The sequence below is a fragment of the Meridianimarinicoccus aquatilis genome (assembly GCF_004358675.1).
Lineage (GTDB): Bacteria > Pseudomonadota > Alphaproteobacteria > Rhodobacterales > Rhodobacteraceae > Meridianimarinicoccus > Meridianimarinicoccus aquatilis.
In genome coordinates this window covers 1-57,671 of sequence record NZ_SMZO01000016.1, presented here as the reverse complement: position 1 = coordinate 57,671, position 57,671 = coordinate 1, and the positions used below count along the sequence as shown (strand labels likewise).

Sequence of the window (57,671 nt, the reverse complement as noted above, 5' to 3'; positions counted from 1 at the left end):
CCGCACGGACCACGTCGTCAGATGCGGCATAGCGCGGCAACGAGATTTCTCGCACTTCCAGCGAAGAGACCAAGGGCCTGACCGACAGGTCGGATGCCACGGGCGGCACCGCCACTTGCGTGACCGGCGCAGAACACGCGACCAGCGAAAGGGCCAGAAAAGTTGCAAGCGCCGCGCGCACAGGGAAATAGGGCATCATCGTCCGATCAGAAGCGAATTGGGTTTACGTTCGATGGTCCGGGCCAACGACGTCACGGCGCGAGCACTGTCGCGCAAGTCGCGCAAGGCGGCAAGCGTTTGCGCATTGAATTCAGACCGCCCACCATAGGTTGCCAGAAGCAGCTCGGATTGGGCGACCAGGCCCTCAAGTCTCCGCGACAAGTCCGGTAGATTGGCCGCTGCCGCCGCGATTGCGTCCGCAGCATCCGATGCCGAGGCAAGCGCTGCATTGGCGTTTTCGACCACGCCGCCTTGGCGCAATTCCTCAAGCGTTGCACCAAGCTCGTCCAGTGCCGATGCCAGCGCGGCGGGAATCTGCGCCGTGTCCTCGCTCCCGACAAGCTGCTCTGCCGTGACGACCAGATCGTTTGCCGACTTGACCAACTCCCCAAGCGGAAGCGTTTCTGCCTCGCGGGCAACTGCGTCGATGCGCGCCAAAAGGTCGGGCAGACCCGCAGCCGCCGTATCGACCGATTGCGCGATGCTGTCGGCCCGCTTCAGGGCAGCAGTGAGCGAGTCAACCGCCCCGCTTTGCAGGACTTCGTTCGTCACATCGCGCACTTGATCAACGGCCGCCCCCAGCCCATCAAGCGTGGTGCCGATTTGCGCCGGCAAGCTTTTCGTCGCCGGATCCGTAACCACATCTTGCAACCCGGCCAAAAGGGCATCAGCTCGCGCGGCAAGTGCGCCCAGAGGCACCTCGTTCGCTGTGTTCACAAGGAGGGTCAACTCGTCCACCAGGTCAGGAAACGCCGCGGCCGACGTTTGAATATCCGTTGTGATTTCGGTTGTACGCTGAAGTGCGGTCAAAAGGTTTGGCAACGCATCGCTGGAATTAACCCGCGTCGTGATTTCGCTTAGGTTTTCGACACCCGTTTGCACCTCGGCCAATGCACTGGCCAGCAATTCGGGCAATTGCTGCGTCGCATCACTTTGCACAATGCCCGTCGCCGCCGCGACGAGGTTCTGCGCTTCGCCAAGCAGTTGTTCCAGCGGAAGGGATGCAGCTTCAGCAGCCAACGCACCAAAGCGATTGGTCAGGTCGGGCAACCCTTCGATGGTTGTCTGCAACGACGCCGCAATCGCGTCGCTTCGCTCCAGGGCGGACAGAACATTCTCAATCGCCTCGCCCTGCTGAACCCGCGTCAGGATTGCATTCAGGCTTTCAAGGCTCTCTGACGCACTGTCCGCCGCGCCCTGAACCGAAGGAGAGCCGACCACGCCGCGGATGTCCTCAACCAGTCCAAGAATAGCTTCGGGCGCCGCGCGCGCCCCTTCGGAAGCAATGACCTGATTCACGTTGTTCAACAGTTCGCCGATACTATCCACGATGCTTTCAACAGGCAGACCATTGAGGCGGGCAATCGCATTGCGTGCCGTGTTCGCAGGGTTGGAAATATCCGGCGGCGCGGTTGGCAGCATGACCCTGTCCAAAGCATCGGTCGTGACCTGAGCCTGGGCCGGGTCGTCAAGTTTGACAATCAGAACCTTGAGCGACGCACCCAACAGGCCCTCGCTCACCAATTGCAGGCGGTATCCTTCGGCGACGAGACGCTCCATCAACGCGCGCGTCTGACCCGCGACATCCTCGCCATCAAGGCCGAGCCGGGCTGGCAAAATGTTCAGATCAGCCCGCAGCAGCAAGCCTTCGGCCGCGCCATCCGGTGCGATCTGGCCGCCCGTTCCGGCGACCGTACCGACCCGCAATCCGCGATACTCAACAGTTGAGCCAACGGTAAGGCCTTCGATGGAGTCAGAAAACAACGCCGAAAACGGCACGCGCGGGCCTTCTTCAAGCGTTGCATTGCTTGATCCGGCCGCATCGCGGCTGGCGTAAACGGGGAAGACGTGCCCTTCCACAATTGGCTGCCCATCCGCATTGATTGTATCAAAGGCAATACCGCCCTGAATAAGCGCGCTCAGATTGGCAACATCAACCTTCAACCCGGTCGGCCCGAAGCTGACCGAAACACCCGATGCCCCCCAAAACTGAGATCCGGTTGTTACAAGCCGATCATAGGGCGCGCGCACAAAGGCCCGGGCGGTCACTGCGCCGCCGTCATCTGCCAAAATGGGCCGCTCGATCAGGCCGACATTCACACCCTTGTAGATGATTGGCGCACCAGCCGAGATGGAGCCGCCGCGCGGCGCGCTCAAGACAAACTCCACCCCTTTTTCGGTTCCTTTGATCAGCGGGCGATAGTCCAGACCAACAAACTCTGATTTATCGGACCCCGGTATATTGTCCCATGTGCCCTCAAGATACACGCCGCCCAACAACGTACCAAGCCCACTGATCCCTTGTGACGAAATCTCAGGCTGCACGATCCAGAACCGGGCGTCAGCATCGATAAATCGTGCAATGTCCTTATCGACCCGGATTGATACAGACACATTGCGCAGATCATCGGCGAAACGGATGCTTTCAACCTTGCCAACTGTCACGTCGCGGAATTTCAATTGGGTCTCGTTGGCGACGACGCCATCGGCATTCTGAAACGTTACCTCAATCAAGGGCCCGCGATCTGAAAGCGATTGCCACGCCATTGCCAATGCGACCATCAAAGCCACGAGTGGCACAATCCAGATCAAAGAGGTGCCTGAAATGCCGCCTCGCCGTGTCACAAGGTCCGGCTCGCTTGCCTTCGGGCTCGAAGTGTTCGTGTCTTGATCAGTCAAACGTCAGCGTCCTGTGGGTTTGGGTCTGTGGCGTCCCAGATCATTCTGGGGTCGAGGCTAAGCGCCGACAACATGGTAAAGATGACCGAAGCGCCGAAGCAGATCGCGGCAAGTCCCGGATATATTCCCGCCACACTGCCAAGATGCACCAAAGCGGCCAAGATCGCGACAACGAAAACGTCAATCATTGACCAGCGCCCGATGAATTCGACAAGTTCATACATTCGGTGCAGGCTATGAGCCCGTCCGCGCCGAGCACGCCGGGTGGCAATCATGACCCAGGCAATCGCAATGAATTTTCCCACCGGGATCATCACAGAAGCCACCAAGACGACAATACCTACCAGCGCATCACCATGGCCGATCAGGTCAATCGCACCGCCCACAATCGTGCTGGAATAGGTCATGATGAACGTATCGGTGATCATCATTGGATAGAGGTTGGCGGGAATGTAAACGATCAGCCCGGCAAGCCACCACGCCCAGACGCGCTGCCGACTGTTGGCATACCGGCTTTCCAGGTGCGATCCACAGCGGGTGCAGCGGTTTTGACCCGGCGGCGCGAGGCGTCCACAATGCAGACAGCCGACCAACCCGGCCGAGCGCGCGGTTTGGCCCTGCTCTATGACGGTATGACTCACCTTGCCTGCTCCAGTGCGCGCCACATGCTACGCTCGCAGAGCACCATATCTTTTGCTGCAACAAGGATCACAAGCCCAACAAAGGCCCAGAATGCCGGACCAAACCCGACTGTTGCAAGACTCGCCACTTTGACCAATGCAACAGCCACCCCGATTATGAAAATCTCGGCCATCGCCCAAGGGCGCAATCGCATCGACAACCGGAAGACGAACGCAGCATACGGGCGGGCCTTGTTCCCAACGGCAAGCGGACCCAGCGCATAAATCAGCCCGGCCAACCGGGCCACCGGCAGAACGATAATCAAGGCGGCCACAATGACCGAAAGCGGCGCCATCCGGCCAGATGCCAACGCAAAGGACATCGCAGCATCCAGCACCGACGCGCTACTGCTCAGTCCGCTCGCCGCAATGTTCAGAAACGGAAAGCTGATCGCAACGATCATCAGCACCAACGCAGCCGCTGCAAGTGCAACGATGGTCACTGCCGCGTCGCGCCGGGGGGCCAGTAAAACCGTCTGGCACCGCACACAGCGCGCGCGCATCCCATCCGGAACGTCGCCGATCACATGCAGCCAATCGCACTGCGGACAGGCCGTCATTTCGGTCAGGTCTGTTTGTGGCACCGCGTGGCCGACTGCATCACTCATCCGCTAATAATGGTCTCTCCACACAGCCGGGGCAAGGCGTCGCGTTATGTCATTGCAGGCACTTGGCCAATCCACTGGCCAAATCTCGCAGAACAACACCGTACAATGACGGGCCGGGATCCAACAGCGCACCCAATGGATCGGCAACCACCACGCGGGCTTCCGTTCCTTCGAAAACCGGATTTATCAGTGCCGGATTGAACTGAGGCTCGGAAAACACGCACGTAATGTCGCCCTCTTGTACTGCGGCGCGAATTTCAGCGATCCGTGCAGGACTGGGGTCGCTGGCATCGCTAAGCCGGATCGCTCCTGCGGCTGGCATGTCGAACTTCTGCCCGAAGTATTGGTAACCGTCGTGAAACACAACGTAGCGGCCACCATGGACCGGGTCCAAAAGGGTGTCAATTTCGGCACTTAGCTGTTCGAGATTGGCTTGCCCAGCTTTTGCATTGGCAACATAGAGCGCGGCGTTTTCCGGGTCGAGAATAGACAGCTCTGCCGCGATTACGCCAAGCCACGCACTGGCATTATCCGGGTCGAGCCACATATGCGGATCATAGCCGCTGTGATCATGGTCGTGTTCGTCTTCATCTTCGTGATGCTCGTCGTGATCGTGGTCGTCATGCTCTGCATGGTCTTCGTGATCATCATGGCCTTCGTCATGTTGGTCAGAAGACGCGTCAAAAACCACCGAATCTCTGAAGTCCAAAAGGTGCGTTTCGGGAACTTCAGCCAGTTCAATCACCGTTGCGTTGCCAGCCAGTTTCGGCAGGGCAAGCCCAAGCCACGGCGTCAGATTTTGCCCAACCCATACGACCAGATCAGCAGACTGCAAAACGCGCGCTTCGGATGGGCGCAAGGCATATCCGTGGGGTGATGACCCGCCACTGATCAACAATTCTGGCGCGCCAACCCCCTCCATGACCTGCGCCACGAGGGAATGCACTGGCGGGATATCCACGGCAACGCGCGGCGCTGCCGTTGCCGACAGAGCGGACAGCATGAATGTTGAACCTACCAAAGCGGCAAACACAGAGTTGGACATTACTGAACTCGTTTGTTATGATATAACACTTTCTGCGTTCTATACCCGGTTGCGCCCCATTGCAAACCGTTCCATCTCTGTAAGAGACAAAAAAGGACCACCCATGTCGCATTCCGGCTTTGCCCCACATGATCATAGCCACTGCATTGCCGATACGATGGCAGCTGCGGAAGCTCATTGTGCGCGTGAAAAGTTGCAATTTACCAAAGTACGGCGGCGTGTGCTTGAAATTTTGTTGAGCGAGCACAAGGCACTTGGAGCGTATCAGATCCTTGAAAAGCTCGGCGCCGAAGGGCTTGGCTCGCAGCCGCCCGTCGCGTATCGCGCGCTGGATTTTCTGGGACGCATTGGATTTGTGCACAAGATTGAAAAGCTGAACGCCTATGTTGCCTGTAGCCAACCGGGCGATGCACATGCCCCGGCCTTCATGATTTGCCGCCTGTGCGACTCCGTCGCCGAGGCCGCAGAGTCCCCAAACGATGGCAGCCTTGCACATGCCGCGCAAACTGCCGGCTTCACCATTGAAAAGACGGTCGTGGAAGCTGAAGGCGTCTGCCCCGACTGCCGCACGCGCGGCTAAGACCGCCCAAAGTTACAGGTTTCAAGCAAGATCACACGGCGGCTCACATTCCCGTAACGTCGATTGCGCGCTAGGCAGGCACACGGCATAAAGTTGCCGAAAGGGACACCCATGCTTGATGCCGCCGCCCGCAAACTGATCGACCCGCCGTTGAACCGGCTAGGCAAAGCTTTGGCGGGCCTTGGCATTCGTGCCGATCAGGTGACGCTTGCAGGGCTGGCCCTTGGGCTTTTGGCGGCAGGAATGATCTGGGTCGGCCTGTTCACGCTCGCGTTGGCCCCGCTTCTTATCTCACGCATGGCGGACGGGCTGGACGGAGCCGTCGCCCGCGCCACCGAAAAAACCGACTTTGGCGGCTATCTTGATATCGCGGCGGATTTCCTGTTCTACGGGGCGGTTCCCTTGGCCTTCGTGCTGAACGACCCCGCTGGAAACGGCGCTGCCGGGGCCTTTTTGCTGGCAGCGTTCTATTTCAATGGGACCAGCTTTCTCGGCTACGCCATTCTCGCCGAAAAGCACGCCATGCAAACCGACGCGCAAGGAATCAAATCGCTCTACTTTTCGAACGGGCTGCTGGAAGGAACCGAAACCATCGTGTTCTTTGTGGCTTTGTGCCTGTTTCCCACTTACTTCGCCCCCATGGCCTGGGCATTTGGCGCGCTGTGCTATGCGACTGCGACGCTGCGCATATTTGCGGCACGCCGTGTCTTTACCCATCGAAAGGACCTCTGATGAAGCTTCTTACGTCTCTTATCGCGCTCGGCTTTGCAGCGCAGCCCGCATTGGCCGATCCGGACCCGGCGGACTGGTCGGCCGTACTGAATGAGGCGCGGGGGCAAACAGTCTTCTGGAACGCATGGGGCGGGTCCACGGCGACCAATGACTTCATCGCGTGGGCCGGTCGCCGCGTCGCTGAAGACTATGGCGTCACTGTTGAACATGTAAAACTGACCGACACCGCCGATGCCGTCACCCGCGTGCTCAGCGAAAAGCAAGCCGGCCGCAACGAAGGCGGCGCGATCGATATGATCTGGATCAACGGCCCGAACTTCGCTGCGATGAAAGACGCAGACCTGTTATTCGGCCCCTTTGCGGAAGCGCTGCCAAACTGGCAGTTCGTGGATGTAGAGGGCAAGACGGTCCAAAACGATTTCACAGTACCAACTGACGGGTTTGAAGCCCCGTGGGCAATGGCGCAGGTGGTGTTCATGCATGACACCGATGATCTGGAAACACCCCTTGGCAGCATGGCGGCGATCCGGGACTGGGCAACCGCCAATCCAGGGCGTTTCACATATCCACAGCCACCTGATTTTCTGGGCGTGACCTTCCTTAAACAGGTTCTTATCGACATCACCGAAGACGCGGAAATCCTTCAAAGGCCGGCAACAGACGCCAATTACGACGCGGTCACAGACCCGCTTTGGGCCTATCTTGATACGCTGACCCCAGCGCTTTGGCGCAGCGGGCGAACCTATCCGGCGAACGGGCCAGCCCAGTTGCAACTGATCGCGGACAACGAAATTGATCTGGCGATTTCCTTCAGCCCCGGCGAAGCATCAACGGCGATCGAATCAGGTCAGTTGCCGCCCTCTGTTCGGACCTTCGTGTTGGACAAGGGGACATTGGGCAACGCGTCGTTCGTGGCGATCCCTTACAATTCCAGCTCAAAAGCAGGCGCCATGGTGCTGGCAGATTTCCTGATGTCACCCGAAGCGCAGTTGCGCGCGCAAGATCCAGCGATCCTTGGCTATGGCACGGTTCTATCCATGGCCAGCTTGCCCGAGGCAGACAGGGCCGCGTTCGATGCGCTGGAACTTGGCATTGCGACGCTCAGCCCGGCAGAGCTTGGTCAGGTTTTGGCTGAACCCGACCCAAGTTGGATGACCCGCATCGCCGAGGACTGGACCCGCCGCTACGGCACAGGCCAGTAACCGAAGCTCGCGGACACACTGACATGACCAAAGGCCTGCCCCTGCGCGCTTTGCCCGCGCTAACGCTGCTTGCCATGCTCGGCCCGGTTGCAGCAGGCCTTTGGGGAACGGTCTTGCCCGCCTTCGGGCATTTTCCGGTCGCTGGCCAATCCGGACCATCGCTTGACCCAATCCGGCACTTGCTGGACTGGCCCGGCCTTGGCAAGGCGATCTGGCTATCTGTATTCACCGGGGTGACTGCGACAGTCGTCTCTCTTGGTCTTGTTGTTCTGATCACCGCCGGGTGGTGGGGGACGCGCACCTTTCGCGCGCTTGAACGCATTTTATCGCCGCTGCTTTCCGTGCCACATGCTGCTGCAGCGTTCGGTCTTGCGTTTCTGATCGCCCCCTCCGGCTGGTTCGCGCGGATCGCCTCGCCTGTGCTTACAGGGTGGGATCGCCCTCCGGATTGGCTGATCGTGAATGACCCATGGGGCCTGTCGCTGGTGGCCGGTCTGGTCGCCAAAGAAGTGCCTTTCCTGCTGTTGATGACCCTTGCGGCTTTGGGCCAAAGCGACGGCACTCGCGGGCTGCGCGTGGCGCAAGCACTGGGATACGGGCGTCTCACGGGTTGGGTAAAATGCGTCTTTCCAAGGGTCTATGCACAGATCCGTTTGCCGGTCTTTGTCGTGCTGGCCTTCGGAATGTCGGTCGTGGATGTCGCCGTCATTCTGGGGCCGTCGACACCGCCGCCCTTGTCAGTGCAGATCCTGCGCTGGATGAACGACCCGGATCTGTCCCAACGCCTCACCGCGGCTGCGGGGGCCTTGCTGCAATTGGCGCTTGTACTTGGCACACTGGGCGTTTGGATCTTGGCTGAACGCGCCATCGGTGCGGCCGGACGGCGATGGACAGCAAGGGGTGGCCGGGGTCGGTTCGAAACCGGATTGCGCTGGATTGGCTTTGTTACAGGCGGCGCGTCTGCCATCGCGGTGCTGGCCGGATTGTCCGGGTTGGTGGTGTGGTCCTTTGCTGGGTTCTGGGCGTTTCCGGATGCGCTTCCCGGCGGGTTTGGCCTGCGCAACTGGAACCGCCATTGGCCGGGCATCACGGATGCGTTCACCGACACGGCTGTGGTTGCCTTGGTCTCTGCTGGCCTAGCGCTCGCGCTGGTCATCGGATGCCTTGAGGCAGAAACCCGCAGCGGGCGAACCTTGACCCGGCGCGGTCTGTGGCTGCTTTATCTGCCACTTTTGGTGCCCCAAACTGCGTTCTTGCCCGGGCTTCAGACGTTGCTGTTGTCGCTTGGCGCTGATCGGGGGCTTGGCCCGGTGATTGCGGCCCATCTTGTGTTTGTTCTGCCCTATGTCTTTCTGTCGCTGGGCGATCCGTGGCGTGCGTGGGACCAACGCAATGCCCGCGTCGCGGCTTCCCTCGGCGCGACGCCTGCGGCTGTTCTGTGGCGAGTCCGGCTGCCCATGCTGCTCCGCCCTATCCTGACGGCGGTCGCCGTCGGCGTTGCCGTTTCGGTTGGCCAGTATCTGCCGACGCTTTTGATTGGCGGGGGGCGCGTGGCCACGCTGACCACCGAAGCCGTCGCGCTCGCCTCTGGCGGCGACAGACGCGCAATCGGCGTGTATGCCGTGGCACAAACCGCCGCAGCGCTTCTGCCCTTTGCGGCGGCGCTCGCTATTCCTGCGCTTATGTGGCGCAACCGAAGAGGACTACATGGATAAGGGGATGACCCTGCGCAATCTGCGCATCACACGCGACGGTCAACCGCTTGTCGGGCTAGACCGGGCCATTGCAGCGGGCGAAGTGCTGACCGTGATGGGCCCGTCTGGCGTGGGCAAGTCCACCCTTTTGGCGGCAATCACAGGCACACTTGGCCCCGCTTTCAAGTGCAGCGGCGAAATCTGGCTGGACGGTCACGAGATAAGCAATGCCGCGCCCCATGAACGACGCGTCGGCATTCTGTTTCAGGACGATCTGCTGTTTCCGCATCTGAGTGTGGCCGAGAACCTTGCTTTTGGCCTGCGCCCCGGCGGATCACGGACGCAACGCCGGGCACAGATCGACGCCGCGCTAAGCGAGATCGACCTTGACGGGTTCGCAGACAGGGACCCCGCCACATTGTCAGGCGGCCAAAAGGCACGTGTTGCGCTGATGCGCATGCTTTTGTCGGAACCGTGTGCCTTGCTGTTGGACGAAGCGTTCAGCGGGCTGGACGCCGCGTTGCGCGAACAGATGCGGACACTGGTGTTTGAGCGCGCCAAAGCGCGGAGTCTGCCAGTGCTTATGGTCACACACGACACAGAAGACGCCGCCGCAGCGGGCGGCGACGTGATCAGGCTGGGATAAAGCAGATCAGATCGAGCAGGCAGCGACCGGATGCTCGGGCGCGTCGACGCCCAAGGCATCAAGCTCTGCGGGTGTGAAGACGCGGCTGCGCGACAAAAACCGTTTCTCTCGACCATTATCGAGCGAGAACATGCCGCCACGACCGGGCACAACATCAAGGATCAGTTGGGTGTGTTTCCAGACTTCGAATTGGGGGCCGCTGATCCAGACCTGTGCGCCGTCCAGCTCGCCCAAACAGACATCGCTTTGGCCAATCTTGAAGTCCCCAACTGGGTAGCACATGGGCGATGACCCATCGCAGCAACCGCCGGACTGATGAAACAGAATATCCCCATGATCCGCGCGGATCTCGTTGATCAATGCGTATGCTTCGGGCGAAGCGGTGACGCGATCAGGCACAGCAGATGTCGTATCAGTCATAAAAAAAGGTCCTCCCAGACGGATGCAGCGGCCCCTTAAGGACCGCCCCATCGTTCAATATGGCATATTTCTTGAGCCCTGCCAGTACCCGAAGGTCGTAGACGGGCCCAAGCCTTGGATTACCAAGAGTTATATCCCAGATACTTCCCCGACATCTTCACTTCGACCCGGTCGCCCTTGGGGTTTTCGATACGCTCTACTGACATATCGAAATCGATGGCTGACATGATACCATCGCCGAACTTCTCTTGGATCAGCGCCTTGAGCGTCGGGCCGTAGACGCCGACGATCTCGTAAAAGCGATAGATGCAGGGATCAGTTGGAACCGTCTGGGCGAACACTTTGGTCGGGCTTTCGTTCAGCACCTCAGCAGCGCCCGTCGGCAGGTTCAAAAGGCTGGTCAACGCTTCGGCTTTGTCCATTGGCATCGCATTCATGCCCATCGCGGCCGAATGGGTCCAGACCGGGGACATTCCGATCGACTCTGCAATACCTTCCCACGTCATGCCCGCCGATTTCTTCGCAGCGATGATATGGGCAGTCACGTCTTCTTTGGTCAGCATGTCAGGCATTTGGACATTATCTTTCATGGTTGCTTCCTTCGTTCTTTCAATCGTTCACTGCACGCAGAACCGGCGCCTCTTCGGCTGCCTCCGTGCTGGTTGTCTTGTCGATCCGCACAGTCCGTGGTGCTTTCGCGCCCTCGCCAGACTGCTTACCCGCCAGTTCCCGTGACCGTGTGCCGAGAAAATGAACAAGGTGGTTGCGGATCGCGTAGTAGTTGGGGTGTTCGATAATCTGGGTCCGGGTCCGCGGGCGCGGAATGGTGATTTCAACCGACTCCGCCACGCGGGCGAACGGCCCATTGGTCATCAACAAAATTCGATCCGCCAACAGGATCGCTTCGTCGATATCGTGCGTGATCATGAACACGGTTTGCTCAGTGCCGCCCCAGATTTTCAGAAGCTCGTCCTGGATTGTGCCACGTGTCAGCGCGTCCAACGCCCCGAACGGCTCATCCAGCAGCAGCAGCTTGGGGTGGTTGGCAAAAGCGCGTGCAATAGACACCCGCTGCCGCATCCCGCCCGAAAGCTGGCTTGGCTTGCGGTGGATCACATCCCCATGCAAACCGACCATTTCAAGGTATTTGGTGGCATGCTTGGTCACTTGCGCCTTGGACCAGTTCGGGAACCGCGCCTGCACCGCAAACGTCACGTTCTTCAACGTGCTCAACCAAGGCAGCAGGGAATAATTCTGAAAAACGACTCCCCGATCAAGGCTTGGCCCCGACACGGCATATCCATCCATTTTCACAACGCCGCGCGTGGGTTCCGCCAGCCCTGCAAGGATGTTCATGATGGTTGACTTGCCGCAACCCGAGTGGCCGAGGATGCAAACGAATTCACCCTTTTCCACACCAAAGCTCGCATCTTCGAAGACGGTCAGATTGCCGCCCTTGCCGTCTGGAAAGGTCTGGGTCAGGTTTTCGATGCTCAGGAAAGGTTTGCTCATGAAATGCTCCTATTCCACATAAGCGACGGCGCGTTGAAGCACACCGAATGCTGCGTCGAGGGCCATACCCACCACCCCGATCATCAGGATCGAGAAGATCACAGAAGTCAGGTCAAGGTTGTTCCATTCGTTCCAGACGTAATACCCGATGCCGGTCCCACCAACGAGCATCTCGGCCGCCACGATCACCAGCCACGCGATACCAATAGATATCCGCATCCCGGTGACGATCGTTGGCGCAGCGGCAGGCAGGATGACAGTGAATGCTGTCCGCAAGGGGCCAAGTTCATGGGTGCGCGCAACATTGACCCAGTCGGCACGAACGCCCGCCACGCCAAAGGCTGTATTGATGAGCATGGGCCAAATCGAGCATATGAAGATGACGAAGATCGCCGAAGCTTCGCTGTCTTGGATGATGAACAGGGCAAGCGGCATCCACGCGAGCGGCGAAATCGGGCGCAGCACCTGAATAAACGGGTTGAGCGCCTTGTAGGCCACCGGCGACATCCCGATCAGGAAGCCCAGCGGAATGGCAACCAAAGCCGCCAGGGAATAGCCGGTCAGCACCCGATAGATCGAATAGCCGATTTGAATGCCGATGCCTTTGTCATTTGGCCCGGCGTCATAGAACGGGTTCGACAACTGCTCCCACGCCTTGACCAGAACCTGACTGGGCGGCGGTACGCCCGCCTTGGGCCGGCCACCCCCGGTCAATCGTTCGTATTCGGTCAACTCACCTGCCGCTTGCTGGGCGGGAATCGACATCTCCCAGACAAACAAGCTGACCACAAGGATCACGAGCGACCAGATCGCCGCTCGTTGGTTGAGGCTGAAGCTGCCCATGGTCAGCCTTTTCCGATTGGGAAGCTGGCCACGTATTCTTCGGGCTTCGCCGGATCAAAGGTCTTGCCCATGATCGTATGCGATTTGTAGGTCACATCAGGCGCGGTGTACCCCAGATCTTCCATGACCTTCTTGGCGTCTGCCGCAAGATAGACTTGCTCGGCCACAGCCTTGTAGTCAACATGGTCTTCGATATAGCCCCAGCGCTTCATCTGGGTCAGGATCCATACACCCATGGAATGCCATGGGAACGGGTCAAAATCGATCCGGTCGGGGACCTGTTTCACTTCACCCAGACCGTCAGCATATGTGCCCGTCAGAACCTGCTCGATTACAGGCACTGGCTGGTTGAGGTAGTTTGTTGGCGCGATCGCTGCCGAAATCTCTTTTCGGTTGTCCGGGTTTGAGGCGAACTGGGTTGCATCAATGATCGACTTGAGAAGCGCCCCGTACGTGTTGGGCAACTCAGTCGCGAACGATAGCGGCGCAGCAAAGGCGCAGCACGGGTGCCCTTCCCAGATCTCTTTGGTCAGAATGTGGATGAACCCGATCCCTTCCCAGACAGCCCGTTGGTTGAACGGATCAGGTGAAAGATACCCATCAAGGTTCCCGGCGCGCAGGTTGGCCACCATTTCGGGCGGCGGCACAACGCGGATCTGGATATCAACATCCGGGTCCAACCCAAACTCTGCCACATAGTAGCGCAGCAAGAAGTTGTGCATGGAATATTCGAACGGAACGCCGAATGTGAAGCCTTTCCACTGCTTCGGATCACGCTTGTCCAAGTGCTCGTTGCTCAGAACGATGGCCTGGCCATTGATGTTCTCGACTGCTGGCATGATGTAGGGTTCGGCAACCGACCCAGCGCCAAGCGTCATTGCCAAGGGCATCGGGGTCAGCATGTGGCTGGCGTCATATTCGCCGGAAAGCGATTTGTCGCGCGCCACGGCCCAACCCGCCGTTTTGATGACCTGCGCGTTCAGCCCGTAGCGTTCGTAGAAGCCCATGGGCTGCGCCATGATGATCGGCGTGGCACAGGTAATGGGAACGAAGCCGATGGATAGGTCCGTTTTCTCGGGCGGTCCGAGATCGTCAAGGATTGCAGCCTTCACCTTGTCCATTGGAAAGACGGACGCCAGCGCCGCAGCGACCGTGCCGCCCCCCAGCATCCCCATGAACGATCGGCGGCCGATGTCGCTTTGCCCAAAGACGGACCGGACAACGGCACTTTCAATGGCCCGGTCCAGCATGTCTTCGCTGCTCATCTGCGTGTGAGCAGTCGCGTCGGTCTGCTTGCACGAGTGGCATCCGCAATCTGCACCGTGCCGCAGGTCACTCTTCGCCGAGAACGGATTTCCCAAACTCTTGATTGTCATCGCTTAACCCCAACTGCTGATCTTTATCTCAGTCTTGAACAGCAGCCGCGTTGCATGAAGCGAAAAACTACGTTTGGGCGTAAGCTTATAAGTGCATGTTTATACTTCATTAAGCCTCTTTATTCCGCCAACAGAATTTACGAAATTTCATAACTTACGATTTTTCGTATTGCTTTTGCTGCAGCGGCATGGCGCCCTACCCTCATGAACACACATCGCCCTGAAAACGATTCCCGTGCGCTGTTATCGCTCACTCCGACGCTCATCCTTGATCCGGCCAGCGACACGATCCTTGCCGCGAATGAACAGGCCATTGCCCTCCTTCAACTCGATGCGGCGCAGGGTGGGCTTTTTTCTCGGCACTTGCCTGATGGCCCGGCGCAGATGGTCGTTTTTGCCGACGAGGTCGCTCATCGCGGGTCGGCTTGGTCACGAAAGGTCGCGCTCTGTGCCAGTGATGGCAGCCCGTTGACGCTGGAGCTGCGCGGCAAACTCTTGCCCCGTCGCGACACGCCGCATCTGCTGCTGACATTTATAGATCTCAAGGAACTGGAGCTGCGCGCCCGCATCGCCGAAGCGGCCGAAATTCAGCGTGCCGGCCTGTTCGAATGGCACCGGGCGCAGGCGTTCTTTTCCGAACTGGAGCGGCAAAATCAGTTGATCCTCAATGCGGCCGGCGAAGGCATCTATGGCGTGAATGCAGATGGCAAAACCACATTCGTCAACCGCGCCGCTCAGGAAATGCTGGGCTGGACCGCCGAAGACCTGCTTGGCCACGATATTCATTCCCAGATCCATCATCACCATTTGAACGGCGACCACTACCCGTCGCACGACTGCCCGATTTATCAATCGTTCCGCTTTGAACAGGTCAATCGGATCGAAGACGAGGTCTTCTGGCGCAAAGACGGGCGGCCCATTCGGGTCGAATATGTATCCACCCCCATCTATGATCAAAAGGTGCTGGCCGGCGCGGTTGTCATCTTTCGCGACATCACCGAGCGCAAGAAAAACGAGCGGCTTCTGCGCGAGGCCATGGACGAGGTCGCGGCCCTGCGCGACAGGCTGGAACAGGAAAACGCCTATCTGCAGGAAGCGATCATTTCGGAACGGGCACATCACGACATTATCGGCACATCCCCTGCCACGCTACAGGTGCTGGCCAAGATCGAAATGGTGTCACGCACTGCTGCCAATGTTCTGATCACTGGCGAGGCAGGCACCGGCAAGGCGTTGGTCGCATCCGCCATTCATAAGGACAGCGACCGGCGACGGCGGCCGTTGATTCACTTCAAATGTGGATCCGTCTCGCCCGACACCTTGGACAGCGAACTCTTCGGGCACATGCGCGGGGCTTTTCCCGGTGCTTTGCGCGATGCCCCGGGCAAACTGGAACTGGCCCATGGCGGGACACTTCATCTGGATGATGTGACCGAGTTGACCATGGAAAGTCAGGGGCAGTTACTGAGCGCGTTGCAGTCGGGTGAAGTGCGCCGCCTTGGCGACACCCGTGCCCGGCAGATCGACCTGAGGGTTATTGCCTCTAGCAGCCGGAACCTTGAACGCGAAGTGGCTGCCGGGCGGTTCCGCGAAGATCTGTATTTCTACCTAAATGTCTTTCCGATCCACTTCACGCCATTGCGCGAACGAACGGATGACATCCCGCTTCTGGCTGCGCATTTGCTGCGACTCGCCTGCAAACGGCTCAACCGCCGCACACCGATCATCACGGAAGGAACGATGCGCACTCTGACACGATATCCCTGGCCCGGAAATGTGCGCGAATTGGCCAACGTGATTGAACGCGGCGCGATTGTCTCCACCGAAGGCAAGCTGATTGTCGAATTGCGTACCGGGCCAAACCCAGAGCCGCGTGGAACCGGCAGCGTGCTGACCGAAGCAGAGATCGAACAGATGAAAGTGCTGAACCTGATCACTTGCCTGCGCGAAACCGGCGGGCGAGTAGCGGGACCGAACGGCGCGGCGGCGCTTTTGGGCATTCGGCCCACCACGCTCTATTCGCGGATCAAGACCTATGGATTGTCACCGAGCGACTGGCGCTGAGCCAGCCGCCCGGACCGGCCGCTTACTGAGCTGCGGACAGACCAACAGTCAGGATTTCAGCAGCCTGCTTATGGGCAGTCGGATCCTCCTGCAGCACAAGTGCCGCGCGCAGGGCAATACTGTCGGCGATCGGCGCACCGGACAGGGTTTCGATCTGCGACGCGATATCCATCAGCCGATCGACCATCGCAGCCTCGTCATCGCCTTCGGCATCCAGCAGATCGTCGCGCATGGCTTTCAACTCGTCTGAAACCTCTGCCACAGCCAAGTCATCTGGGCGGGTCTCGATGTAGGTGCGGATCGCCCAACCAGCTTTTTGGCCCAGCACTTCGTCAAAGGCGGGCATCTTGGTTATGCCCCCTTGTGTGTAGCCGACGCGAAAACGCTCGACATACCATTCATCGTCATATTCCGAGGCTTCAAGATAGCGCAGATCCGGGGCCAAGCCGCCCGAGATGACTTCCAATCCGTGGCAGCGCGCACAATTCTGGATGTAACCTGACGCTCCGATATCCACGGCTTTCCGCCAGATATCTTCGCCAACGGCTTCGGCCCGGTAAGGATTTTCGGTCAGCCATTCTTCGCCAACGTCAGGCAAGGCGGCCGTGTCCACCGGCTGAGGGGCGACATCGCCGTGGGCATGAGCAACCCCAGCGGACAACGCAGCCGCAAACGCGGCAGCGGACAAGGCGGGCAGTAAGTGAGCGATCAGGCGCGGCTGGGAAGTCATCTCGGTCTCCTCCGGATTTGATTTGCCGTAGCATCGCCCACAAAGGGCACTCTCGCCATTCGACCATCGTGGGGGTGCTGCATCGCAGCGCCTAAGCTAAGGCGTAAGACCGGTCCGCCAGAACTGTTGGCCTGAAATATACGTTGAAACAATTACTTCCCGCGTGCCGCAGCGCCGAATTATGGCAAACTCTTGCACCATCCCCGCCCGCTGTCGGCCATCGCGCGACCACAGGGCGACCTTGGTCGCACAGGCCCCCGCGCGACAGGTTCAGTCGATTGCGCGCCCTGTCGCTTGGCGCTCTGCCTCGGCGTCCGGCAATGCGCCCAGCAAAAACCGTTCCAGTTTGCCTGCATCAATGGGTTTGGAAATCAATTGCAGCCCAGATTCGGCGCAGCGCAAGCGCAACTCAGGTGAGCGATTGGCCGACAGAATACACGTGGGCATTCCGCCATGACGATCGAACAACGCCAAAGCCAGCGCAACACCATCCATACCGCCGCCAAGTTGAAAATCGACCAGCACCGCATCGGGGGAAATCTCGATCTCGTCCAATAGGCCGATCGCCTCTTCCGCGTTGGCTGCGTCAAGAACACTGACATCCCACTTGCCCAAAAGAACCGTGATCGCGCGCCGCAACTCGTTGTCATCTTCAACCAACAGCACAATCATGCCTCGGTTTTTCAACCGCCACCCGGCGGATACTTTGGGCAACAGCGTTTGCGCCGCGCCGGTCGCATCATCCGCTATCGGCAGGTTTACGAAAAAGCCGCTTCCCTTGCCTTCCTCACTCCACAGCCCCAGCGGATGACCCAGCCTTGCACAGGCGCGTTCCACGATGGCCAGACCAAGGCCAAGGCCTTCATTCGCACTGACAGACGTATCAAGCCGCTTGAATTCTTGAAATATAAGCTCCTGATCTTCTTCGGCAATTCCGATGCCAGTGTCCCAAACTTCCAGGCGCACAGCGTCGCGCATCCGGCGCACACCAACCAGAACCTTGCCCGTCTTGGTATATCTCAGGGCGTTGCCCATCAGGTTTTGCAGGATGCGCCGCAAATAAGACGGGTCGGTCCGAACGGCCAAGTCGCTGGGCACCACGCGCAGGTCGAGCCCCTTTTCAGCGGCCAGAGGGCTGAACTGATCACGAAGCGGCAACAGCACCTCGTTCAAAGCAACGACGCGGAAATCGAACTGAGCTGACCCGCTGTCCAACTTTGAGATATCCAGCAACGCATCGATGATCAGCTCAACACTTTCAAGCGCGCGCCCAGCCTTTGCCAACAGTGGGTTGGCATCACCATCAGATGCCGATGCGAGATAGAGCTTTGCCGCCGACAACGGTTGCAAAAGGTCATGACTGGCCGCAGCGACGAAACGGGACTTTGACGCATTCGCCCGCTCTGCCGCGTCAAGCGCGTCTTCCAGTTCTAGCGTCCGTTCCACAACCCGCGCTTCGAGCGTCTCATTGGCAATGGACAGGGCGCGCGTTGCTTCGCGCTCTGCTGTGACATCGGTGAGCGAGATAACGAACCCACCATCGGGCATCTGCCGTGTGAACGCATGCAATGTCTGGCGGCTGGGTCCCACCAGTTCAAACGACAGGGGCGTCTCGCGGATCACATCGCCGCGCCAACGTTCCAAAGCGTCAAGGAACCCTTCGTGCGAAATTGAGAACCGTTCACGGAAATCGGCGGCAAGCCGATCAAACCGCACTCCGATATGCATGTACACCGGCGACAAACCCAGCAGTTCAACAAATCGCTTGTTCCATCCCACCAAACGACCACCACGGTCAAAAATCGCGACACCCTGCGCCAGATGTTCCAGTGTGGCGCGGATCATGCGCGCCTGTTCGTCCAGCAGTTTGTCGCGTTCCTCGCGCCCGATCCGGATCACATCGGTGATGTCAGTCTGAAGCATCACAGTCCCACCACCCGGTGTGCGGTGTTCGCTGACCTGCAGCCAGTGGTCATCCTTTAGCTCAACGTTGAACATGACATGCGTGTCTGCGTGTCGCTGCATTCGCCGCGATACCCATCCCGAGCGCGTCATACCGTGCGGAAGCTCTAGAAACTGCGACTGACTGACCAGCAAAACATACTCGTTGAAGTGCAAGCCGGGCTTCAAGTTTGGCTGCACATCGCGAATTTGCTGCCCGAAGCGGCTGTTGCACATAACCATGACATCGTCGGAATTGAACATCGCGAAGCCTTCGCGCACCGCTTCAATCGCGCTTGAAAGATCAGAGCGCGCGGCGTCGGCTTCCCGGCTTGCCTCTGCCAGTTGAGCGTTGGACTGATTAAGAAGGCTCAGCGCGTGTTCAAGCTCGGCCGTGCGCTGTTTTACTTGGTCTTCCAGTATGACCGCGCGTTCAAACTGGGCGTATGCTTCGCCTACATCGTCCATTTCTTGTTCCACCCTGCGCATCAGCGCATCGGTGATCACAAGCAATCTTGCATGCTGTTCTTCAAGCGGTTCGTTCGGATCGACCAAATGCCAGGACACGGGGTCAGTCCTGCCTATTGACCGGGGCAAACGCCGATATCGGCGCATAAATCGCGACGCCGGTCATGGTCTGGTTCACGTGTTTTGCGCCAACCTGCTCGCCATAGGTGTTGAACCCCATGACCCGGTTCTTGACCAAGGTGCCTGACATATCCCGCGCCGCCTGTTTTTGAGTCGCTTCGATCCTGCGCAATAAGCAGTCGCAAGCAAGGATCATGTCAACCTCACCATCCCCGGAAATATCCTCCATCGCGGCGTCAAGATGCGCAGCGATATCGCCAACCTTGGCGAGGGTCAGAACAATCCCTTCGTCAATGGCGGAAAAGAAAACAAGGGCACCATCCTCTGTCACGCGCTGGATTGCTCGCACATGGTGCTGCCCCCCCACCCGAACGACCAACGGATGCGCGGCAAAGGTGAACTGGCTAAGGAAGTCTGGGTTCTTGCCGAGAATACGGGCGTATTCGCGCGCCGCTGGTCGGGCGTTGATTTCTTGTACCATGCGGTGCGACGGGTTCGCCTTTGTGACCACCATGCGTTCCGTCCCCGGATCCAGATGGTTCAGACTGAAAACGCGCACGGGGCAATCTGTACGTACAAAACTGACGATTGCCGCATTGCGATAGCAGCTGCCGTCAATGGAAATCCGGGTGTTTTCGAACCGAACCCCATCGCCGGCGGACCCACCAAAGACCGGAAGCGTGGACAGCCCTGACGCCAGACAAGACATCAATTGATCCTCGCACCGCGACAGCCCATCCACCATCACAAACGCAAACGCGTGGGGAAAGTGAGGCGTGCGCGCATCCAGCGCCATGCGAGTTCTGATCACCTCGCCAATCACATCATGGGACCGAAGCTTGTCCAGATCCGTTATGAGTAACGTCGACACCATGAAATGCTGCGCCGGGAAACCAATGGCGACAATTTCCCCATCGGTATATCCCTCGACGCCGATCTCACCAGCGGTCGTGCATGCGATAACGCTAGCCGGAGCAAAGGCTTCGTCGGCTTCGCTGATGATCCGGTCAAAGTCAGCTTCAGGGTCTATGAACAGCATTACCTGCCCAAGATCACCGCCAAGCGTTTTTGCCAAGTACGAAACAGCGCCCTGGTGATTTGACCTAACAGACGCACGACGGACGATTTCAGTAGTCGCACATTCTACGTCCGGCGTCGGCCTTTTTGGGCTGACAACCATTTGCTTCCTCCGCTCACGCCTCCCCCGGCGTGCCCCTTAAGCGTCGGGCAGAAGATGCGCGTATTTTGCTTGTTGCGCAATCAGCACCGCCTGGGTCCGACTTTGAACGCCCAGTTTCCGCATGATCGCAGTTACATGAGCTTTCACAGTTGTTTCAGCGATCGAAAGGTCAAAAGCAATCTGCTTGTTCAACTTCCCATCGCAGATCAACCTGAGGATGCGTGATTGTTGATTTGTTAGCGATGACAGGCGCGAAACGGCGTCATCAGGCTCCCCGCCAGACATTCCCGGCTCAATATAGCCTTCGGGTGTGTAGGTTTTACCAAGCTCAATTGCGCGGAACGCTTGCTGAAATACATCGCGCTGACTGTGCTTTGGCACGAACCCAGAGGCCCCGGCCTGAAGTGTCGCGCTGATCATTCGGTTGTCCGACATGGACGACACAACCACAATGGGAAGCCGTGGCGCCCGCGCGCGAAGCCGAAGCAACCCATCAAGGCCATTCACATCGGGCAAATTCAAATCGAGCAGCACAATGTCCGGCGTGACACGGTTTGCGAGATGATCCAACGCTTGCGACAAAGTCTCGGCTGTTTCCACGGTATCGACGCCCGCCACCATCTTAAGAACGATCGACAAAGCATCGCAAAACAAAGGATGATCGTCGATGATCATGGCTGTTCGCACTTTGGAAACAGGCGATATACAAGCTTGGTTTTCCATGGGCACCTCTACTTTGCGTTGAAATTAAGCTTAGCATGTTCGCTTGACCCAGCAAAATGCGGCCTTGGTCGTAGCATGCTCTGCTTCATCCTTTGGTTTGATCTTGCAATCCTGCACGCCGATTAAAAGCCGCGTTTCGGGATAAAGCACACAGAGGCGTACGGGCGCCGTACTTTCGGAGCCCGTCGATCTTGTCACCTGCCTCGCCCAATGATTTGTCTGGGATCAAAGCCCACTGTGCCCCGCCCCCGGCGAAGGTGTGTTTGTTTCGCTCCGCCGCACAGATAACGCGTATCGCGTAGCCGTCGTGCTCTTTTTCCCGATAACCATTGATTGGATTCGAAGGTTGTGGGAACTCAAGCCGCCGAAAAGGTCATTAACAAATGCGCCTTTTCGACAATTTCAGTGCTCTTGTTCGCTTTAAACTACAAGGTTCGACCATGACCCATAAAGCATGTGATTTTAAAATGGTAAGAAATGTCCCCGGAACGAAGGCTTTGCACGTGGCCGAATCTTTTCAGGCACGAATTGATCCATGAATTCATATATTTGTCATCTTGGTCAGCTTGAATGACGTGATCCCGTGCAAGTACCAAGCATTCTTTAGATGCGTGCTGGACTGAACTCACATGCGCTGGTAAGTTTGTGATCTTTGTAAGGTTTGGCATTACTGTGTTGGCAAAGATTCGAAATTTCAGGGCGACCACCTTGCACTGGCTGCTGGGTCTGCCGCGCGCGAAAAAACGCGCGATACAAATTGCCGCAGATGTCATCATTTTGTGCGGTTGTTTTTTAGTTTCCATGTTTTTGAGACTCGATAGCTTGTCGTTGGCTTTGAGTGTCGAACCATGGCTCGCTTTCATTGTGACACTACCGATTACGCTAGCACTATTCATTCGGCTTGGGCTTTACCGCGCAGTTGTCAGATATATTAGCGCGCGTGCATTTCGCGTGATCGCCATCGGAGTATTTTGCCCGGTGCTAATTATGCTCGTGGCAGCGCAGATGCTTGGACTTTGGCTTCCGCGGTCCGTCCCTTTTATCTATGCAATGGTAGCGTTTTTGGCGGTTGGTGCTGTTCGTTTTTCAATGCGAACGATCTACCGCGTTGTTGATAGCAGCACACGTACCAAAGTTCTGATTTATGGTGCCGGGGAGTCGGGTAGACAGCTTTTCCATTCTCTGCACCACAGCAGCCAATACCAACCGGTCGGGTTTATAGACGACAATCCGCTTTTGCGCAGAGCCGTGATTGGCGGGCTATCGGTTTATGGCAAGAACGACATTATCGATTTGGTCTCTGCACTCGGCGCCGAAACGGTGCTGCTTGCCATGCCAAGAATCACGCGGGCGCAGCGGGCCGAATTGATGGAGTTCCTCGAACCGCTTCCGGTGACCGTCCAGACCATCCCAAGTATGCTTGATCTCATTTCTGGGACGGCAGATGTAGATGATATCAGGGCAGTATCCATTGAAGATATCCTCGGGCGCGACCCGGTTCCGCCCCACCGCGAATTGATGAATGCAAACATCAAGGGTCGCACCGTCTTCGTTTCCGGCGCAGGCGGGTCCATCGGCAGTGAACTGTGCCGTCAGATCATCGACAACGGCCCTGCCCGCCTGCTGCTTTTTGAACATAGCGAATTTGCGCTGTATCTGATCGAACAAGAATTGCGAAAAAAGGCAGAAACTTCTGGCGTGGATTTGATCCCGGTTGTCGGGTCCGTCCGGGACGGCGAGCGCCTGAAATGGCTGCTCGGGAAATTTGCAGTCGACACGGTGTATCACGCCGCGGCCTACAAACATGTTCCGATGGTCGAACAGAACATGATCGAAGGCGTACGCAACAACATCTTCGGGACCAAGGCGCTTGCGGATGCGTCTGTCCACGCCGGGGTGAAGTCGTTTATCCTTATTTCCACGGACAAAGCCGTCAGGCCCACAAACTTGATGGGCGCGTCCAAGCGGATGGCCGAACTCATCTGTCAGGCACATGCGCGGACGGGCGCAGGAACACTGTTTTCGATGGTCCGTTTCGGGAACGTTCTTGGGTCTTCCGGTTCTGTCATCCCTTTGTTTTCAAAGCAGATTGAAACTGGCGGCCCGGTAACCGTAACACACCCCGAAATCACGCGGTATTTCATGACCATTCCTGAAGCGGCACAACTGGTCATACAAACCGGCGGCTTGGCCAAAGGGGGAGACGTGTTTTTGCTCGATATGGGCGCACCCGTCCGTATTGCTGACCTTGCAGCCAGGATGATCAGACTATCCGGGAAGACCCCCGTTACGGGGCGCGACGCAAAACAAGGCGAGATCGCCATTGAATTTACAGAATTGCGGCCGGGAGAGAAGCTGTATGAAGAGTTGTTCATTGGCGCGACGGCACAAGCAACAAAGCATCCGAGAATACTGACCTTGCGCGAAGACAGTCTTTCCCCGGAAGACCTTTCTTTGCATATCGAAGTGATGGCGGCTGCCTGTGAGATGAATGACCTTGAGGCATTACGCCGAGCGATGAGAGATGCCCCGACACTCTATGATCCAAACAGCGAAGTTGTCGACAGAACAGGAAGCATTTTGGCCCAGCGTTCCCATGTGGCATAAGCTTTAGAATCAATGCTATCGTAATAAGAAGTTTGATCCGGTTGAAGGCAGACCGGGAAGTGAGAGCAGCACGTCGCAATTGCATGCGATGCCATTCGGGAAAACGACTTGAACCAGACTAGACCTATCGAGCCTCTGCCAAGCCGCCTATCGCGCTCTACAGAAGACGGCCAGCAATCACCAAAGGCACCACAGGATATAGAAGAAGAACTCGACCTGTTTGCCCTGTTGCAGACGGTCTGGAACGGCAAGTGGATCATTACGCTGCTGACGCTTGTTTCGATTTGCTTGGGGTTCGCCTACCTGAAAGGCATGGCCGTCCCGCTTTACACGGCAAGTGCGACTGTTGTTTTGGACAACCGCGAAGAGCAGGTCGTTGACCTTAAAAATGTCATGTCGGGTCTGTCCGGTGACCAGGCAACCGTAAACACCGAAGTGGAAGTCATCCGTTCCAGAGGGCTTGCGGAACAGCTGGTCGATGAACTTGGTCTGCTGAATGATCCAGAGTTCAACGGCACATTACGGGAACCGAGCCGTTTCTCGATTGGTTCACTTATCGGGCTTTTGACCGGCGGGTCGGACGAAGCAGAAGAACAAAGCGCGCAACGAATTCGCGATGACGTCGTTGATCGTGTTCTCGCAGCCTTGTCTGTGTCGAATTTGCGCCAAAGCTATGTTTTCACGATAACGATGGTGACCCAATCTCCCGAGAAATCGGCATTGATGGCGAACACTTTGGCCGAGGTTTATATCCGGGACCAACTCGCCGTGAAATTTGCCGCCACCGATGCTGCGGTTGAATGGCTGTCAAATCGCGTCAGTGAATTGCGGATGGAGCTTGAGCAAGCAGAACAGGCCGTCAAGAATTTCAATGCGTCAACCGATCTGATCAGCCCGGAAGCCTTAGAAGCACTGAACCGCCAGGTCAAAGATCTGCGGACCCGGATCGACGAGGCGCAGAATTTGCGGGGCAACGCCGAGGGTAAGTTGATTAGCCTCACCACGGCGCGGGACAGTGGCGACATGACGCTGATGGCGCAGATTGCAGAAGACCCTGCCTTGAACCGCATCGTGGCGACCGATCTTCCCAATGTAGACGACCTATTCATGGCCCGGTTCGATCAAATCGAACGCCGCGTTGAACAGGACCGTGATCGCGCCGCCGTTCAATTGGCCGCTTTGCAAGCCTCCTATCAGAGTCTGAACAGCCGTATTGAGGCACAATCTGACGATCTAGTGCAGCTTCAGCAACTTCGCCGCGAAGCCGAGGCGACCGGAACGATATACGCCTACTTCCTTAACAGGCTTAAGGAAACCGAAGTTCAACGCGGTATCCAGCAGGCAGATAGTCGGGTTCTGTCATCATCGGTGGTGCCGGTTTCAGCGTCCTCTCCGCGCACAAAAATGGTGCTCGGCATTTATGCTATCTTCGGTTTACTTGCAGGGACGGCATTGGTGCTTGGGCGTGAAGCAATCCAGAATACGTATCGGAGCGCAGAAGAACTGGGAGATCGTACCGGCGCACGGGTGTTAGGAACCGTTCCACGAATTCCGGTTCGCAAGCGGGCGCAACTGTTGCGGTATATCATAGACAAGCCCACCTCGAGCGCAGCCGAAGCGATACGCAACTTGCGCACCTCGTTGATGCTGTCCAATATCGACGCACCGCCGCAAGTGATTTTGTCGACGTCGTCAATCCCAAGCGAGGGCAAGACGACCTTGTCAATTCTCTTGGCGCAGAATCTTGCCGCGCTTGGGAAAAAGGTTCTGTTGATAGAAGGCGACATGCGCCGCCGAGTATTTTCAACCTACTTTGACATTCCTGCCGAAGTCGGGCTGGTCGGTGTTCTCACTGGGGAAGTGCCGTTGGAGCAGGCAGTTTCTCATGAACCGACACTCGGGATCGACATCTTACCAAGTGAAAATCCGAACGCCAACGCAGCGGATCTCTACTCGTCGGATCGCTTTGCCGAAATGCTGGTTGAGATGCGGGCCAAGTACGACATCATCGTATTGGATACGCCACCCGTTCTCGTGGTGCCCGACTCTCGGGTTGCAGCACGCCACGTCGACGCAGTTGTATTCTCTGTGCGATGGGATTCGACCCATAAACATCAGGTTCGGGCCGGGCTTGAAATGTTTGCATCCGTGGGCATCAAGGTCACTGGGGTAGTCCTCTCGCAGGTGGACCCGAAAGGGCTCAAACGATATGGCTACGGTCAGTATGGCGGTTACGGCGGAAATTATGGCGGCTACTATCAAAACTAAATGTCCGGCCGGTGGCCAAACGAAAGACTGATATGCCGTTGAACTTTTTCAAGCGTCGCGCTGCACGATCATCAGAGGGTCAAAGTCGTACAAGGTTTGAAGCCCCGCTTGATCCTGACTATTCCGTCTATGCCGTCGGTGATATCCACGGCCGGATTGATCTGCTGCGGCGTTTGCTGAGCCGCATCGAGGAAGATCGCGCCACGGACCCTGGCCGCCCGATCATTTTTCTTGGCGACTACGTAGATCGCGGCGAAGAGAGCAAAGCAGTTCTAGAGGCGCTGTTCCAAGTGGCGCAAGACAATCCCGAAACGATAACATGTCTTCTCGGGAACCATGAACAAATGATGTTCGACTTTCTCGATACGCCGGAGCAGTCCGCCGGTCGTTGGTTGCGAAATGGCGGGCTGCAAACACTCGCCAGCTTTGGTGTGGGTGGTATTACCGAACAACCCAGCCCAGATGAAGCAACGCGCGCGGCAAACCGATTGAGAGAAGCGTTCAGCGAAGGTTTGGAAGAATGGCTAAGGAGCCGGCCACTCCATGTGCAAAATGGGAACGTTCATTTTGTACATGCAGCCGTGGATCCATCCATGCCGATGGCGGCGCAAGAACAAAAGCACCTGATCTGGGGTCACCCTCAGTTTTCCAAAGCGGCCCGTTCGGATGGGCAGTGGGTTGTTCACGGTCATACGATTGTTGATGCGCCCGTTGTCGAAGCTGGCCGCATTTCCATAGATACCGGCGCCTGGTTCTCGGGGCGACTGACGGCTGCCCGGATCGAACCGGGCAACGTGGATTTCATTTCGTGCTAGATCTGGTGACGCTTCAACATGACGATTAGCATCGTGCGCACAGCTATTTTCCCGTGTCTGCTGGTTGCGCAACAGGTCTCGGCACAAACTGACCCTCAGCTCAGTTATTCAATGTATGGAACCATCGGCCTGATCGATATGCCAACGGCGCAAAGCGCGCCGGATGCTGAGTTGGCCACGACCCTCAGCGGCTACAAAGGCGATTTTCGAACGGCTCTTACGTTCCAAATCTCGGACAGGTTTTTCGGCACATTCCGGTACGCGGGATTTGATGAGAACGTCTATACAGCCACCCCCGGCGACTCATCCAAACTGATTTTCGACAGAAGCTTCGATATCGGGTTTCGGTTTCTGGATGAAACGTCTGTGCGCCCTGCGATGTCAATCGGTCTGCGTGATCTTGCGGGCACCGGTCTGCTTAGCAGTGAATATATTGTCGCCACAAAGCAGCTTACGCGCAACATGGATGTAACTGCGGGCATCGGTTGGGGCAGGCTTGGCAGCTATAACAGCATCGGAAGCACTGGAACACGGACGAATGAAACCGTTGACGAAGGCGGCGTTCCCAGCGTGGATCAGTGGTTCAGAGGTGACTATGCGTTCTTTGGCGGGTTTGGTGTCAATCTTAGTCCAAACCTCCGCTTCGAAGCTGAGTATTCTTCAGATAATTATTCTGATGCCCAAAGCGCCGGAGAGCTTGATCGCAAGACGCCATGGAACTTCGGTTTAGACTATCGTTTGGGGCCTTCCACCCAAATGTCCCTTTATGCTCTGCATGGCAGCGAGGTCGGCGCTCAGCTGACCTTTTTGATCAATCCCAAGGTTGCTACGGTAACCGGCGGACGGGAAGAGGCACCGATCCCCATTTTTGGCCGCGCGCCAGAAGCAGTCACAAACACAGACTGGGCCATCTATCCCCAACCCGGCGTCGAAACCGCGTTGAGCCAAGCGCTTGCGCGAGATGGGCTAACACTGCGAGGGTTGGAGCTTTCCGCTCAGCGGGCCACGCTCAGGTTTTCGAATCCGCGGTTTAATGCGTCGCCTCAAGCGTTTGGGCGCGCGGCGCGTAGTATGGCCAATACTCTGCCGGCCTCGGTCGAGGTATTTGACCTTATTCCTGTTCAGAACGGCCTCGCGCTTTCGAAAATCACGGTCCGCCGATCTGATTTGGAAGCGTTCGAATTCCGCGAAGCTGAAGCGATGCAAAAGCGCGTTGCTGTCACCGATGCTGCCTCCGCTCCCCGCCCTATCGTTGACGGAGCATATCCGTCATTTGGCTGGGGTATCGAGCCATATGTAGAGACAGGCTTTTTCGACCCTGACAGACCTATTCGGATCGATGTTGGTGTGCGCGCACGGGCCATCGTTCGCCCGACCTATAATACCAAGATTTCCGGCGCTGTGGTGAAGCGTGCCTTTGGCAATCTTGCAAAAACACCGATCGATAATTCTGGCGACTTGTATCCCGTGCGCACAAACTATCCGAGATACCTGACCGACGGTGATCCGGGGATGGAGAATTTGTACTTTGCCAGCTTTGGCAGGCCAACGACAAATGTGTTCAGCCGGGTGAGCCTTGGGTATTTGGAAAGCATGTATGCCGGGGTTTCGGGCGAGGTACTTTGGAAACCCGTCGACAGCAGGCTTGGGCTAGGTGTTGAGCTGAACTATGTTCAACAGCGTGATTTTGACCGCCAATTCGGGTTGCAAGATTACGACGTGGCAACCGGCCATGTGTCGGCATATTACGAATTTGACAACGGTTATTACGGCCAGATTGACGCCGGACGATATCTTGCGGGAGATGTGGGCGCAACATTCACGGTCGACCGGACATTTTCAAACGGGTGGCGAGTGGGAGCGTTCGCGACGTTCACTGATGCGTCTGCCGAAGACTTTGGTGAAGGAAGCTTTGACAAAGGCATACGCGTTGTCATTCCAACAAGCTGGATTCTTGGCACTGCGCGCCAGTCCGAACTGACACTTGATTTGCAGCCGATCCAGCGAAACGGCGGTGCGCGCCTAATCGTTCCAGATCGTCTTTACCCGGCGCTGCAATCGTATCACAAAGCGGAAATTGATCGCGGATTTGGCAGGTTTTGGCGATGAGGATGTTCTGGCTCGCTCCTGTACTGCTCGCGTGTTGCGGCAACGTCGACGGAATGAAAGAACGGCGCGCAACGTTAGACTTCGTGCGCGAAGCGTTCACTCCTTCGAAAGTGGAAGGCTCACTCATTGAAGCAGAGCGCGCCAATATTCCCGTCGCTCTGGCGAATACAACCAGACCCTTGGTTATGGTTGAACAGCCGGGCCTAGATTTGGCGGACTTCTTCGTGCTTGCGGCAAGAAGTGGGGATATTGCGACTTACGGGTCTTCGAGCCAGGCCAGCATCAGCTTTGATGGTCCGGTTATGGTTGCAACACGCGGTTTTGGGGCTGATCTGATGTCTGGAGATGCAGGCTCTTTGCCTGACCTGCTGGCTGCACGTCAATCTGGACAATACAAGCGTGTCGTCCGCTATCTTGACGGTGAAAACCAGACGATCAGCTACCCAGTCCAATGTAACCTGGAAGCGGGAGACAAAGGCACTTTCGTGGAATATTGCGGGTCGCCCTACCAAGAATTTCGAAATGTTTTCGAATTATCCAAGCAAGGCAAAGTAGTGACATCGATACAATGGCACGGTCCAGACAATAGTTATCTAACTATCCGGCGCTTACGCTGAGAAATTTCGCCACCGCCCGAAGCGGTGACGGAGTTTCTGATTCTGATTAGTTAGTCGTCGTTGTCGATGTAGGCTGAGAGTCGCTGCCTTGGCTTGATTCGACCGCAGCAATTCCAATTGCCATCGTTGCAAGCGGAGCGCCGACTGCGACGCCTACGCCAACGCCACCCCCGACTCCGGCGCCGGCGCCGGACAGCCCACCACCTGACGTTGCAGGGTCTATTACAGCTGCGCCGCTTGGGTCTGATGCGGCTTGAGCGAAGCCCATGCCCGCCGACACCATGAGTGTGACTACAGCTACTGAAATGATCTTTTTCATGATTTGACTCCCGCCAGTTGGGATTATTTGATTTACCGCTTCGATCATGGCATATTTTCCGGGTCCGTCCAAGTGGTCTTCTTAGGCAGACCTATTCATGCTGAATTAAATCCACCAAATGCAACGACCGCAAACCTACGCTAGGGCGTCTTCGCGACATACCGGATTAGGCGAATTCGAAATGCGTACTTTGGAGAAGTTCTATCGTCACTCCGACAAGGTGGATTGATCCTTGGGCAGAGTGAATGACGGCATGACCCTCCGAATCTGTTACAAGATGATGTGCCACTAGGGTGGAAAAGTCTTCGATGTTGACAAGGCCGGAGAGGTCAATCTTCTCGCCGGGTTCGTTCACATCAAAATCAATCACCGTATCAGTCCCAAAACTACCGTAAAAGACGAACGTGTCGGCTCCGCCAAGGCCGCGCAGGATATCGTTGCCTGCCCCGCCGACGATGGTGTTGGCACCTGCATTGCCGGTTCCGGAAAAGTCGCCGGCACCGACGAAGATCAGGTTTTCGAAATGTTTGAGCAGAGTATAACTGTAAAGCGTGGTCTCGACGGTATCGACCCCTTCCAAATCCAACTCGATAACCGTGTCGCCGACCGACGAGATCCGATAGGTATCGTCCCCCAGCCCGCCAATCAGAGTATTCGGGTCCCCTGACCCGCCGATCAAAGTGTCATCGCCGTCGTAGCCAATGAGTAGATCGGCTGCGATGTTGCCCGTCAAAACGTTTTCCAGCGCATTGCCGAGTCCGACGAAGCTACCGACAGACACCTTGACGAGGTTTTCAAGGTTGGCACCCAGCCTATAAACATCGCCATGCGCCTCAACGGTATCGGTACCATTCTCTGCAAATTCTGTGATAGTGTCGAGCCGGTGATGGATGACATAGGTATCGTCGCCTGTACCACCTTGAAGGGTCTTGGCGTCCGTCGCATGGGCGATCAGCCGGTCATCACCACCAAGTCCGATCAGCGCGTCGCTTCCACCCAATCCATCAAGCACGTTGTTTCCGTTGCTGCCGATCAGTGTATCGCCGTGCTGCGACCCTGTGAGGTTCTCGATGCTGATCAACTGATCGCTGCCCTCGGTCCCTCGGCTTACCAGTCCTGAACCGTTCAATTGCGCGAACACGCCGACCGCCGCCGTCTCATAGTTTGCCGTGTCCTGGCCCGCGCCCCCATCCAGCCTGTTGTTGCCCCTGCCGCCGATCAGCACGTCATCACCGCCCAGCCCGATCAGGATGTCGTTTCCGTTCAGTCCCGACAGCGTATCGGCAAGCCCGCCGCCCTGAATATAGTTGGCTAGCGCGTTCCCGGTGCCAGAGAACGTCGCTCCCCCAAGATAGAACAGGTTCACTACATGTGCGGGCAGCAACATTGCGGAATGCCAGACAACGACTGCGTCGGTGCCCTCATCCGCCAGTTCAATGATCGTGTCTCCGGGCGCGCGAACGTAGTAGGTGTCGTTCCCGCGCTGGCCATACAGTTCGTTCGCCGCTCCCGCGCCGCCGTCGATCCGGTCGTCTCCGTCCAGTCCGGTGATCACGTCCCGATCTGTGCCGCCAATCAGGTGATCGCTATATCCGGACCCGACAAGCGTGCCGGACCCGGCCGTCTCGACCCCGCCTTTGCCGTTGATCGTGATCGTCAGTGTGGCGGTGTCTGTGGTGCCGCCCATGTCCTGAACCGTGTAGAAGAACACGTCTGTCGCGCTTTGGCCCTGTGTCAGGTGTCCGGCATCCGCAACATACAAGTACGATCCGTCGCGACCGAGGGTCAGTGTACCGTGGGCCCCAGCAATCGGCGTACCAAAAACCGCTATGGCCCCCTGCACATGGGTTATGGCACCCGGCGTGAACAGGTCGTTGGCCAACAGCCCGGCGGTTGCCTCTACCGACACTTCGCTTCGTTCCGCAAGTGCTGCGACATCGTCGACGGCATCCGTGCCCGGTGCGATAGACAGCGTGACAGTTTTCGGCGCGCTCGTGTCCTGCTGATCCGTCACCATGTAGGCGAAGGACGCGGTGCCCGAAAATCCAGCGGTGGGCGCGAACGCGAACACGCCAGTTTCGGCATTCAGCGTCACGCTGCCGCCCAAGACTGATCCCAAATCCAGCACAAAGCCAATGTCGTCTCCGTCTGGATCATACCCCGCGTGCACCCGCCCGGCGATGGTTTGCCCCGCGATGCCGGTAAATGTTTCGGCCGCATCAGAGGCTTGGGGCGCATCGTTCACAGGGGTGGGCCCGCCGGGCGACCACACAGCAATGGCGGCGTCTAGCTCCGCGATGCGCGCCGCCGACAGGTCGGGCTTGACCTGTTCCATGTTGAACCGCAACAGATCGTCGAATTGCGCGATCGGCGGCCCCCCGCCCAGACGCAAGCCCGTCCCCAGCCAGAAATATGCGTCATCGGGCTGATAGTCGGCGCCAGAAGCATCAAGATACCGCCTGCCCAGCGTGTACATCGCATCCGGGTTCCCGGCCTTGGCCGCTTCGATGTAGTGGTTGACTGCGGAGATGGCATTGACCGGCGCGCCGAAGCCAAGGTCATCCAACGTCCCAAGGCCGAGGCTTTCCAGAAGACTGCGCGCCATGGCATAGTCGCGTGCCACGCCGTCCCCCGCCGTGTAGAGGCTGGCCAGTTGCAGGGTCGCATCCGGAACGGTGCCATGCGCAAGCCGCAGCATAACCGCTGCATAAGACGTGTCGCGGTTAACAAACTGCCCGGCGGCAAGCCAAGTGCCGTAGTGATATGCAGCGTTCACATCTCCGGCTTCGGCCAGCAGCATTGTCCAGTACACGAAGCCGTCGATGTCTCCGGGTATCAGGTGCTCCTGCGCCATCTGTTCGAAATCCGGAAGCACGGGAGGCGACCCGTCTGGTGTGCTCGTCAGCGATACAGTCTTGGGGGCGGTTTCGATTTGCCCGTCGGTGAAAACGTAGCTGAACCGCCCCGTGCCCAAGAACCCGGCATCGGGCGTGAACACGTAGGCGCCGCTGGCCGGGTCCAGTTCGACTATTCCGTTCTGAGCCGACCCTTCGACCAGTTGGAAAGACAGGCGCTCCGAACGGTCCGGATCGGATCCAAGCCTCAGCCGATGGGAGAACGGCGCGCCGCCCTTGATAGTGACATCCTCGTTGCCCGCATAGATCATTGGAGCGTCGTTGATCGGCGCGATCTTGACCAGCACTGACTGTATGTCGCTCGTCGTAACGCCATCGGTGACCCGGTAGCTAAACGTCGCCTTCGCGGAGGCCCGCTCCGGCCCCCAGAAATCCTGCTCCGGCACGAAGCTGAAACTCCCAGTGGCCGCATCGATCGTAGCGCTGCCATGCGTCGCGGACCCACCAACCAGTTGGAAAATCGCATTGGCCGGATCGATCCCGGCGGGAACGGTAAGCTGCCCTGTCGCGCTCACGTCCTCGTCGGTCTGCGCCACTTGCATGTATTCGGCCCGGTTGATCGGAACAGCCTCCGTGCCGGTCCTAATTGTGATATCCGCAATGTCGATGAACCCGGACGGCGCCTGATCCGGCGTATCGCCGATCAGCACCAGGTGCAGGGTCGTATCGAGATTGGACAGTGTATCGTTCAGATCGTATGGAACATAGCGGTCAGCCCAATCCCCCTGAGCCGACGCGTAACTCCCGGCATATGTCCACGCGTCCGGCTGAGCTGTTATGTCGACTGTGACCGTTGTCCATTCTTCGCCAACTTGATCGACGAAATCCCCGCCCGTGTGGGCCCAGTTCGTCGACTGGAGACCGACGTAGTAATTCTCCACAAGATCTTCTTGCGGCAGATATCTAATAATCCAAAAGGCGAGCCGGGCGCCATTCGCCTCGAAATCGCTGGTCCTGATGGTCACGTCGATCTGCGACTCGTTCAGGTCAAGTCGTCCCGGCGCCCCGTAATCGGAGAGCGAAAGATGCGAGACCAGCCAGATTGGACCTATACCATCGATGTGATTAGGGTCGAGATCGCCCGGAGCGTTCAGCCGGGTGTATTCCGGGATAGCGGCGCCAGGTTCGCGTTGAACCGATGGCGCCATCCAAGTTTTCCATGCATCGGGCCCGTGCGCAAAGGTGAATTCATATTCGTACATTGTGACCGTCTCGACATGTTGCGCGAAATTTCTAGATGGAAGGGAAAAAACATTTGTCTGAAGTTTAGGTCGAACCGGCCCGTCAAGCAGCGACTGTGTATTGGAAAAAGCGATCGATCATCCAAACCCTTACCCCAATACTGTCGCACGACATACTCCTTATTATGCTGCTGAAAAAAGTAACTCATACAGCCACTTTTTTAGAGCTGATAGATGCCCTCTGGGCGGAATTTTCATCAGCTCGACTAGGGAGCGCAAAATTGCCCCGTTTCGCAAGTGTCCTGTTCCACGCACCCGCGCCGAACGTGCTGTGGGTGAGCGATTTAACCTATGACGCGATATGGCAGGGGTTTGTCCACGTGGCCTTCGTCATCGACGTCTTCGCCCGTCGTATCGATGGATGGCGCGTCAATCGCTCGGCGACCGCAGACTTCGTTCTTGATGCTTTGGAACAGGCCATCCACCAACGCAGGCCAGCGCAGAACCAACTTGTCCACTACTCGGATCGCGGGTCACAATATCTGTCAATTAAGCACACTGAACGACTGGCCGAAGCGAAAATCACCCCGCCCGCAGAGGCCGAAGCAAACTTCTACGCGGCTATGGAAAGATCAGAAATGGCCGCACACCTAAGGCAAATCAGCCCCCGGCAAACCCGGCGCGGTTTAAGTCTGAAAATCGGCGAACACCTCAATTGTCAGCCCGCAATGATGTCCCATTCTATACGCCCAATTTCAATGCTACGACGCGGGGATATACAAGGTGAGCGCCGTGAAGGTTGCTTTCCGCGTTTCGACAGATGCGATTGATGAGAAAGTTAAGAGAAGTTGCGGTCATGGGAATGACTTAAACTTGCTTGAGGAGTTACATATTGACCAAACGCGCGCTTATCACTGGGATCACGGGGCAAGACGGGTCATATTTGGCTGAACTTCTGTTGGAAAAAGGCTACGAGGTATACGGGATCAAGCGCCGCGCGTCGTCTCTGAATACCCAGAGGATCGACCATATCTATCAAGATCCACATGTCGATCACCAACGACTTAAAATGTACTATGGCGATTTGACCGATAGTTCGAACCTGACCCGGATCATATCAGAAATCGAACCGGACGAGGTTTATAACCTTGGTGCACAATCGCATGTCGCAGTCAGCTTCGAGGCGCCCGAATACACTGCCGACGTTGATGCAATAGGCACGCTGCGTTTGCTAGAAGCGATTCGCTTTCTGGGGCTGGAACGTAAGACCCGCTTCTATCAGGCGTCGACGTCAGAACTCTACGGGTTGGTGCAGGAAATCCCGCAGAACGAAAACACGCCGTTTCATCCGCGCAGCCCCTACGCGGTGGCCAAGCTTTATGCCTATTGGATGTGCGTGAACTACCGCGAAGCCTATGGGATGTATGCCTGTAACGGCATTCTCTTCAACCATGAGAGCCCGCGGCGTGGCGAAACCTTCGTGACTCGCAAGATAACGCGCGGCCTGTCAAACATCGCGATGGGGCTCGAGCCCTGCCTCTACATGGGCAATATCGATGCACTGCGGGACTGGGGCCATGCCCGCGATTATGTGCGAATGCAGTGGATGATGTTGCAGCAGGATGAACCAGAAGATTTCGTGATCGCCACCGGCGTGCAGCATTCGGTACGCCAGTTCATCCTTTGGGCAGCCGAAGATCTGGGCATTGCCCTGCGCTTTGAAGGTAAGGGCGTCGATGAAATCGGAATTGTTGACGAAGTTTCTGGCAATCGGGCGCCAGCGGTCAGTCCGGGCGACGTGATCCTGCGCATCGACGCGCGTTATTTCCGTCCCGCCGAGGTAGAAACCCTGCTGGGCGACCCGTCTAAGGCGAAGCAAAAGTTGGGCTGGGTGCCCGAAATCACAGCGCGCGAGATGTGCGCTGAAATGTGCGCCGAAGACCACAAGACCGCACGCCGCCATGCGCTGAACAAGGAACATGGCCTTGAACTGCCTGTTTCGCTGGAGGGATGATCTGTCAGCAAGTCAACACGCCGAGCCTTGAACTTCTGTAAAGCAGCAGCCAGCGTGTCACCTTGCAAAATTCAGAACCTGCCGGTATCCGAACAATGCTCCTAATTTAGAGATTTTTTCATGGTTGAGCTGTCGCAGGCCCCGTTCGTTAGGTTGCAGAAGGCCCCTTTGACGTTTGGTGACGAACGCGGGCGTATTGAAGTCCTTTACGAAGCGGGCGATGTCGTCCTCAAGCGGTCGCGATCTGTCAAGGGTGTGTTTCGTGGACTACACCGTCAGACGGCCCCGTCGTTGCAGAACAAGATCATCCGCATAATTTCGGGCCGCATTTATGATTTTGTGACCGACCCCGACGAACCGGATGGCGTAATCTGGTATCGCGAAATTACACCCGAAACTGGATGGGTTCACATCGCCTCGAACCTCGCGCACGGGTTCTATGCGCTTGAGGAAGTGGAGTTCGAATACTTTTGCGACGGGCGCTATGACGAAGCCAATGAAGAAAGCTATTTCGTTGCCGACATCCTTCGCGACTCTTTGTCTTTGAAGGACATGCTTCTATCGGCCAAAGATAGGTCCGGCACCCCGCTCCATCGGCCTGTGCGCCATTTCGAGGATACCTGATCAATGGCCAAGCTTACCTTGCTGACCGCTTGCTACAACAGTGCTGAAACTGTCGGGGATACTCTGAAATCCGTGAATGCGCAGAACTATGCGAACATTGAGCACATCATTATCGACGGCGCATCGCGCGACAACACCGTCGATATCTGTGAAACTCTCGGAACACGGGTTACAAAGATCGTCAGCGAACGCGACAAGGGCATTTACGATGCTTACAACAAGGGCCTGACCCACGCCACGGGCGACATTGTCGGCTTTATCAATTCCGATGATTACTACGCCACTGGCGACGTCTGCTCAGAGGTGATGGCAGCGTTCGAAGACCCGTCCGTTGACGCAGTGCATGCTGACTTGGTCTATGTGAACGCGACCCAGACCGACATCGTCGAACGGCACTGGCAATCCAAACCGATCACGCGCAAGGCACTGAGCAGCGGCTTCATTCCCGCACATCCGACAGTATTCTTGCGACGCGAGGTCTATGACCGGGTGGGCAATTTCGACCTAACCTATCGTCTGGCTGCCGATTATGAGTTCCTTTTGCGAACGTTCTACACACATGAAGTTTCGTCCTGCTACATTCCCCAGATATGGGTGCGTATGCGATCGGGCGGCGCGACGGGCGGAAACGTCAAATCGATCTTGCGACAGAACAACGAGATCCGGGCAGCACAGCAAAAGCACGGCGTCAGCTGTTCAACCGCGCGGTTCTACACAGTCAAAATCGCTGACCGGCTGATGCAACGGGTACGGGCGCAAAAAGCCAAGGCCCCCGATCTTTTGGCGGCGAGATAGCGATGATCGCTGGGAAACGAGTTCTGACTTTGGTGCCCGCGCGATCAGGGTCCAAAGGGTTACCGAACAAAAACATCCGTCCGCTTCTTGGCAAGCCTCTGCTTGCCTGGCCGATTGAGGCTGCGCTTGCGTCACGCCATGTCGATCGCGTGGTTCTATCGACGGACTCGGAAGAGTATGCGGAAATCGGGCGCGCACATGGTGCCGACGTTCCGTTTCTGCGGCCAGCCAAGCTTGCATCGGACACCGCGCCAAGCATTGACGCTATCGAACATGCAATTGTCACCCTTGCCGAAACAGGGGATGAGTATGACATCCTCGTGCTGCTTGAACCGACCTCCCCAATGACAGAAGGGGCCGACATCGACGCCGCGCTTCAGGCACTGGTCGCACAGCCGGGAATGACCGCCGCAGTTGGCGTGTCAGCAATGGAAACCCAGCACCCCGCCTTTGCCGTGCGCCGCGATCCCGCGACTGGCCGGATTGGGCCGCTAATGGGCGATGATTTCGGGGCCCTGCCCCGCCGTCAGGATCTGGAACCGGTCTATGCGCTTGATGGCAGTTTTTACCTGTCAACAATCGAAGCTATCCGCGCCAAGCGCGGCTTTTGCCACGACGCGACGATTGGAATACCGACCGCCCGTTACAAAGCGCTGGAAGTGGACGATTTGGTCGATTTCCTTTGTATCGAAGCCATCATGAAATTCCGCGCTAAAAATGCCGTCTCCGAAGGAGAGAACCGATGAAAAGATGCACCCGCTGCCTGAACGTTGAAACCGTCGACACCCTGACATTCGACGCCGAGGGCGTTTGCAGCGTCTGCCGCCAGTCCGAATACAAGGAAGAGGCGATCGACTGGGATGACCGCCAAATCCAGTTGGACGCCTTGATCGACGAATACGCGGGAAAAGGTCCTTATGACTGCATCGTTCCGTTCTCTGGCGGCAAAGACAGCGTGTTCCAGCTTTGGTACATTGTCCGCAAGCTGAAGCTGAAGCCATTGGTCGTGCGTTTCAACCACTGGGGCTATCGCCCCAAGGTCGAAGAAAACAACACCATGGTATTCAAGAAATTGGGCGTCGATGTCATCGAGTTCCAGCCAAATTTCCACGTCGTCCGCGAATTGATGCTGGAAAGCCTTAAGCGGCGCGGCGATTTTTGCTGGCACTGCCACACCGGCATCTATGCTGGCGTGATGCATATGGCCGTGCGCTTCGAAGTGCCCCTTTTATTCTGGGGCGAAAGCACTGCTGAATACCATAGCTGGTACACATTCGAAGAAATGGAAGAGGTTGACGAAAAGCGTTTCAACCGCCTGATGAACCAAGGCATCACCGCCGACGATATGTTTGAATTCCTGCAAGGACGCGTTGAAATGCGCGACCTGTGGATGTTCAACTATCCCAAACGCAAAGATCTGATGCGGCTCAAGGTGCGCTCGATTTGTCTGGGCAACTACATCAAATGGGATACGCGTGCGAATGTCGAGTTGATCGGCAAGGAACTTGGCTGGCATGGCCACGAAGTCGAAGGCGTGCCGCCAGAGTATCACTATGAAAAGGTAGAATGCACCTTCCAAGGGATGCGCGATTTTTCGAAATTCGTAAAACGCGGCTATGGCCGGACCAACCACCTCATGTCGATCGACATACGCCATCAACGCAAAACCCGCGAGGAAGCGTTGCGGATCGAAGAACAGTATGACGGCAAGCGCCCGGCGTCGATGGACTGGTTTCTTGAAATTCTGGGGATCAGCGAAGGCGACTATTACGACTACCTGCGCGCCCACCAAGTGCACCCTTGGGTCTTTGACAAGGACAAGGTCGAAGACGGACCCGTGCCCTATGATTTCGACAAATGGGACCGCACTGACATGAGCGACATTCCCTTGGGCCCCGAGGGCAAAAATACGCCAATTTTGAAACGCGAAACCGAGCCGCGCGAATGATCGCGGTTGTCGATTACGGTTTCGGCAACGTCCGGTCGTTGTGGAATGCTCTGGATTTTCTTGGGGCCGAGGCTGAAATCACGCGCGACCCAGAAGATTTCGACACCGCGGACAGGATTGTCTTGCCCGGAGTCGGTGCCTTCGGCGATGCGATTGCAGCGATCCGCGAGCTGGGTTTGGAAAAACCACTCACACGGCACGCGCTGGAAACCCGCAAGCCGATGTTCGGTATCTGTTTAGGAATGCAACTGTTTGCGAACCACAGCGCAGAGCATGGCGGGCATGACGGACTGGGGTGGATCGATGCACATGTCGACCGCATCTGCCCCAAGGACCGAGACGTGAAGGTGCCGCAAGTCGGCTGGAATACACTGCAAGTCAAGGGCGCCGAATGGCTGTTTTCCGGCCTGCCCGCCCAGCAGAACGACGTTTATTTCGTTCACAGTTATCACATGCTGTGCACCGATTCCCACGATTTGGCGGCGACCACCAACCACGGCGGTCTGGTGACTGCGGCGATCAGCCGAGGCAACTTAACGGCGACGCAGTTCCACCCCGAAAAAAGTCAGGACAACGGGCTTCGCATTCTGCAAAATTGGCTGGAGCACGACTTCGATGCTTAAAAAGCGGATTATCCCCAAGTTCCTTGTCCACGGCGGACGTCTGATCAAGGGCGTACGTTTTACAGAAAACTGGCGAGAGGCCGGGAACCCGGTGTCGACCGCGCGCGTCTATGACAGCTATGGCGTGGATGAAATGATCTTTGTCGATATCGACGCCACACCCAATGGAGGCGTTGTGGACGGCCGGATCATCGAGCGTGTTTCAGAAGAGGTGTTCATGCCCTTCACCGTCGGTGGCGGTGTGACGAAACTCGAACAGATCGAAAAGCTTCTGGCACAAGGCGCCGACAAGGTTTGCTTGACCACTGCCGCCCTGCGCGATCCGGGGTTTGTCACCCGCGCGGCGCAGCGGTTTGGCGATCAGTGCATCGTGGTCAACATCGACTACAGCGACACACCCGAAGGGCGTCAAGTCTTTGCTGCCTGCGGAGGCGAGGCCACAAAGCACACCGCCTTCGACTGGGCGCTGCGGATGGAAGACGCCCACGCAGGTGAGATAATGATCACCTCGATCGACCGCGATGGCAGCATGTCGGGCTATGATCTTGACCTTATCCACCGGCTCTCCGAACGGTTGGAAAAACCGCTGATCGCTTCCAGTGGTGCAGGCAGTCTGGACCATTGCCGCCAAGCGCTCGACGCCGGTGCGTCCGCGATCACCATTTCCTCCATGTTCATCTTTTCCGATCACAGCCCGATCAAGGTTCGCAGCTACTTGTCGTCGAACGGGCTGAATGTGCGCAGTCAAACGGGCAGCCGGTCGTGAGCCGAACAGCTCTGACCCTTTGCAGTAGTCAGTCAAACCCGCCCTTTGTGGCAGGGGGCGTAACCGACGGAATGCCACTGCAGGATCAGCACGCATGAGCCAACTGCCAAAGGTCCGCAGCGCCCTGCCCCCGCGCGACCTCGCCGCCTATACTACAGCGCAACTCAACGTTCAGTTCCCCGACCCGAACCCGGTTAGAGTGGACGATTTGATGTCGGCCCTACCCAATGCGCTGCTACGGCTTGAGTACTGCTTCGCTCAGGTGGACAACAAATATTTCTTCGACGGAGCGACGGCGATATTCAACCACCTGCACGGCGATCAATATGCCATGTGGCTATATTTCCTGTCGAACGAGATTTTTCGCCAAGACGGAGACCCAGCGATCTGTTCCAAGCTGTTCCTGCTGAACAAGGCGCTACACGCTTGCGATATTTTCTACGAAGTGGCGTTGCCCGACATTTTCCTTCTGGTTCATCCATTGGGAACAGTGTTGGGCCGCGCAGAATACAGTGACTACTTCGTCGCCTATCAACGCGTCGGGGTCGGCTCGAACAAGGACATCTATCCGCAGTTTGGATCCCATGTGATACTGCGCCCCGGCGCGGCCGTTCTGGGCAACTGCACAATCGGCCATCATTGCCAGATCGCGACTGAAACGCTCGTTCTCGACAGCGATGTGCCAAACCATACGCTGGTGATCGGCGCACCTGGCCAGACTCGGATGAAACCCAATACTGCTCCCTATCCGTTGTGGCGCACCGCATGATGAGGACATAGCCCGATGCCAAGCCCAAAGACCGACAACCAAAGCCTGAGCCAGCGTCTGCACGCCGTGATCCCGGGTGGGGCGCATACTTATTCACGCGGCGATGACCAATTCCCTGCCAACGCTCCGGCGCTTCTGGAACGCGGCGAAGGGGCCTATGTCTGGGACACCCACGGCAACCGATATCTCGACTATGGTATGGCCTTGCGGTCGGTCACACTGGGCTATGGGCACCCGCAAGTCAACGCTGCGGCGATCGCTGAAATCGCCAAAGGTGTCGGACTTACACGCGCCTCAATGACCGAATTGCGCGCTGCCGAGCGGCTGAGCCAGCTCATTCCTGCAGCTGAAATGATCAAGTTCGGCAAGAACGGATCAAACGTGACCACTGCGGCGGTCAAGATTGCCCGCGCCTATACCGGGCGACGCTTTGTCTGCGTGCCGCGCCAGCATCCGTTCTTTTCCTTCGACGACTGGTTCATCGGCACGACGGCTGTAAAGCGGGGCGTACTGGAAGATCATTCAGCCCCCACGCTTGTGTTCGATTACAACGACATCAATTCTCTGCGGGCATTGTTCGACGCGCATCCCGGTGAGATCGCCGCAGTGATGCTTGAACCAGCGACACACATCACCCCCTGCGGTGGTTGCGACGGTGAAACGCGCTGGCCCGAGACGCCGTGTCATGCGTGCCCGAATAGGGGCGGTAATTTTCTGCACCAAGTCCGCACACTGGCGCATGACAACGGCGCACTTTTCATCCTTGATGAAATGATCACCGGGTTTCGCTGGCATCTGAAGGGCGCGCAGCACTTTTTTGGAGTCGAGCCGGATCTGGTCACTTTCGGCAAGGCGATGGCGAACGGATTCGCGCTGGCGGCGGTTGCCGGCAAAGCCGAGTTCATGGAAGTGGGCGCGATCAACAAGCCGGGGATGGAGCGCACTTTTCTGCTGTCCTCAACCCATGGGGGGGAAATGCCGGCACTCGGCGCATTCCTGGCAGCTGTGGACATCTGCGAGCAACAGGATGTTCCCGCACATCTTTGGTCATATGGTCAAAAATTGCGCGACGGCTTAGCTGCCCTTGCCGCTGAACGCGGGCTGGCTGACCATTTCGTGATGGAGGGTCCGGCAGTCGCGGTCAATTATGTCACGCGCGGCACAGATGGCGCACCGAGCCCGTTGCTGCGCACGATTTTCGCGCAGGAAATGCTTCGTGGTGGCGTGATGATGCCTTGGATTTCCGTGTCGCTGGCACATGGCGACGCCGAGCTTGACCTCACGTTGACCGCCGCCGCCGCCGCGCTGGACGTGTATTCCCGCGCGCTCGAAACCGATCCTGCCGACTTCCTCAACGGCGATGCGGTCAAGCCCGTCTTTCGAACGCATAACTGAGGGTCAAAAGATGAACACCGCGCCCCATCAACCCGACCTTTCGGACAAGACCGTTCTGATTACCGGCGGGGGCGGGATTCTGGGCCGCCATCTCGGCGAGGGTTTTGCAAATGCCGGGGCCACGGTCGTTGTGCTGGACCGCGAACAGCAGGTTTGCGACGACACCGCCGAACTTCTGGGCAACGGATCTTTCGGGGTCGCGTGTGACATTACGCAACCGGCCTCGGTCACAGACGCGATGAAAGCTGTGGTCACGCGAACCGGACATCTGGATGTTCTCGTGAACAACGCGGCGTCAAAATCACGCGACGTGCGGGCTTTTTTCGCCCCGTTCGAGGACTACGACCTTGAAATCTGGCGCGATGTCATGTCGGTGAATATCGATGGCATGTTCCTGATGAGCCAGACCGCCAGCCGCCAGTTCTTGTCACAGGGAACCGGCGGAAGCGTAATAAACATGGCTTCGATCTATGGCCTTGTTGGACCGGACCCACGGATATACGAGGGATCCCACTATTTGGGAGGCCCGATCAATACACCGGCCGTCTATTCCGCATCAAAGGCAGCCGTCATCGGCCTTACGAAATGGCTCGCGACACATTGGGGGCCGCACAACATCCGGGCCAATTGTCTTGTTCCCGGCGGCGTTTCAAGTGGCCAGAACGGGGTGTTTCAAACGAACTACGCAGCGCGCACGCCGATGGCCCGCATGGCAGAGGCACACGAGATCGTCGGCCCAGCACTGTTTCTAGCTTCGGACGCGGCCAGCTACATCACCGGGCAGGTGCTTGCCGCCGATGGTGGTTGGACCGCTTGGTAAACCTCTCATATGCTTGTAATTATCCTGAAATTTCTCGAGGTCGGAACACGCGCCATATTTGTGGTGCTGACGTCCTACTCTCTTGAGATTGAGCAGGCGGGCCAATTCGGGCTGATCGTAACCTTGCAGGGATTAGCATCGTTTGCGTTTGGATATGAACGTCATATCGACCTTATACGGCGCATGGTTGGCAAGCCGGATGGTCAGTTCGACCGCGCTGTTTTCCAAGCGATACACCTGTACGGGGTGAATTACATTGTCGGTGTGCCGCTATTTGCGGTGCTGCTCATCCTGATCGCACATCTGTCGCCAGCCTTGATCGGCCTATGCGTCGTGATTGCAATCGCTGAACAGTTGATGAACGCCGCTTACCATCTGGCGATGGTTGAGAAACGCTACCGCAAGATACTGTTCGTTACAGCCGTAAAGAATATTGTCATCGCCGCGGCGGTTATCGTTGGTGCGGTCCGGACGGATCTGGATTTGCCTTATGTACTTGCTTTTTGGGCGGCAGCTTCGGCCATCGGGCTGGGCGTCATTGTCGTTTTCTGGATCACTTTGCGCCAGCACGCACCAGACACCGAAAAACTGGGTGAGGCTCTGGTTCGGCAATACCGCGCGTCCTCGACCCATTTTTTGCTCGGTCTGACAGCCGTTTTCACGATCCAGATCGATCGCCTGTTGGTCGGCGCATTTCTTCCCCTCGCCGATGTCGGCATCTATTTCCGCCATCTTGTGCTGATCTCGATGCTGTATCAGGTATTTAACATCGCCTTCCACAACCGCATCTTGCCAAAGGTCTTTGCAGAGGGGCGCAAGGGGGATGTCGCGCCGCTGGTGCGGATCGTGCGGCGCGAGTATCTGAATGTACTGGCATTTTGGGCTATGGTGGCCGTGACTGGCGTTCTTTTACATTTGCTTACCAACGGCTATTTTGCCCAGCAACACCACCTACAAATGTCATATTTCGGTGGGCTGCTGGCGATGTCAGCGATCCGCACGCGCGCCGATTTGAACGCGCTGGTGTTCAACGCCCTACATCAGGAACGCACAGTTTTTCGGCTGCAACTCCTATCCTTTGCCCTTAGCCTTCCGGTCATGATCGTGCTGGCGCATGTCTACGGAATCGCTGGGTTTATTATCGCAGGTGGGGTCAGTGCGAGCCTGTATCTTGCCCTGACAACGATGCACCTTTCACGCATAACTTCGGTGAAGATTCATGATCAATAATGCAAGCGGAACGGTCCTCATTTATTCGATCCACCGCACCGAACACTGGTTCCGCCATCTGGGGCAAAACATGGGTTTCGCGCAAAGCCATGTCGTTTCCTGCCTTCCGGGCGAAGGGGACTACAACGTTGTCGCCGATTTCAAACGCCATCAGACAGCCTTCTACTCCAATGACATCCGCGAGTCAGAATTGCTAAGTGCCGACGAGGTTCGCGAGATCACCGCGCGCTGCCGCGTCCTGCGCTTTATGGGGCCTCGTCGCGCCGCAGCCATGGCGCTAGCGATGGCCGAAGCGTTCAATTCAGTGCTCGACCAGACACGACCCGATGTGATCGTCAGCTTCCCCATAGACCGCTACGTGTCGGACGTTCTGGCAATCTTGGGTGAAAAGCGTGGGATATCGTTCTATGAACTCACGGTTTCAGCGCTTCCCGGAATGTCGATGCTCATGAAGAAAGGCGTCCTTTGCACACATGAGGGCATGCCCGATCCAGATCGGATTACCCGTTTCGTCAACGAACTGGCCGCGCCTTTGTTCAAGCCTTCTTATGTGCAGGGGGTCGCAAACTTCACGCAGTTTCGTTTCCTCAAAGTGTTCGCGTATTTTCGTTTGCGCGGGTTCGTTTTCTGGCTCATATCGCTATGGAAAGGGGACCGTCTAAACCTGCACTATCTTGATGCGCAGAAATTTCTTGGACACAAGCCAAGGCTGTCTGACCGCAATGTGACAAAGCTGGTCGATTATCAATGGCGCGAAAAGTTGGACGCCTTCGACCGCTCGAAACGTGTGCTATTTGGTCTCCAACTCTTTCCCGAAGCGTCGATTGATTATTGGATCCACGATTTAGAATTGATCGAACACGAAGATCTACTAGTCGAAGCCGCCGAGGCATTTTCAAAGGACGGCTATTGCATTCTGGTCAAGGATCATCCGCTACAGTTCGGCTTTCGGCAATTGGGTTTAATCCGCCGGTTACTGAGCCTGCCCAATGTCGTCTTCGTCCCCTACGAGGTCAGCGGGATGGAAGTTCTCAGTTTGTGTGGCGTCAATTTTACCTGCACGGGAACGCTGGGGCTTCAGGCGGCGATGGCCGGAATAAAGTCGATCACAACGCGAAACTACTACACCACCGAAGGCGATTTCATACTGCTGGAAAGTCGCGCCGACGTACCGCGCCTGCCCCAAATGGTCAAAGATTTTCCAGAGGTTGACGATATCGAGGCACGGCAACGTCGGATCATCGCCAAACAGTTGCAAAGCAGCTTTGAAAGCGACTTTTTTTCCTTTCAGGGCTTCGACCCCCAAAAACCTGCGCTTGGCGCAACTGAACTGGGCCGTCTGCTTGGCGACGAGCTTCGCCAGTTCATGGCGGCTGACCACCAACACGGCCTAAAGCAACTTGATGCAGTGTGACGCTTGGTTGTATGACTTAGACGACTTTTTTGGCTCGTTCACGGAAACATGGCATGAATAATTTAGAGTTTGAAATTGTTGATGCACCGATCAAAGAAGCACCCTTTGATCCAGCGCTGAAGTGGACGCCGGGTCTTGTCGATTACGACCATCACCCTGCCTATAAATCCCTTATTGGCACTTCGTCTTTGAATTACGGACAAAGGCGATGGTGCAATTCTGGCGAAGCATGATCCCGCTCGTTTTCAAAGGTATCATCAAGTACGAAATGATACCGGTCGAAATCCGCAGACCTCGAAGTTTTGGCGGCTATCTTACCTTTGCTGACCTGTCAGCCTGGAAACGGTTTGCTTTTCTTGCCAGATGGTTGCGCCGGGAGTGGGCTTTCGGCAGGGTTTTTCAGGACGGCTGGCGGAAGTCACGGGAAATAAGGTGTATCAAGTTGCAGATTACCTCGGTCGGGAGATCAATAGGTCTGTTCAGTACCATGGGCGTTTATCGCGGAGACATGGTCGTAGAGGGAGCACAAGGCGTGATCACCAATGTTGTCGGCTAGACGCCTGATTGCAGGTAACCATTCAGGAAACCGGAGCGAGTTTCGATGAAATTCCACCCGGCAGTTCTGATGCTGATTGTCTGGTTTTCAGCCTTCGCCGGTTTCATCATCCTGCCGTTCGAACTAACCCACCGAACGATCGGGTTTCAGGGTCTGATGGTCCTTTTGGCCTTCATTCTGACTTTTTGCCTAGGCGGCTTTCTGAGAACAGTGCATCTGTCACAGCGCCCGGTGGCGAGCACCCAAGGCCTGAGGCTGAAGCGCGCCGATTTCGTACTTAAATCGCTGGCGACCGTTGCCTGCCTCACGATGGCTTTTGAGATCGTGCGAAGCGGTGCGCTTGATATCGGGTCGGCCTACAGCGCCCGATCCGACCAAGCGCAAGCCTTGCTGCATGGCGATTTGTCGCAAAGTTCCGGAATCTTCAAGATCGGGTTTCTTTGCTACCCGGCGGGATACGTCTATCTTGTCCGTGGGTTGCTTTTCGATGCCAAACCGCGCTGGACTACGATCATCGTTTTCGGCGTGCTGCCCGGAATACTCGCAGGTCTGGCAATGGGGGGGCGCACTCCAATCGTTAATACAATGGCCTACGGATTTCTTGCCTACAGGGCGCGCGCGGTCCTCTATCCGCGCATCGGGCAAATAGACCGCCCCAAACCTGGCAAGGTGAATCCGCTGATCAAAGTCGCAGCCGTGGTTTTTGGTCTATTTGCGTTCAATTACTTCATAAACGTGTTCATCGTCCGCGCCGATGCCGTTGGCGGTGCTGACATGATGCTAGATTTCGTGGCGTCGCAATGGGGCGTGACCTTTGGCGGCCCTGGGGCAGACGCAATGATCGCCCTGTTCGGAACCGTTACGACCTACCTAATCTTTGTCTTCGTCTGGTATCTGGTGCAGGGGATCGTCATGTCGAATTCCCTGTTTACCAGCTATTTGGGCGATCCGTTGATGGGCGTCTACGGCATCGACATCCTGACCGCCGTCATGCGGCGTGTCGATCCGGCTGGTGTGTCGGAAAAGTTCAACTATCTTCTAAACCTCGATACGTACGGGTTCCTGCCGTCTGCATTCGGGTCGCTGTATGTTGATTTTCTGTTCGGCGGATTGTTCTTTGCTTTTCTCTGGGGATGGCTGGCTGCGGTGGTCTATCGCAACATCCGCCGCGGCCGCGATACAAGATGGTTCATTTTCGCCCCCTTTATCACGCTTGGCGTCATATTTTCACTGATCAACACTCCGCTTGGTTTCAGCAATGGATTCATTACTCATTTCTGGCTTGTGACAACGTTTCTCTTGATCCGGCGGCCCCGGATGATGCAACCGACCGGATAGACGCGCCCCATGTCCAGCCAATTCGCCTACCGACCTGAAATCGACGGACTGCGGGCGATTGCCGTTCTGTCCGTCATACTTTTTCATACCCATGAACCGCTGTTGCCCGGCGGATTTGTCGGCGTCGATATCTTTTTCGTCATCAGCGGGTTTCTGATTACATCGATCATTGACCGCGAAATCGTCACAGGCCGCTTTTCCGTCGCACGCTTTTATGAGCGCCGGATTCGGCGCATCTTTCCTTCGCTGTTCTTGGTATTACTGGTTTGTTTGCCGTTCGCTTGGTGGCTGATGACGCCCGACCAGATGCAGAACTTTTCGCAGAGTGTTCTTGCGACCAGCGTATTTCTGTCCAATGTCTATTTCTACCTGAAGACCGGCTATTTCGAACAAAGCGCCCATGTCCTGCCGCTGTTGCACACGTGGTCACTTGCCGTGGAAGAGCAATACTACGTCCTTTTCCCGCTGCTGATGCTCGTTCTGGCGCGGGGTCCACGGGCTTTGTTGCTATTGGCGCTGATCGCGCTTTTTTCGGCATCTCTGGTTTTAAGCATCCTGTGGGGCGAAAGCAGCCCGATGTTCAATTTCTTCATGCTGGCAACGCGCGGCTGGGAATTGCTCGCCGGGGCGCTGCTCGCGCTGACCGGACATCACGTTCGACCGTTTCTTGAAACCCGTGTGCGACTGCGGCAAGGTCTTGAGCTTGCCGGGATCCTCGGCCTTGCCCACGGGGTTCTTTTGCTGGACAAGTCCGTTCCCTTCCCCGGCCTCGCCGCCCTCCCCGTGGTTTTTGGGACGGTTCTTCTGATCGCAAGCATGACGGACCGGTCGCTGGTCGGGCGCTTGCTGGCCAGCAAACCCGCTGTCGGGATCGGCTTGATTTCTTACAGCGCATACCTTTGGCACCAGCCCGTTTTGGCCTTTGCCCGAATTGGATGGAGCCCACTGCCGCCTGCCGCTTTGATTGCGCTTTTTGTTCTGACCATGGGTCTGGCGTATCTGTCATGGCGATTTGTCGAGAAACCGTTTCGAAACCGCGCATGGCTGACGACACGCATGGTCCTGTCAGGCGGCACTGCAATGATCGTGCTTTTCTGCGTGATCGGGGCCGCGGGCCATCTTCAACGCGGCTTTGCGCAACGCTACGACGCTCAAACGCTCGCCCTTGCAGCCACAGCTGAAATCAGCCCATTCCGAAGTGAATGCCACACCGAAGGGCTTGAGTATCGTCGACCATCTGAAGCCTGTGTTTACGTGGTGTCACCCGCAAGCTGGGCGGTGTTTGGCGATAGCCACGGTGTCGAAATCGCGCTGGCTTTGTCAGAACCCCTATCCCGGCAACAGGACGGGGTCATTCACCTGACCTTTAGCGGTTGCGCGCCGGCTCTCGATTTCAGCTATTCCAATCCCGGCTGCCACGAATGGGTCAACGAGACGCTCGCATTTCTGGAAAGCTCGGACAGCATCCTGAATGTCATGCTGGTTTACCGATCCGCATTTCACCTGTACGGGGAACACGGCGTTCATGGCGACGATTACGAAGCTCTGCGCACAGGTAGCGCCCCGTTGTTTCTTCAAGACGCCGGTGCCGCCGCTGCAAGAGCCGCCTATTGGAAAAATCTGGACAAGATCGTCGGACGCCTGACCGAGGCGGGCAAGAGCGTATACCTGTTATCGCCGGTCCCGGAATTGCCCTTGCCCATCGAACGGTTGATATTCGACACGTCACGGCCGATCGAAGAACGTCGAAACGCCAGCACGCCGCGCCAGTTTCTCGATGCGCGCCTCGGCGACATCAACGCCCAACTCGCAACCTTCGACGGGAACAAGGTTCATGTTCTGCGGCTCGACGATATCTTGTGCGACACCGCGTCCTGCATTGCCACCCAAGACGGAACCGCCTATTATTTCGACGACAACCATCTCAGTATGGCGGGTGCCCGCGCCGTGATCCGCGACCTGATTGCTTCGGCTGATCTGACGTTGGAGAGCAAGCCATGACCGACATGCTTCTTGTCACCGGCGCGAGTGGTTTTCTTGGTCGCATATTGGTACCGATCCTGCGCCGTGACGCTCAAGTCATTGCAGGGCTTCGATCCGGTACCGCTGACGAAAACACGCGAATTCTAGGCGATCTTGGTGCCTTTCCTGACCTGCAAACGGTATTGTCGGGTGTCGATTGCGTAGTGCATTGCGCCGCACGGGCGCATGTTCTGCACGAAAATAGCGATGACCCGCTGTCGGTTTTCATGCGCGTGAATTGCGATGCGACGTTGCATCTTGCGAAGCAGGCCGCACAGGCGGACGTGCGGCGATTCATTTTTCTTTCCAGCGTTGGCGTTCATGGGAACCAGACCTTTGGCACCCCCTTTCGGGCCGACGATACGCCAGCGCCGCACGCGGCTTACGCAGTTTCCAAACTTGCGGCCGAAGAAGGCCTGACCAAAATCGCACGCGATACCGGCCTTGAAGTCGTGATTATCCGGCCACCACTGATTATCGGCCCCCAGCCAGTCGGCAACCTGCGCAGCCTGTCGAACCTGATTAAAAAGGGGCTGCCACTGCCCTTCGGGCTGGCGACGGGCAATCGCCGATCACTGGTCACAGCCGAAGTTCTGGCGGATCTGATCCGTATTTGTACCGACCATCCCGGTGCGCCCGGACAACCATTGCTGGTTGCCGATGACGCCCCCTATTCAACGCGGCAGATCATCGAACGCCTTGCGGCCTTGAGCGGCCAAAGATTGCGACTGGTCCCGGTGCCGGTCAGCGTGTTACGGGGCGCGCTGCGCGCACTCGGCCGCAGCGACATGGCAGGCCAGCTTTTCGGCGATCTGGAAATCGACATTTCCGCCACCACCGCCCGCTTGGGTTGGGTTCCACCATCGACACATTCGTCGCGCGTATAGGAGCGTTCATGCCCACCTTTATTATCGCCGAAGCTGGCGTGAACCATAACGGTCAAGAAGATCTGGCTTATAAACTGGTCGATGCGGCGGTCGAGGCCCGCGCAGATGCGATCAAGTTCCAGACTTTCTCAGCCGCCAAAGTGGTGCAAAAATCCGCCGCCAAGGCCGCCTATCAAAAAGACGCCACAGGCGAGGGCAGCCAGTTCGAGATGCTGTCAAAGCTTGAAATGAGCCACGAACTGCATCGCGGACTGATGGCCTATTGCGACAAGATGGGCATAGAATTCATGTCGACACCCTTCGACGAGGATTCAGCCGATTTCCTTAAGGCCGAAGGAATGAAGCGCGTCAAGATTCCCTCGGGCGAGATCACCAACATCGTGTTCCTGCGCCATCTTGCACAACTGGGATTGCCCATGATCTTGTCCACCGGGATGGCAACCCTCGATGAGATCACCGAGGCGGTCACCGCTTTGCGCGCCCATTGGGGCGGCACAGGTCGGATCGATGATGCACTGACGATCCTGCATTGCACTTCGAACTATCCAACTGCGCCCGAAAACGTGAACCTTCGCGCGATGGAGACTATTTCTCGTGCCACCGGCCTACCTGTCGGCTATTCAGATCATACGTTGGGCATTGCCGTATGCCCGGCAGCCGTATCAATGGGTGCAACGGTTCTCGAAAAGCACTTCACACTGGATCGGTCGATGGTGGGACCGGATCACAAAGCCTCGCTTGAACCGGACGAATTGAAGGCGATGATTGCGCAAGTGCGCGTGGTCGAGGCCGCATTGGGAAGCCCTCACAAGGGGCCGACAGAAACCGAACAGGAAATGCGCATCTTGGCCCGACGTTCAATCGCCGCAGCACGTGATCTGCCTGTCGGTGCGGTTTTGCAGGCGTCCGACCTGATCATGTTGCGGCCTGCGTCCGGCATCGCCCCCCGCGAGTTTGACAGAGTGATCGGCCGGAAGGTCGTGCGCCCCGTTGACGGCGGCAGCACCCTGACTTGGCCGGACATTGCGTGAGCTCTGCTGCTATGCGCAAGATCGTCTATGTCTCTGGGACACGCGCCGATTTCGGCCTGATGCGGTCCACCCTGCAACGCATAGAGTCCGCCACTTCGCTGTCCCTTTCCGTTGTCGCGACCGGGATGCATCTGGTCCCGTCATATGGCGATACTTGGCACGAAATTGAGGCCGCAGGTCTGCGGCTGGCCGCGCGCGTGCCTGTAGAGATATCTCCGGCGACAGGGGCGACGATGACACGCGCCATCGGGCAGATGACTACCGCTTTTGCCGATGTTTTTGAAAGCGAAGCGCCCGATATCGTCCTTGTCCTTGGCGACAGGGGCGAAATGCTGGCCGCTGCGATTGCCGCGATCCATCTGAACATTCCCGTTGCGCATATCCATGGCGGCGAGCGGTCAGGCACCGTCGACGAATCCGTCCGCCACGCGATCACCAAGCTATCGCACATCCATTTCGCCGCAACTGACCAGGCCCGCGAACGCCTGATCGCCTTGGGCGAGCGGCCAGATTGTGTGCATGTGTCCGGGGCGCCCGGACTCGACGGTCTGGATGTAACTCCGAGGCGGGCCCGGAATGAGGTATTTGCAGACCTTGGGTTTGATACAGAGCGACCGGTGGCTCTCCTTTTATTCCATCCGGTTTTGCAAGAAGCCGCCGAAGCAGCGAACAAAACGCGCGCAGTCCTTGACGGGCTGATCCAAGCCCGGTGGCAAGCGGTGGTTCTCATGCCCAACGCCGACGCCGGCAGCGGGCAAATCCGGGCGGTGTACGAGAACGATGTGTCCTCGGATTTCCGCAAGTATGTCCACCTTCCACGCGCAGACTTCATCGAGATAATGGCAGCCGCTGACGCCATGGTCGGCAACTCCAGTTCAGGGATAATCGAAGCCGCAAGTTTCGGTACACCAGTTTTGAACCTCGGCTCGCGTCAGAACCTGCGGGAGCGAAACGCGAATGTCATTGATCTGCCCGAAGATACGGCACGCATCGCTGACGCGCTGACAGGTCTGGCAGGCCGACCGCGCCCGGCGCCTTGCAACGTGTATGGCGACGGTCACGCCGGCGAACGGATTGTTGCGCAGCTTGAAGCCCAGCGGCTGGATGCCGAGCTTTTGAACAAGGTTCTGATCTATTGAATGCGGTCCTGATTGGAGCTGGCGGTCACGCCCAAGTGGTCTTCGAAGCCATGGTCGCATCAGGGCTAGATCCATTGCACATAGTGGTCCGCGCCGACAAAGGCCTTTGGTTCATGGGCATGCCCATTCAAACGCCCGAATGTCTGCCCGACATGAGCGGCTTGGCCTGTCACGCCGCAATCGGCAACAACGCCGTTCGCAAGGCCATGATCGGCCGGGTCATGGCGGCGGGCGGCAGCTTGCACACAGTGGTTCACCCGCGCGCCATCGTTTCCCCCAGCGCACGCATCGGTGCGGGCAGCCTTGTTGCTGCCGGAGCGATCGTATCAGCGATGGCCTCGGTCGGGGAAGGTGTGATCGTAAATCACGGCGCGGTAGTAGATCACGATTGCGTCGTCTCGGACGCTACCCATATCGCACCTGGTGTGGTACTCGGCGGAGCGGTCAGGATCGGTCGGCAGGTCCTTGTCGGATCGAACGCGACGGTGTTGCCGGGACTTGTGATCGGCGATGACGTCGTTGTTGGCGCCGGGTCCGTCGTCACCAAGGACATCGCCTCCGGACAGGTCTGGATTGGCACGGGCTTGGCGGCCCAGGAGTAAAGAATTGAACGAAAATATTTGCATCGAACAGTCGGCAACACTGCATCGTGCCCTCGCCGCTCTGGACGCCTCGGGGATCGGGATTGCCGTGGTTGTGGATCCCGAGGGCGCCGTAACCCGCACCGTAACCGACGGAGATCTGCGGCGCATGATCCTGAAAGGTGCAAAGCTTGAAGACTTGGTCAACACTTTGCCGCCGCAGCCCCCCGTAACTGTCCCGCAGGGCACAAGTCGCACAGACGCATTGTCGGTCATGGATGCCCATCATATCAACCATTTGCCGGTAGTCGACGACGCCAATCGGCTGGTCGAACTGTTCGACCGCAAGTCTTTATCCAAGCGCATCTTCCTGTCGCCCCCGCACTTGGGCACCTTAGAACGAGAGTTCGTCGAAGAGGCCTTTACCTCGAACTGGATCGCGCCAATCGGTCCGAATGTCGACGCCTTCGAACGCGAGATGTGCGACAAGATCGGGGTCAAGGCGGCTGCGGCATTATCGTCAGGCTCAGCGGCGTTGCACCTTGCCATGCGTCTTCTGAACGTTGGCGCAGGCGACCGCGTATTCTGTTCTTCGCTGACCTTCGTCGCAAGCGCCTCTCCGATCACCTATCAGAACGCTGAACCGGTGTTCATCGATTCAGATCCGGACTCCTGGAACATGTCACCCCGCGCATTGGAGCGCGCACTGCACGACGCCCGAGCGGAAGGACGGCCACCCAAGGCAATCGTGGTCGTCAATCTTTACGGGCAATCCGCCGATATGGACCCGATCATTGAACTGGCCCAGCACTACGATGTTCCGATCATCGAAGACGCCGCAGAATCTCTCGGCGGGAAGTACAAGGGTCGTAGCAGTGGCACCTTCGGCACATTGGGGGTGTTTTCGTTCAACGGGAACAAGATCATCACCACATCTGGTGGCGGAATGCTCGTGTCTGACGACTCCGATCTGATCGCCCGCGCCAGATTTTTGTCGACACAGGCGCGCGAACCGGCGGCGCATTACGAGCATAAGGAAATCGGCTATAACTATCGGATGAGCAATATCCTTGCCGGTGTCGGTCGGGGGCAACTCAAGGTTCTTCAGGAGCGCGTAGACGCCCGGCGCGCTCTGTTCGAAACTTATGCAAAAGAACTAAGCGACATACCGGGGCTCACATGGATGCCCGAACCTGACTGGAGCTATTCAAACCGCTGGCTGACGACCTGCACCTTCGATCCGAATGCGTCGCATGTCGAAGTCGCTGCCCTGGTGAAAAGCCTGGCCGACGATTTCATAGAAGCACGGCCAATCTGGAAACCGCTCCATATGCAACCCGTGTTCCAAGGCTGCACCTACTACCAACACGACAATACCAGCGTCTCGGAAGTTCTTTTCAACAGGGGCATGTGCTTGCCTTCCGGCTCAAACATGTCTGAGGAAGAAATTTCGCGGATCATCGACAAGATCAAACTCGTGGCGGGCTGAGACTTGCTTAAACGTACCTTCGATATCATTGTATGTTCGTTTTTGGCGGTGCTACTTTTCGTGCCGATGGTCGTCATCGCCATAGTGGTCAAAGCCTCGTCTGCGGGCCCGGTCCTCTTTTGGTCAGACAGAGTGGGGCGCGACAACCAGCTTTTCTCGATGCCAAAGTTTCGCACCATGCGCATCGACGCGCCCTTGACCGCCACGCATTTGCTAGAAGACCCCCAAAGCTTCATCACTCCGGTCGGTCGGTTCCTCCGTCGGACGAGCGCCGACGAATTCCCCCAAATATACACGATCATTATTGGGCAGATGAGCCTCGTTGGTCCGCGTCCTGCTCTTTTCAATCAAGATGATCTGATTGCGCTGCGCACCGAAAAGGGGGTTCACAAGTTGCGCCCCGGGCTGACGGGCCTCGCACAAATTCGAGGCCGAGATGAGATTTCCATCCCCGACAAAGTCGCTTTGGATGAAAAATACCTTCAAGAAAGAAGCGTGTTGTTGGACACTCGCATAATCCTGGAGACGTTTCTTCACATATTTCAACCGAAGAATGTAAGCCACTGAATCGCGGCTCACGCGTCGCCCACGCTTCTCCCCCAAGATCCGCATCTGCCACATTTCTGTGGATCTTGAATCTGCCGAGCTGAAAGCAAATTTCATACAGACGACACGTCAAACAGGTTCGGTGGTGGCGGTATCGCAGAAACCTCAACTGGTCAAACTTCGGCGAGTAACTGCTGTGACCATGTCCACTTTCGCCCCCGCAGGCGTAGCCTGCCCGGCCCAACGGGATGAGACATCACCTGATGTCGAAGACGGGCGGGAGCCTCCCTTGCCTTGCGCTCTACCCCATGCGTTCGCTGGCGTAGCTTCCCGGACTGGCGGGGAAGACCACCGTCTTGTTTCCGTTCAACAGCACTCGCTTGTGGATATGCGCATGCACCGCACGGGCAAGCACCTGGCTTTCCACGTCCCGTCCAAGGCTCACGTAATCCTCTGCGCTTTGCGCGTGGGTCACCCGCACCGTGTCCTGCTCGATGATCGGGCCCTCATCCAGATCGCTGGTCACGTAATGCGACGTCGCCCCGATCAGCTTGACCCCCCGCTCATAGGCCTGCTTGTACGGGTTCGCCCCCTTGAAGCTGGGCAGGAACGAGTGGTGAATATTGATGATCCGCCCCGACATCTTGCGGCACATCGCATCGCTGAGGATCTGCATGTACCGCGCCAGCACGATCAGGTCCGCCCCCGTCTCTTCCACCACATCCATCATGCGCGCCTCTGCCTGGGGCTTGTTCTCTTTCGTGACCTTGATGCAGTGGAACGGGATATCATGGTTCACCACCACTTTCTGGTAATCCATGTGGTTGGAGATCACCGCAACGATATCAATCGGAAGCGCCCCGATCCGCCAGCGATACAGCAGATCGTTCAGGCAGTGCCCGAACCGCGACACCATGATGATCACCTTCATCCGCGCCGCTTCGTCGTGAAACGCGTAGTCCATCCCGAACGGCTCCGCCACCGCGGCAAACCCCTCGGCCAGCGCGCCAAGCTCTGCCCCCGTCTCGGCAGAAAAGCTCATCCGCATGAAAAAGGTACCGCTTTCAAGATCATCGAACTGCGCACTGTCGGTGATGTTGCAGCCATGCTCGGACAGGTATCCAGCGATAGCAGCCACAAGGCCGCGCGTGGATCGGGATTGGATCGTCAGGGCAAATTTGGACACGGCAGGAGTACTTTCTGTTCAGGATGGAAAATCAGGCTCAGGTCAGCCCGTCCGGCACAGGCTGCCCATGGGCGCGCGCCGCGGCGACCACCGTGTTGGCCAGAAGGCAGGCAATGGTCATCGGACCGACCCCACCCGGCACCGGCGTGATCGCCCCGGCCACCGCCGCGCAACTGTCAAAGTCGCAATCACCAACAAGCCGCGT

At 57.3% G+C, this 57,671-nt stretch carries 50 protein-coding genes and 2 pseudogenes (1 of these 52 running past the window's edge); 34 read left to right on the top strand and 18 right to left on the bottom strand.

Annotation, left to right across the window (positions count from 1 at the left end):
• The 5 genes in view from E2L05_RS09010 to E2L05_RS08990 are tightly spaced (at most 49 nt apart) and all read right to left on the bottom strand, a layout consistent with a single transcriptional unit that may run on beyond the window.
• Positions 1-199: the start of a PqiC family protein gene (locus E2L05_RS09010; RefSeq protein ID WP_133342582.1), read on the bottom strand. 389 nt of this gene lie to the left of the window's left edge; the window shows 199 of its 588 coding nt (coding positions 1-199); it begins with the start codon at positions 197-199; the stop codon falls past the left edge of the window.
• Positions 196-2,898 (bottom strand): PqiB family protein, encoded by a 2,703-nt coding sequence (locus E2L05_RS09005; protein WP_133342581.1) that lies wholly within the window; start codon positions 2,896-2,898, stop codon positions 196-198. The genes E2L05_RS09010 and E2L05_RS09005 overlap by 4 nt, the downstream gene beginning before the upstream one ends.
• Entirely contained in the window at positions 2,895-3,539 is a 645-nt protein-coding gene (locus E2L05_RS09000; protein ID WP_133342580.1) for a paraquat-inducible protein A, read from the bottom strand. The genes E2L05_RS09005 and E2L05_RS09000 overlap by 4 nt, the downstream gene beginning before the upstream one ends.
• Positions 3,536-4,186, bottom strand: coding sequence for a paraquat-inducible protein A (locus E2L05_RS08995; RefSeq protein WP_133342579.1), 651 nt, complete (start codon positions 4,184-4,186; stop codon positions 3,536-3,538). The genes E2L05_RS09000 and E2L05_RS08995 overlap by 4 nt, the downstream gene beginning before the upstream one ends.
• A gap of 49 nt (positions 4,187-4,235) precedes the next feature.
• Complete coding sequence (locus E2L05_RS08990) at positions 4,236-5,231, bottom strand: zinc ABC transporter substrate-binding protein (RefSeq protein WP_133342578.1); 996 nt, start codon at positions 5,229-5,231, stop codon at positions 4,236-4,238.
• Between the two features lie 103 nt (positions 5,232-5,334).
• On the opposite strand from E2L05_RS08990, the gene E2L05_RS08985 reads away from it, so the two are divergent.
• The 5 genes from E2L05_RS08985 to E2L05_RS08965 all read left to right on the top strand — a co-directional run bounded on the left by E2L05_RS08985 (position 5,335) and on the right by E2L05_RS08965 (position 10,085).
• On the top strand, positions 5,335-5,811 hold the full coding sequence (locus E2L05_RS08985) for a Fur family transcriptional regulator (RefSeq protein WP_133342577.1): 477 nt from the start codon (positions 5,335-5,337) through the stop codon (positions 5,809-5,811).
• Between the two features lie 111 nt (positions 5,812-5,922).
• Positions 5,923-6,543: a CDP-alcohol phosphatidyltransferase family protein gene (locus E2L05_RS08980; protein WP_133342576.1), complete on the top strand. Its 621-nt coding sequence runs from the start codon at positions 5,923-5,925 to the stop codon at positions 6,541-6,543.
• On the top strand, positions 6,543-7,745 hold the full coding sequence (locus E2L05_RS08975) for an ABC transporter substrate-binding protein (RefSeq protein ID WP_133342575.1): 1,203 nt from the start codon (positions 6,543-6,545) through the stop codon (positions 7,743-7,745). The genes E2L05_RS08980 and E2L05_RS08975 overlap by 1 nt, the downstream gene beginning before the upstream one ends.
• 23 nt (positions 7,746-7,768) lie before the next feature.
• Entirely contained in the window at positions 7,769-9,460 is a 1,692-nt protein-coding gene (locus tag E2L05_RS08970) for an ABC transporter permease (RefSeq protein ID WP_133342574.1), read from the top strand.
• Positions 9,453-10,085 carry an ATP-binding cassette domain-containing protein gene (locus tag E2L05_RS08965; protein WP_133342573.1) on the top strand — a complete coding sequence of 211 codons (633 nt, stop codon included), beginning with the start codon at positions 9,453-9,455 and terminating at the stop codon, positions 10,083-10,085. The genes E2L05_RS08970 and E2L05_RS08965 overlap by 8 nt, the downstream gene beginning before the upstream one ends.
• Positions 10,086-10,091: 6 nt before the next feature.
• Here the strand turns inward: E2L05_RS08965 and E2L05_RS08960 are convergent, their stop codons facing one another.
• The 5 genes from E2L05_RS08960 to E2L05_RS08940 form a co-directional block, all read right to left on the bottom strand.
• On the bottom strand, positions 10,092-10,505 hold the full coding sequence (locus tag E2L05_RS08960) for a DUF779 domain-containing protein (protein WP_133342572.1): 414 nt from the start codon (positions 10,503-10,505) through the stop codon (positions 10,092-10,094).
• A gap of 119 nt (positions 10,506-10,624) precedes the next feature.
• Positions 10,625-11,095, bottom strand: coding sequence for a cyanase (cynS, locus tag E2L05_RS08955; protein WP_243721920.1), 471 nt, complete (start codon positions 11,093-11,095; stop codon positions 10,625-10,627).
• A gap of 19 nt (positions 11,096-11,114) precedes the next feature.
• Positions 11,115-12,017, bottom strand: coding sequence for an ABC transporter ATP-binding protein (locus E2L05_RS08950; RefSeq protein ID WP_133342571.1), 903 nt, complete (start codon positions 12,015-12,017; stop codon positions 11,115-11,117).
• Positions 12,018-12,026: 9 nt separating this feature from the next.
• Positions 12,027-12,860 (bottom strand): nitrate ABC transporter permease, encoded by an 834-nt coding sequence (gene ntrB, locus E2L05_RS08945; protein WP_133342570.1) that lies wholly within the window; start codon positions 12,858-12,860, stop codon positions 12,027-12,029.
• A 2-nt stretch (positions 12,861-12,862) separates the two neighbouring features.
• On the bottom strand, positions 12,863-14,236 hold the full coding sequence (locus E2L05_RS08940; RefSeq protein ID WP_133342569.1) for a CmpA/NrtA family ABC transporter substrate-binding protein: 1,374 nt from the start codon (positions 14,234-14,236) through the stop codon (positions 12,863-12,865).
• Between the two features lie 204 nt (positions 14,237-14,440).
• Between E2L05_RS08940 and E2L05_RS08935 the strand changes: the two genes are divergently transcribed.
• Positions 14,441-16,300, top strand: a complete 1,860-nt coding sequence (locus E2L05_RS08935) for a sigma-54 interaction domain-containing protein (RefSeq protein ID WP_133342568.1) — start codon at positions 14,441-14,443, stop codon at positions 16,298-16,300.
• Between the two features lie 22 nt (positions 16,301-16,322).
• Here E2L05_RS08935 and pedF read toward each other — a convergent pair whose 3' ends face one another.
• From pedF to E2L05_RS08915, 4 genes are all read right to left on the bottom strand, one after another.
• Positions 16,323-17,030, bottom strand: a complete 708-nt coding sequence (pedF, locus tag E2L05_RS08930; protein WP_133342567.1) for a cytochrome c-550 PedF — start codon at positions 17,028-17,030, stop codon at positions 16,323-16,325.
• Positions 17,031-17,300: 270 nt separating this feature from the next.
• Complete coding sequence (locus tag E2L05_RS08925) at positions 17,301-19,538, bottom strand: hybrid sensor histidine kinase/response regulator (RefSeq protein WP_133342566.1); 2,238 nt, start codon at positions 19,536-19,538, stop codon at positions 17,301-17,303.
• A gap of 4 nt (positions 19,539-19,542) precedes the next feature.
• Positions 19,543-20,634: an FIST N-terminal domain-containing protein gene (locus E2L05_RS08920; RefSeq protein WP_243721919.1), complete on the bottom strand. Its 1,092-nt coding sequence runs from the start codon at positions 20,632-20,634 to the stop codon at positions 19,543-19,545.
• A 141-nt stretch (positions 20,635-20,775) separates the two neighbouring features.
• Positions 20,776-21,414 carry a response regulator gene (locus E2L05_RS08915; protein ID WP_394346543.1) on the bottom strand — a complete coding sequence of 213 codons (639 nt, stop codon included), beginning with the start codon at positions 21,412-21,414 and terminating at the stop codon, positions 20,776-20,778.
• Positions 21,415-22,134: 720 nt separating this feature from the next.
• Between E2L05_RS08915 and E2L05_RS08910 the strand changes: the two genes are divergently transcribed.
• From E2L05_RS08910 to E2L05_RS08890, 5 genes are all read left to right on the top strand, one after another.
• Positions 22,135-24,069 (top strand): polysaccharide biosynthesis protein, encoded by a 1,935-nt coding sequence (locus E2L05_RS08910; protein ID WP_243721923.1) that lies wholly within the window; start codon positions 22,135-22,137, stop codon positions 24,067-24,069.
• Positions 24,070-24,177: 108 nt separating this feature from the next.
• A complete protein-coding gene (locus E2L05_RS08905; protein WP_243721918.1) occupies positions 24,178-26,337 on the top strand; it encodes a GumC family protein in 2,160 nt (719 codons plus the stop codon).
• A 32-nt stretch (positions 26,338-26,369) separates the two neighbouring features.
• The gene (locus E2L05_RS08900) at positions 26,370-27,152 is read left to right on the top strand and encodes a metallophosphoesterase family protein (RefSeq protein ID WP_133342563.1); all 783 of its coding nucleotides are present in this window, start codon (positions 26,370-26,372) and stop codon (positions 27,150-27,152) included.
• 18 nt (positions 27,153-27,170) lie between these two features.
• Positions 27,171-29,261, top strand: a complete 2,091-nt coding sequence (locus E2L05_RS08895; RefSeq protein WP_133342562.1) for a YjbH domain-containing protein — start codon at positions 27,171-27,173, stop codon at positions 29,259-29,261.
• A 2-nt stretch (positions 29,262-29,263) separates the two neighbouring features.
• Positions 29,264-29,878 carry a YjbF family lipoprotein gene (locus E2L05_RS08890; protein ID WP_165971720.1) on the top strand — a complete coding sequence of 205 codons (615 nt, stop codon included), beginning with the start codon at positions 29,264-29,266 and terminating at the stop codon, positions 29,876-29,878.
• A 46-nt stretch (positions 29,879-29,924) separates the two neighbouring features.
• On the opposite strand, the gene E2L05_RS08885 is transcribed toward E2L05_RS08890, so the two are convergent.
• Both E2L05_RS08885 and E2L05_RS20745 read right to left on the bottom strand, forming a co-directional pair.
• Positions 29,925-30,197 carry a hypothetical protein gene (locus E2L05_RS08885; RefSeq protein WP_133342560.1) on the bottom strand — a complete coding sequence of 91 codons (273 nt, stop codon included), beginning with the start codon at positions 30,195-30,197 and terminating at the stop codon, positions 29,925-29,927.
• Between the two features lie 166 nt (positions 30,198-30,363).
• Positions 30,364-34,260 carry an Ig-like domain-containing protein gene (locus tag E2L05_RS20745; protein WP_165971719.1) on the bottom strand — a complete coding sequence of 1,299 codons (3,897 nt, stop codon included), beginning with the start codon at positions 34,258-34,260 and terminating at the stop codon, positions 30,364-30,366.
• A 338-nt stretch (positions 34,261-34,598) separates the two neighbouring features.
• Here E2L05_RS20745 and E2L05_RS21325 point away from each other — a divergent pair.
• From E2L05_RS21325 to E2L05_RS08755, 23 genes and pseudogenes are all read left to right on the top strand, one after another.
• Positions 34,599-34,910 (top strand): annotated as a pseudogene (locus tag E2L05_RS21325) (DDE-type integrase/transposase/recombinase); the annotation flags it as partial.
• Positions 34,911-35,185: 275 nt separating this feature from the next.
• Positions 35,186-36,307, top strand: a complete 1,122-nt coding sequence (gene gmd, locus E2L05_RS08860; protein ID WP_133342559.1) for a GDP-mannose 4,6-dehydratase — start codon at positions 35,186-35,188, stop codon at positions 36,305-36,307.
• Positions 36,308-36,427: 120 nt separating this feature from the next.
• Positions 36,428-36,931 carry a dTDP-4-dehydrorhamnose 3,5-epimerase family protein gene (locus E2L05_RS08855; protein WP_133342558.1) on the top strand — a complete coding sequence of 168 codons (504 nt, stop codon included), beginning with the start codon at positions 36,428-36,430 and terminating at the stop codon, positions 36,929-36,931.
• Between the two features lie 3 nt (positions 36,932-36,934).
• Complete coding sequence (locus E2L05_RS08850; RefSeq protein WP_133342557.1) at positions 36,935-37,726, top strand: glycosyltransferase family 2 protein; 792 nt, start codon at positions 36,935-36,937, stop codon at positions 37,724-37,726.
• 2 nt (positions 37,727-37,728) lie between these two features.
• The gene (locus E2L05_RS08845) at positions 37,729-38,472 is read left to right on the top strand and encodes an acylneuraminate cytidylyltransferase family protein (protein WP_133342556.1); all 744 of its coding nucleotides are present in this window, start codon (positions 37,729-37,731) and stop codon (positions 38,470-38,472) included.
• Positions 38,469-39,674 (top strand): N-acetyl sugar amidotransferase, encoded by a 1,206-nt coding sequence (locus E2L05_RS08840; RefSeq protein ID WP_133342555.1) that lies wholly within the window; start codon positions 38,469-38,471, stop codon positions 39,672-39,674. The genes E2L05_RS08845 and E2L05_RS08840 overlap by 4 nt, the downstream gene beginning before the upstream one ends.
• The gene (hisH, locus tag E2L05_RS08835) at positions 39,671-40,297 is read left to right on the top strand and encodes an imidazole glycerol phosphate synthase subunit HisH (RefSeq protein ID WP_133342554.1); all 627 of its coding nucleotides are present in this window, start codon (positions 39,671-39,673) and stop codon (positions 40,295-40,297) included. The genes E2L05_RS08840 and hisH overlap by 4 nt, the downstream gene beginning before the upstream one ends.
• Positions 40,290-41,063 carry an imidazole glycerol phosphate synthase subunit HisF gene (hisF, locus tag E2L05_RS08830; RefSeq protein ID WP_133342553.1) on the top strand — a complete coding sequence of 258 codons (774 nt, stop codon included), beginning with the start codon at positions 40,290-40,292 and terminating at the stop codon, positions 41,061-41,063. Before hisH ends, hisF begins: the two co-directional genes overlap by 8 nt.
• A gap of 94 nt (positions 41,064-41,157) precedes the next feature.
• Entirely contained in the window at positions 41,158-41,832 is a 675-nt protein-coding gene (locus tag E2L05_RS08825; RefSeq protein WP_133342552.1) for a serine acetyltransferase, read from the top strand.
• A gap of 15 nt (positions 41,833-41,847) precedes the next feature.
• The gene (locus E2L05_RS08820; RefSeq protein ID WP_133342551.1) at positions 41,848-43,227 is read left to right on the top strand and encodes a glutamate-1-semialdehyde 2,1-aminomutase; all 1,380 of its coding nucleotides are present in this window, start codon (positions 41,848-41,850) and stop codon (positions 43,225-43,227) included.
• Positions 43,228-43,237: 10 nt separating this feature from the next.
• On the top strand, positions 43,238-44,047 hold the full coding sequence (locus tag E2L05_RS08815; RefSeq protein ID WP_133342550.1) for an SDR family oxidoreductase: 810 nt from the start codon (positions 43,238-43,240) through the stop codon (positions 44,045-44,047).
• A 9-nt stretch (positions 44,048-44,056) separates the two neighbouring features.
• On the top strand, positions 44,057-45,277 hold the full coding sequence (locus E2L05_RS08810) for a hypothetical protein (RefSeq protein ID WP_133342549.1): 1,221 nt from the start codon (positions 44,057-44,059) through the stop codon (positions 45,275-45,277).
• Complete coding sequence (locus E2L05_RS08805) at positions 45,267-46,691, top strand: hypothetical protein (RefSeq protein ID WP_133342548.1); 1,425 nt, start codon at positions 45,267-45,269, stop codon at positions 46,689-46,691. Before E2L05_RS08810 ends, E2L05_RS08805 begins: the two co-directional genes overlap by 11 nt.
• A gap of 53 nt (positions 46,692-46,744) precedes the next feature.
• A complete protein-coding gene (locus E2L05_RS08800) occupies positions 46,745-46,924 on the top strand; it encodes a hypothetical protein (RefSeq protein ID WP_133342547.1) in 180 nt (59 codons plus the stop codon).
• On the top strand, positions 46,921-47,247 hold the full coding sequence (locus tag E2L05_RS08795; protein ID WP_133342546.1) for a hypothetical protein: 327 nt from the start codon (positions 46,921-46,923) through the stop codon (positions 47,245-47,247). The genes E2L05_RS08800 and E2L05_RS08795 overlap by 4 nt, the downstream gene beginning before the upstream one ends.
• Before the next feature lie 45 nt (positions 47,248-47,292).
• A complete protein-coding gene (locus E2L05_RS08790; protein WP_133342545.1) occupies positions 47,293-48,585 on the top strand; it encodes an oligosaccharide repeat unit polymerase in 1,293 nt (430 codons plus the stop codon).
• 9 nt (positions 48,586-48,594) lie between these two features.
• Positions 48,595-50,586 carry an acyltransferase family protein gene (locus tag E2L05_RS08785; RefSeq protein ID WP_133342544.1) on the top strand — a complete coding sequence of 664 codons (1,992 nt, stop codon included), beginning with the start codon at positions 48,595-48,597 and terminating at the stop codon, positions 50,584-50,586.
• A complete protein-coding gene (locus E2L05_RS08780) occupies positions 50,583-51,494 on the top strand; it encodes an NAD-dependent epimerase/dehydratase family protein (RefSeq protein WP_133342543.1) in 912 nt (303 codons plus the stop codon). The genes E2L05_RS08785 and E2L05_RS08780 overlap by 4 nt, the downstream gene beginning before the upstream one ends.
• An 8-nt stretch (positions 51,495-51,502) precedes the next feature.
• Positions 51,503-52,525 carry an N-acetylneuraminate synthase gene (gene neuB, locus E2L05_RS08775; protein ID WP_133342542.1) on the top strand — a complete coding sequence of 341 codons (1,023 nt, stop codon included), beginning with the start codon at positions 51,503-51,505 and terminating at the stop codon, positions 52,523-52,525.
• Positions 52,522-53,664 carry a UDP-N-acetylglucosamine 2-epimerase gene (gene neuC, locus E2L05_RS08770; protein WP_208016241.1) on the top strand — a complete coding sequence of 381 codons (1,143 nt, stop codon included), beginning with the start codon at positions 52,522-52,524 and terminating at the stop codon, positions 53,662-53,664. The genes neuB and neuC overlap by 4 nt, the downstream gene beginning before the upstream one ends.
• On the top strand, positions 53,661-54,266 hold the full coding sequence (locus tag E2L05_RS08765; RefSeq protein ID WP_133342541.1) for a NeuD/PglB/VioB family sugar acetyltransferase: 606 nt from the start codon (positions 53,661-53,663) through the stop codon (positions 54,264-54,266). The genes neuC and E2L05_RS08765 overlap by 4 nt, the downstream gene beginning before the upstream one ends.
• 4 nt (positions 54,267-54,270) lie before the next feature.
• A complete protein-coding gene (locus E2L05_RS08760; RefSeq protein ID WP_279512632.1) occupies positions 54,271-55,734 on the top strand; it encodes an aminotransferase class I/II-fold pyridoxal phosphate-dependent enzyme in 1,464 nt (487 codons plus the stop codon).
• 3 nt (positions 55,735-55,737) lie between these two features.
• A complete protein-coding gene (locus E2L05_RS08755) occupies positions 55,738-56,301 on the top strand; it encodes a sugar transferase (RefSeq protein WP_133342539.1) in 564 nt (187 codons plus the stop codon).
• A 280-nt stretch (positions 56,302-56,581) separates the two neighbouring features.
• Here the strand turns inward: E2L05_RS08755 and purU are convergent, their stop codons facing one another.
• Together purU and E2L05_RS08745 are read right to left on the bottom strand one after the other, a co-directional pair.
• The gene (purU, locus tag E2L05_RS08750) at positions 56,582-57,466 is read right to left on the bottom strand and encodes a formyltetrahydrofolate deformylase (protein WP_133341314.1); all 885 of its coding nucleotides are present in this window, start codon (positions 57,464-57,466) and stop codon (positions 56,582-56,584) included.
• Between the two features lie 37 nt (positions 57,467-57,503).
• Positions 57,504-57,671: pseudogene (locus tag E2L05_RS08745) on the bottom strand (bifunctional methylenetetrahydrofolate dehydrogenase/methenyltetrahydrofolate cyclohydrolase); the annotation flags it as partial.

What these genes read in the sequence shown, in the direction of transcription:
- E2L05_RS08900 (WP_133342563.1), top strand. Translation starts at nt 26,370, where the DNA reads ATGCCGTTGAACTTTTTCAAGCGTCGCGCTGCACGATCATCAGAGGGT.
- hisF (WP_133342553.1), top strand. Translation starts at nt 40,290, where the DNA reads ATGCTTAAAAAGCGGATTATCCCCAAGTTCCTTGTCCACGGCGGACGT.
- E2L05_RS08915 (WP_394346543.1), bottom strand. Translation starts at nt 21,414, where the DNA reads ATGATCATCGACGATCATCCTTTGTTTTGCGATGCTTTGTCGATCGTT.
- E2L05_RS08785 (WP_133342544.1), top strand. Translation starts at nt 48,595, where the DNA reads ATGTCCAGCCAATTCGCCTACCGACCTGAAATCGACGGACTGCGGGCG.
- E2L05_RS08795 (WP_133342546.1), top strand. Translation starts at nt 46,921, where the DNA reads ATGATCCCGCTCGTTTTCAAAGGTATCATCAAGTACGAAATGATACCG.
- ntrB (WP_133342570.1), bottom strand. Translation starts at nt 12,860, where the DNA reads ATGGGCAGCTTCAGCCTCAACCAACGAGCGGCGATCTGGTCGCTCGTG.
- E2L05_RS08825 (WP_133342552.1), top strand. Translation starts at nt 41,158, where the DNA reads ATGAGCCAACTGCCAAAGGTCCGCAGCGCCCTGCCCCCGCGCGACCTC.
- E2L05_RS08960 (WP_133342572.1), bottom strand. Translation starts at nt 10,505, where the DNA reads ATGACTGATACGACATCTGCTGTGCCTGATCGCGTCACCGCTTCGCCC.
- E2L05_RS08820 (WP_133342551.1), top strand. Translation starts at nt 41,848, where the DNA reads ATGCCAAGCCCAAAGACCGACAACCAAAGCCTGAGCCAGCGTCTGCAC.
- E2L05_RS08890 (WP_165971720.1), top strand. Translation starts at nt 29,264, where the DNA reads ATGTTCTGGCTCGCTCCTGTACTGCTCGCGTGTTGCGGCAACGTCGAC.
- E2L05_RS08985 (WP_133342577.1), top strand. Translation starts at nt 5,335, where the DNA reads ATGTCGCATTCCGGCTTTGCCCCACATGATCATAGCCACTGCATTGCC.
- hisH (WP_133342554.1), top strand. Translation starts at nt 39,671, where the DNA reads ATGATCGCGGTTGTCGATTACGGTTTCGGCAACGTCCGGTCGTTGTGG.
- E2L05_RS08965 (WP_133342573.1), top strand. Translation starts at nt 9,453, where the DNA reads ATGGATAAGGGGATGACCCTGCGCAATCTGCGCATCACACGCGACGGT.
- E2L05_RS08895 (WP_133342562.1), top strand. Translation starts at nt 27,171, where the DNA reads ATGACGATTAGCATCGTGCGCACAGCTATTTTCCCGTGTCTGCTGGTT.
- E2L05_RS08855 (WP_133342558.1), top strand. Translation starts at nt 36,428, where the DNA reads ATGGTTGAGCTGTCGCAGGCCCCGTTCGTTAGGTTGCAGAAGGCCCCT.
- pedF (WP_133342567.1), bottom strand. Translation starts at nt 17,030, where the DNA reads ATGACTTCCCAGCCGCGCCTGATCGCTCACTTACTGCCCGCCTTGTCC.
- E2L05_RS08845 (WP_133342556.1), top strand. Translation starts at nt 37,729, where the DNA reads ATGATCGCTGGGAAACGAGTTCTGACTTTGGTGCCCGCGCGATCAGGG.
- E2L05_RS08840 (WP_133342555.1), top strand. Translation starts at nt 38,469, where the DNA reads ATGAAAAGATGCACCCGCTGCCTGAACGTTGAAACCGTCGACACCCTG.
- cynS (WP_243721920.1), bottom strand. Translation starts at nt 11,095, where the DNA reads ATGAAAGATAATGTCCAAATGCCTGACATGCTGACCAAAGAAGACGTG.
- E2L05_RS08980 (WP_133342576.1), top strand. Translation starts at nt 5,923, where the DNA reads ATGCTTGATGCCGCCGCCCGCAAACTGATCGACCCGCCGTTGAACCGG.
- E2L05_RS08995 (WP_133342579.1), bottom strand. Translation starts at nt 4,186, where the DNA reads ATGAGTGATGCAGTCGGCCACGCGGTGCCACAAACAGACCTGACCGAA.
- E2L05_RS08790 (WP_133342545.1), top strand. Translation starts at nt 47,293, where the DNA reads ATGAAATTCCACCCGGCAGTTCTGATGCTGATTGTCTGGTTTTCAGCC.
- E2L05_RS08950 (WP_133342571.1), bottom strand. Translation starts at nt 12,017, where the DNA reads ATGAGCAAACCTTTCCTGAGCATCGAAAACCTGACCCAGACCTTTCCA.
- E2L05_RS08815 (WP_133342550.1), top strand. Translation starts at nt 43,238, where the DNA reads ATGAACACCGCGCCCCATCAACCCGACCTTTCGGACAAGACCGTTCTG.
- E2L05_RS08940 (WP_133342569.1), bottom strand. Translation starts at nt 14,236, where the DNA reads ATGACAATCAAGAGTTTGGGAAATCCGTTCTCGGCGAAGAGTGACCTG.
- E2L05_RS08885 (WP_133342560.1), bottom strand. Translation starts at nt 30,197, where the DNA reads ATGAAAAAGATCATTTCAGTAGCTGTAGTCACACTCATGGTGTCGGCG.
- E2L05_RS08800 (WP_133342547.1), top strand. Translation starts at nt 46,745, where the DNA reads ATGAATAATTTAGAGTTTGAAATTGTTGATGCACCGATCAAAGAAGCA.
- E2L05_RS08780 (WP_133342543.1), top strand. Translation starts at nt 50,583, where the DNA reads ATGACCGACATGCTTCTTGTCACCGGCGCGAGTGGTTTTCTTGGTCGC.
- E2L05_RS20745 (WP_165971719.1), bottom strand. Translation starts at nt 34,260, where the DNA reads ATGGCGCCATCGGTTCAACGCGAACCTGGCGCCGCTATCCCGGAATAC.
- E2L05_RS08975 (WP_133342575.1), top strand. Translation starts at nt 6,543, where the DNA reads ATGAAGCTTCTTACGTCTCTTATCGCGCTCGGCTTTGCAGCGCAGCCC.
- E2L05_RS08935 (WP_133342568.1), top strand. Translation starts at nt 14,441, where the DNA reads ATGAACACACATCGCCCTGAAAACGATTCCCGTGCGCTGTTATCGCTC.
- E2L05_RS08805 (WP_133342548.1), top strand. Translation starts at nt 45,267, where the DNA reads ATGATCAATAATGCAAGCGGAACGGTCCTCATTTATTCGATCCACCGC.
- E2L05_RS08970 (WP_133342574.1), top strand. Translation starts at nt 7,769, where the DNA reads ATGACCAAAGGCCTGCCCCTGCGCGCTTTGCCCGCGCTAACGCTGCTT.
- E2L05_RS08850 (WP_133342557.1), top strand. Translation starts at nt 36,935, where the DNA reads ATGGCCAAGCTTACCTTGCTGACCGCTTGCTACAACAGTGCTGAAACT.
- E2L05_RS08990 (WP_133342578.1), bottom strand. Translation starts at nt 5,231, where the DNA reads ATGTCCAACTCTGTGTTTGCCGCTTTGGTAGGTTCAACATTCATGCTG.
- neuB (WP_133342542.1), top strand. Translation starts at nt 51,503, where the DNA reads ATGCCCACCTTTATTATCGCCGAAGCTGGCGTGAACCATAACGGTCAA.
- E2L05_RS08810 (WP_133342549.1), top strand. Translation starts at nt 44,057, where the DNA reads ATGCTTGTAATTATCCTGAAATTTCTCGAGGTCGGAACACGCGCCATA.